A 57,671-nucleotide genomic window follows, 5' to 3' on the forward strand; every position below is an offset into this window, starting at 1 on the left:
TTTCTTCTTTGTGATTAAGAAATCCATCACACGTAGCAAGAAGCACATAGTCTACTCCTGGAGATACGGTCTGCGTAAACGAACCATCCCCCTTGACGCTCAGTTTCAGGTTTGTTCCGTCGTTACCAATCATATATACCTGAGATTTAGGTAGTTCATATCCGTCAGTTTCGTATACCCATCCCTTTATTGTCTGTATAATCTCTGGATTTTCAAAACTGTAGATATGGTCGTATCCTTTCCCGTCATTGCGGTTAGAAGAGAAGAAACCACGATTGTGTGGACCTTCAAAAGTGATACCAAAATCATCGTCGGCAGTATTTAGTGGATACCCAGGATGTTCAACCTTTATCTTTCCTGTATTCTTGTCTGTTTTTGCGATGAAGATGTCAAGTCCACCCATTCCTGGATGTCCGTCACTGGAAAAATACAAGTCTCCGTTAGGACGGAATGAAGGAAACTCTTCGTTACCTGGTGTGTTGATTGTTGAATCCAAGTCTTCAACTCCACCAAGTCCGGCAGGTGTTATCCTTATTCTCCATATATCAAGTCCACCTTTACCCCCAGGCATGTCTGACGTGAAATATATCCAGTTTCCGTCTGGTGATATTGCTGGATGTGCAAAACTGGAAAGTGTATCTCTGCTTATGGGCAGTTCTGTGGCTTTGCTCCATGATGCGTCGCTTCTTTGCGATGTTAGTATTTTTGCATATCTTGGATATAATGGGTCTGTAGTGCATTGTGTGATATACATAGTTTTTCCGTCTGGAGAAAAATCACATGCGCCCTCATCATATTCAGTGTTAAGGCTTCCTGAAATAGCTTCCGGTTTGCTCCATTTGCCCTTATCATCTTTTTCTGATAAGAATATATCGCCGTTTTTAGCTCCTGTGATTCCACTTAGTTCATTGCCAAGAGCTGTATTCCGTGTAGATGTGAAATAGATTTGTGAATATCTGTCACCTTGAAGTTTGGGACAGTATTCGCCTTTGTTGGAATTAAACAGATTCATCTTTTTTACAGTGTATCTGCTATCTTGCTTTTTCCACGATGCAGCCTTCTGTGCAGAAATAAGCCCGTTTTTCACTAGTATATCATTCGGTAGCGAGTCTTTTAGTGATAGAAATATTTTCTCTGCATTTTTATATTCTGCGTCTTTAAGCATCATGCGTGCCAACGTCAATTTGTCGGAATTGCTTGCATGATTATATCTTTCTGCATTCAGAAAAGCTGCTATAGCACGTTTTGTCTGGTTAATCTTTGCATAGCATCGTGCCATCTTAACAGCATATAGTCCTCTTTCATTACGGTTCTTTGCTGGAGTCTGCTGATATGCTTTTCTGAACATTGTTGCGGCATCATAATATTCGCCTAGAGCCAGATGCTCCTCCGCCTTTTTCAGACTTCGTTCAGCACCGCATGAAGCAAATAGGCATAATGCTGTATATATATATATGATGTAAAACTTGCGCATGTAGTAATAACGCAAATACTCTATTTATATTATTATTCAAAAGGTAAAACGAATTTGCAACCTTCTTTCCAATTGCTGCACCCATAAGCGTTTTTGCCTTTTATGATGTGTCCCTTTCCGCATTCTGGACATACCTTTCCTATTAGTTCATCGCTTGGAATAAGTGCTGTCTTGCCTTCATTTTCTTGTGTAGCTAGTGTTGTGCTTTCAACCTTTGTCTTCTTTTTTGGAGTAGCCTTTTTCTTTTTGACAGTCTTCTTCATGTCTTCGTCAGACATAATGGTGACGCGCCTGTTGCTGTTGTCGCACAATACATCGTTGACAATATCTGAAATCTGTTTTTTCAGTTCCTCGATAAATATAGCGGCATCATATTTTTTATGTTCTATATCTCTCAATTTCTTTTCCCATATACCTGTAAGTTCGCTACTTGTTAGTAGTTTTTCATGAATCATGTCTATCAATTCCACACCTGTGGGAGTAGCCAAAAGATTCTTTCGCTCACGGCGTATATATTTTCTCTTGAACAGTGTCTCAATAATTCCTGCACGACTAGAAGGTCTACCGATTCCGTTTTCCTTTAATGCAGCACGCAGTTCCTCGTCGTCAACAAATTTACCGGCAGTCTCCATTGCTCTTAGTAATGTTGCCTCGGTATAGTATTTTGGTGGCGTTGTCTGCTTTTCTGTAAGGGTAGGAGTGTGAGGACCATTTTCACCTTTTGTGAATGTAGGCAATGTTCGTTCTTCGTCACTCTTCTTCTCTTCATCGTCATTTGTGTTTGTGTCCTTGCTGTAAACAACTCTCCAACCAGGCTCAAGAATTTCCTTTCCTATAACCTTAAATTCAATCTTGTCAACTTCTCCAAGCACTGTTGTAGTCGAAAACTTGCAATCTGGATAGAATACGCTTATAAAGCGTGTGGCTATGAGGTCGAAAACATTCTGTTCCATATTGGTCAACCCACTGACTGGTACGCCTGTAGGAATTATGGCATGGTGATCGGTAACCTTACTGGTATCAAACACCTTTTTGCTCTTTGGCAGTTTGGCACTTATAGCAGCAAGATTCTTTACTAATTCCATATACTTTGGCTGACTGTCAATCTTGCATTGGCTCACTCCGTTGAGTATCTGTGGACATTTAGGATAAATGTCATCGCTCAAGTATTGGGTATCAACACGTGGGTATGTGGTGAATTTCTTTTCGTAAAGACTCTGGATTATGTTAAGAGTGGTTTCGGCTGAATAACCGAATTTTTTGTTGCAGTCTACCTGCAATGAAGTAAGGTCATATAGATGTGGTGGTGCGTCAGTACCTTTTTTCTTCTGCACGTTGGTGATGAAGAAAGGCTTTCCTTCAATTGTTTCAAATGCCTTTTCACCCTCCTCCTTACTGGTAAACTTGCCCGATGTTGCAGTGAATTGTGTGTCACGATATATGGTAGCCAATACCCAATAAGTTTCAGGTTTGAAGTTTTCTATTTCCTTTTGCCTGTTCACAATAAGCGCAAGAGTAGGAGTCTGCACTCTTCCTATACTGAGTACCTGTCGGTTCTGTCCGTATTTAAGAGTGTATAGACGTGTAGCGTTCATACCTAGCAACCAGTCACCGATAGCGCGGCTTAGTCCGGCAAGATATAATGGTTGATAATTGTCCTGTTCTTTAAGTTCCTGAAAGCCCTGTTTGATAGCTTCATCCGTCATAGATGATATCCAAAGTCTCTTTACTGGACATTTCACATGAGCCTTCTGCATAACCCATCTTTGGATAAGTTCACCTTCCTGCCCAGCATCACCACAGTTTATAATTTCGTCGGCTTGTGAATAAAGTTTTTCGATTGTAGCAAACTGTTTTTTTATTCCATCATCGGGAATAACTTTTATTCCGAAGCGTAACGGAATCATAGGCAGAGCAGCCAAACTCCAGTGTTTCCAATTCTCACTGTAGTCGTTTGGCTCCTTTAACTCACATAAATGACCGAAAGTCCATGTGACCTGATATCCGTTTCCTTCCATGTATCCATCTCTGGAACTATTGGCTCCAAGGATGCGTGCAATGTCTTTAGCTACGCTAGGTTTCTCAGCTATACAAACAATCATATTTCTTTATTTTAGTCTACAAAGGTAGTGCAAGCCGAACACAATACAAAATAAAAAATAAGTTTTTTATTTTTATTACTTATTGTGAATTTCATTCTCACCTCAATATAACTCAAATAAATTCGGTTATATTTCGGTTCGTCGAAATTTGTTGAGGCGTAGCCTATCTTCAATGCAGTTAAAGTTGCAAGCCGAACACAATACAAAATAAAACCCACTGTAATAATCATGTCAAGGTTGTAGAATGGAATCTCACTATTCACAGCCAGTATTCCTTCTTGGCGAACCTGTCGGAAATTCCGATAGGTTGCTTCTTCTCGCAATTCATGGTGACAATAGCTTCCTTGTAATGTTTAGATAGCTCCTCCACCTTAAATGTTTAATAGCAAAAAAAGTGAATATATAGCGTAAATAATTGGGATAAATTTGTATCTTTGTCGCTACAAATAGAAAACATCAGAGCAAAATGAAGAAATTGAAGATAGAAATAAATTATGATTTCTGCCAGCCTGAAGAATTAAGCGCTGAGGACAATCAGCTTATAGAACGTGCAAAAGCTGCTACATCAAATAGTTATGCCAATTACAGCCATTTCCATGTTGGAGCTGCATTAAGGCTTAATGATGGTGATATCGTTATAGGTGCTAATCAGGAGAATGCAGCATTCCCATCAGGACTTTGTGCCGAACGTTCTGCGATCTTCGCCGCTCAGTCACAGCGTCCTGATCAGCCAATAGTTGCATTGGCAATAGCTGCATATAATAATCACGGATTTCTTGCTGATCCAATAACTCCATGTGGAGCTTGCAGACAGGTAATTCTAGAAATTGAAGATCGATATAAGCAGAATGTGCGCATACTTCTTTATGGTACGACAGGTGTATATGTACTGAATAGTGTTAAAGATTTGTTGCCATTTTCGTTTGTTGATGAGAATATGAGGAAATAGTTTATCGAATATTTCTTTTCGGTAAAACTTTAGGTCTTAAATATTTTTAAATAATATCGAGGTATATAATGAAAGTTGGACTGTTTATTCCATGCTATGTTGATGCTTTGTATCCGGAAGCTGGTGTAGCTACGTATAAATTACTTAAGCATTTCGGAATTGACGTGAGTTACCCAGAAAAGCAAACTTGCTGTGGGCAACCTATGGGAAATGCGGGATTTGAACGTATGGCAAAGCCTTTGGCTAGGAAGTTTGATGACATGTTTAAGGATTTTGATTATGTGGTTGCGCCTTCTGCGTCATGCGCTGCTTATGTGAAAGTGTTTTATCCGCATATCCTTGAAGGTGAGCATGAATGTGTATCTTCAAAAAAAATAATGGATATCGTAGAATTTCTCCATGATGTTCTAAAGATAACTTCTCTTCCTGGTCGTTTCAATCATGTCGTGAGTGTACACAATAGTTGCCATGGCGTGAGAGAATTAGGATTGTCATCACCTTCAGAACTTAATGTTCCGCAGTTCAACAAGATCATTGATTTATTGAAACTGATAGATGGTATCACGATAAAGGAACCTGAACGTAAAGATGAATGTTGTGGATTCGGCGGTATGTTTTCTGTTGAAGAAACTGCGGTTTCAATACGTATGGGCGAAGACAAAATAGAACGTCACATGGCCACAGGAGCAGAATATGTGACAGGACCAGACAGCAGTTGCCTTATGCACATGGCTGGTATTGCCAAACGTGAGAATAAGAATATAAAGTTTGTTCATGTATCGCAGATTCTTGCTGCCGGACTTTAATTAAAAGGAAAGATATTATGAGTACTATTCATTCAAAGAATGCTGAAATATTCAATAAAGACCGTGCGAAGACAACATGGCACGACCAAACATTCTGGGCGTTAAGGGAAAAACATGATAACATGGCTGAACAACTACCTGAATGGGAAGAACTACGCAGTCATGCCAGTGATATAAAGTGCCATACGATTACTCATCTAGCTGATTATCTAGAAAAGTTTTCTGCTAATCTTGAAAGCAGAGGAGTGATTGTTCATTGGGCTGCTGACGCAAGCGAGTTTAATGAAACAGTGTTGGATATCCTGAAAAGCCATAATGTGAGCAAGATGGTGAAGTCAAAGTCTATGCTTACTGAGGAATGTGAGATGAATCCATATCTGGAAAAACATGGGATAGATGTTGTCGAGACTGATTTGGGTGAGCGAATACTACAGCTCCTTAATCAGAAACCAAGTCATATTGTTGTCCCTGCCAGTCACTTGAAACGCGAAGAAGTTGGAAGAGTGTTTGAGCAAAAAGGTATCTCAAAGGAAATAGGAAACTATGATCCTACTTATCTCACACGTTGTGCCCGTTATAGTTTACGTAAGGAATTTATGGATGCTGGTGCTGGAATGACTGGTTGCAACTTTGGTGTCGCTGATACTGGTGATATCGTAGTATGTACAAACGAGGGTAATGCCGATATGAGCACGTCAATGCCTAAACTGCACATCGTAGCAATGGGTATAGAAAAACTTGTTCCCGATTATGATTCATTGGCAGTGTTCCTTCGTCTTCTTTGTCGTTGCGGAACAGGTCAGCCTACAACAGCATTCACATCCCATTTTAGACAGGCACGACCAGGAGCAGAGATGCATGTGGTTCTTGTTGATAATGGCAGAAGTGATATCATTGCTGATAAGGAACATTGGCAAACTCTTAAATGTATTCGTTGTGGAGCTTGTATGAATACTTGTCCGGTATATCGTCGCAGTGGAGGATATAGTTATACATATTTCATTCCAGGTCCTATCGGTGTTAACTTAGGAATGCTCCATGATCCACAAAAGCACAGCGAGAATGTAAGTGCTTGTTCACTTTGTTTAAGTTGCGATAATGTATGCCCAGCTGAAGTTGCTCCAGGCAGTCAAATATATCTTTGGCGTCAGAGTCTTGAAGCATTGGGCAAGGCTAATAAAATGAAGAAAATCATGTCGGTAGGCATGTCAGTACTTTTTAATAATCCAGCACTTTACAATACAGCTCTTAAATTTGCTCCATTGGCAAATATAGTACCAGAGAGTATCACCAATATAGGACATCTCAATCCATGGGGAGTGGGACACGGTAATCCTGAATTTGCAAAGAAATCATTTCGCAGGTTGTGGAGAGAAGGTTTAAAATAACACGTACGAAAAGATGAATAAAGAAGAATTTCTAAATAAATTGCGTGCAAATACTACTCAGCAGTTTGATATGCCTGATATGAACATAAACGGTATCAAGTATGAAGATACTATAGCCCAGTTCATTTCAATGACAGAAACATCTGGTGGAAAGGTTGTCAATGCCAAAAAGGATGACAACCTGAATGCCATCATACGTGAAGTTTATCCTGACGCAAAGGTAATAGCAAGTAATGTTTCAGGAATAGATGCCAGTCTTAATCCTGATACTGTTGCCGAGGCACAAGATTTGAACGGTACTGATGTTGGTGTTGTGAATGGAGAAGTAGGCGTGGCAGAAAATGCTTGCGTCTGGGTTCCGCAGAGTATGAAAGAAAAATCAGTATGTTTCATTTCAGAGAATCTTGTGATTATCCTTCATAAGAGCAGTATTGTTGACAATATGCACGATGCATATAAAGCCATACACATGACAGACTATGGTTTTGGATGTTTTATCAGTGGACCAAGTAAGACTGCCGATATAGAGCAATCTCTTGTTATGGGTGCTCAGGCTGCACGTTCTGTTACAATCATATTGATAGACTAGATGAATCGTTATCTTCACATATTAATCATATTCTTAATGCTGATCGTTGGTCAGCAGGAAACTCATGCCGTGACAAGACCGCGTGAGAAGGATAAGATTAGTGTGGTGTCTAAGCATAATGATACGTCAAAGGAGGCTGTACTTTCTGATTCGCTCAGTTTATTGAGAGTTTGCAGTACATGTCCTCAAAGGATTATTCCTGTTTTTGTGGAGAATACGGGTAAAATATTTGGAAGAATAGTATTTTATATATCAAAACCACAATCTTGTTTTTTGCTTATGGGAGGATGTTGCCGTTTAGAGACGGCACCATTTCAGTCCCAAGCCTCGTGTGATTATTATATTTTTGCATTGAGGCGCCTGTTGTGTTAGATTTATATTTTTCCGTTATGTATTTGCATGCGGAACGGTTTTATTGCTCTTGTTATGGAGCTAATTAATTATCGCGGGATTGCATCCTGCATATAAGTCTAACAAATGCTTACTCCTTTTCACATAATAAGTGGGTGGAGTATGCTCAACATTATTTTAAAATGAACATAAAGAATTTGAAGATGGCTGATGTTATCTTCTCAAACGATAAAATATCATTAAAGAAGTCATTCATGGGTTTCGGTACCTCTGTAATTTACACTCCAACTGGCAGTAAAATTAAGGCCTTTGGTGAAGAATATAGTCAGGATGCCGGTAACAAGATAGAGGCTGTTATCAATGCAAAGAATGAAAACTTAGAAGCTGCCGTAAATGAGGCTGCTGGAATAAAGGCTATTGCCATGAGTACTATTCGCCTTGAAGGTTGCATCTCTGATGATCACGAGTTTGTTGCATTGCAGCTTTTATCTTATAAAGATTTGCGCTATTCTCCAATTACTGATATTAAGATTTATGAAGGCAAGTCTGCCGAAATAGTAAGTAAGCTGTTTTAATAGATCGTAGTATCAAATAGTAAAGACTCAGAATCCGAATAATGATTAAACATTTTCTCGAACTCTGAGTCTTTTTTAATTATGATATTCTTCAATTATATTAATTGAAAGAATAGATTTGTATTATTTCAGTTTCTTATAACCATATTGTGCATTACTGCCTAGTTCTTCTTCAATACGTATCAACTGATTATACTTTGCAATACGGTCTGTTCTTGACATAGAACCAGTCTTTATCTGTCCAGAGTTTGTTGCAACAGCAATATCAGCAATCGTTGTATCTTCAGTTTCGCCTGAACGGTGAGAAGTTACAGTGGTATAACCGTGACGGTGAGCCATTTCTATAGCTTCGAGAGTCTCTGTTAGAGAACCGATCTGGTTTACCTTAATCAGAATTGAATTGGCAGCTCCCAGTTTTATTCCCTTTTCAAGGAACTTTGTGTTTGTAACGAATAAGTCGTCGCCAACCAACTGGCATCTTTCACCAAGTGCTTTTGTCAGCTTCTGCCAACCATCCCAGTCATTCTCGTCAAGACCATCCTCAATACTGTCAATAGGATACTTTGTTATCAGTTCTTCAAGGAATTTTATCTGTTCATCATCTGATAGTTCCTTGCCGTTCGGATCTTTCGGCATTCCGTTTGTCAGTTGCTTATAGTTATAATAGTATTTACCGCCTTTTTCACTTGCAAACTCACTTGCAGCGCAGTCAATAGCTATTGTTACATCTTTGCCTGGTTGATAACCTGCATCTTTTATCGCTTCAACAATACTTTGCAGAGCGTCTTCAATATTATCAAGTTTTGGAGCGAAACCACCCTCGTCACCAACTGCTGTTGACAATCCTCTTTTCTTGAGATTCTTCTGCAAAGTGTGGAAAACTTCAGCACCAATGCGTATAGCCTCTTTCTCTGAAGATGCACCAACTGGGCGAATCATGAATTCCTGGAATGCGATAGGAGCGTCACTATGTGCGCCACCATTAATGATATTCATCATCGGCACTGGCAGGATGTATGTGTTTGAACCACCGATATATCTGTAAAGAGGAATGTTTAGAGCTTTTGCAGCTGTATGTGCAACTGCTAATGAAACTCCGAGAATTGCGTTTGCACCCAATTTACTTTTAGTTGGAGTCCCGTCTATTTCCAACATCTTGTAGTCAATGGCACGTTGGTTCAATATATCGAAACCATTCAGTGCCGGACCTATAATATTGTTTACATTCTTAACAGCTTTCAATACACCTTTACCACCAAAACGGCTCTTATCTCCGTCACGTAGTTCCAATGCTTCGTTCTCTCCTGTTGATGCACCTGATGGGACACTGGCTCTGCCCATTATGCCATTATCTGTTGTTACCTCAACTTCAATAGTTGGGTTACCTCTTGAATCAAGAATTTCTCTTGCATAAATCTTTTCTATTTTCATAATAATGTTTTTATTAATAACTCTATTGCAAATATAGCATTAAAATACATCATTTGCAATACCTAATAATGATGATTTATAAAGATTATACTTCTTTTAATATCAAAGAGAATTATTTATTAACTGTATCCATTTGTCAATGCGTTCTTCGCTCTTGGCTTCATCCTCATTGACATCAAGTGCTAGTCCCACAAATTTGCCGTCTATCACTGATTCTGAGTCATCATACGTGTATTCCGCAGCATCAACTCCTCCAAGGATATTAGCACCAGAGTCTTTCACTGTGTCGTAAATCTCTCGCATGCCTCCGCAAAAAGTATCGCTGTAGCTATCAGCATCTCCACATCCAAACAGTGCAACAGTCTTTCCGCTGAGATCGGCATCCTTTAGTTTTGAAATGCCGTCATACCAATCATCCTGCATTTCTCCAGAACCCCATGTTGACGTGCCGAGTACAAGATTCTCGTATTCTGCAAGCTTTTCTATATTAATGTCGTTTACGTCAACTATATCAGCTTTCAGTTTTTGAGCGATAATCTCGGCAAAGCCTTGGCAATTGCCTGTTGACGAACCAAATACTACCAATGTCTTTTTCATATTTATTCTCCTTTTTTATTTTAAAAATCAATATTTCTTTGGCTTAAGATGATTGTCATCTTCGCCGAGAGATAATACATTCAGTTTTTTCTATTGCTTTTTTGTGCAAATATAGTGCTAAAAGAAATAATCTACAATACCTTGTAATGATGATATTATAAGCTAATACATCTTATGCCATCTCTTTCTTATTCTCTTTTTCTATTTTTTAAAATCAATATTTCTTTTAACTGAAACCATTGTTATGATCATCTTAAATTTATTGTCTGCTCGCAGACTGTGAACATGACCTGCCGGTATCATGAATATTTCTCCGGCTTTGATAAGATGCTCTTCATCATCCAGAGTTACTACAAACTGTCCGTCTATTGCTTGTATAAAAGCATCGAGTGGGGCAGAGTGTGGACTAAGCTGTTGACCTTTACCAAAAGCGAAAAGGGTGATGCTTCCGCTTTCATTATGTAGAAGTTCCATACTTACGATACCTTCTTCTTGATATGCTATGATATCATTAGGATTTAGTGCTTTTCCTTTTTCAAATCTTGCCATACAGTTTTATTTTTATTTGTTCAACAATATTTTCTATTTTTATAGATACAAATCAAATGCCATGATGATAACGAATAACAAATGTTACCTAAATGCTTGTCATGTCATTTAATTGTCTTCGAAATACCTCTAGGTTATAGTCTGTCTATTGATATTCGAGACCCGTCTCCTTCATCATAGGGAAGATAAATTCTTTTTATTTTAAGTTTGTTCATATCTCTATAATTTATCCTTTAGCAAAGATATGAACATTTCAATAAATAAAATGGTAACAAATGTTACCTTCCTTGTATAAATGTAGTTAAATATTGGCTTGCTATTTATTCGCAATAATTGGCTGCCAATAGAAAGTAAATGTCGTAAGAGTGAAATGTGGTTTTGGATGTGTATGTATTTTTATTACATGTGTAATGTCTGAAAAATAAAATTATCCCAAAAGTTTGAAAATTGACAAATATCCTCCACTCGTAATATAAGCTTCTGATATCTAAACGATTAGCGGTGGAGGTTAACATCCACTATCCTCCACTAACCTCCACTTTTTTGTAAGCTATTAAGAAATAGCAAGCTAGTACCATGCATAAAACTGAATTATGGTAAATAATATATATTCAAATATGTTTGTATTTCATGGTATATTCTGCTTATGTGTAATGTTTTAGAATGATATTTCTGTTGTATTTTTAACAAGTCTGTATAAGTGTTTCCGTTTTGACGTAGAATGGGATCTATTCCATCGATCAAACGTTTCCATTGTATCGTAGGAATGAATCTATTATATCGTATAAACGTTTCCGTTTTATCAATCAGACGTTTTTAGGAAACCTTCACTTTTAGTGATTAGGGCTTAATCACTCAAAAGTCCTTCGTATTTTGCAGAGTGATTAGACCCTAATCACTAAATGGCGTATCGTAAAAAAGAATTTTTTCTTTGTGGCAATGGGTTGCTATAAATGTTAATTATCGCAAATATAAAGCTGAAAGTAATGTCATTGTTAAAAATAAATAGTATTTTTACTAAGTGAATAACCAATATATCTATCGGAAATGAAAACACACATTATTATTTTAACAGCATTATTCTTAAGCTTGCAATTAAATGCTCAAACCAATTTGCAAAAGGATTCTTTGAATATTCCTGTGATTCTAGTTGATGGAGTTGAAGTACAGAGTTTAGATAGTCTAAACCAAGATGATATTATAAGTGTAAACGTCGTAAAGGACAAAAAACTTTTAAATTACTTTTATCCACGTATGGGGGGGGGGTATGTGTATAACGACAAAATCAAAAAAATATCTTCAACCGATTCTACAAAAATATCAGAAGCAACTCGAAGAATCTAAGAAAAGACGAAAAAAGGGGAGTTTCTGATAAGGTGATTTAGTCATGATGCACTTGCAACGTGTAAAAACGGTTATGGATAATAATTTGTAGAAAAGTCGTTTGTTGTATTAGTTAAATACCAGAAAACAGCGGGTAATCATCACAATATGGTTGTCTGCTATCTGATAACATTATACAGGCGATAAATTATTCATGATATATTACGAAAATGTAAATATATATGATTTCTTGTTATTCATGATATATTAGATATAAGTTCAATACTAGTAAGGGATTTCTTAATAGTTTACAAAAACGTGGAGGTTGGTGGAGGATAGTGGATGTTAACCTCCACCGCTAATCGTTTAGATATCAACCGCTTATATTACTAGTGGAGGATATTTACCAATTTCAAACTTTCTGGATGTTTTTGTTTTCCCATGATTTAAAATGTAAAAAAAATATTATAACACCACTCGCGTTATGTTGAAACGGACCACAAGTGATGTCACACATCATTTTATTAGAAATCAATTTTATAGCTAATGTTTGGCATAATGATGTTGAAATAATCATCATATTCAAAATCAGTAAAATTTTCTTTGTCATTCCGCACTTTATTTAATTATTTGAAAGTGCAAAAATAGTCTTAAATCAACTACCTAACAATGCTGATTTATCAGTAAAATTTGTTATAACGGATAATCAATAAGACCTAGATTTTCAGCATATCTTATAGCTTCTATTGATGTGTCAACATTAAATTTTTTAAAAATACTCTGTCGATGTATATTTACAGTATTCACGCTGAAGTGAAGCTTGTCTGATATTTCATTACTTAGTTGTCCTGTACTAATTAACTTTAGAATATCCAATTCTCTTGAAGACAAAATTATATCTTTATTATAAAATTCATCTAGAGGAGAAAACACCAAACCAGTTTTAAAATTAACAATTTTAGAGTTAACGATATATGGAGGAGCTTGATTTGGTGCAATATCAACTATACTTAGACATAACCAAATATTACCCACTTTGTCAAATGCCAATATCATTATTTGTTCTATAACGCGCTGGTATTTCCCTCTTACCAAAGCTCGATATTCTCTTATTACTTTATTATATTTGGCATTCTTATTATGAGAAAACAAATGCTTGAATGTTGCAATACTATTCTTACAAAGAGCTTCATAATCATCTGGATGCACTTTAACTTCAGAATACTCACTGTTTGTCTCCTTAAATAACTCTTTATAATATTCAGACTCATATACATGCTTTTTTCTATAAACATCAAAAACAGAAAGAGCACAACCTTTTAAAAAAGTGGAATTTGAAATCTGATCAATATTTGTTTTTATGATTTCTTCCCCTATGCTAGTCTCATCAAATTTTTGATATTCAAGTAAATTGCAATATTCTTTTTCTAAAGTATTCATATCGTTTACAAAAATAGAAATAATAATTCATATATGATATATTTTGTGTGCCTTTATTTAAAAAATAAGAATCAATTTACTCTGTAGTAGATAAATACGTCTATTTAATATTTTGAATATGTATCTAGTTATTTTATGCTTATATAGATATTTATTAATTAGAGTTTTGCTGATATGGTTCACTGATTTTTTTGTATCTTTGCACAGATTATTGACAATAGTGAATGTTACTTTGAATGATGTTGCACTCATTGAGTGCGGGTGCATCTTTCTTTCATTGATGGCATATAGGTTGGATATTCTGTGGATTATCCAAGTATGTTTTAAACAATCCCAATATAATAATAAGGCAATGTATTGCTGATAAGACAAGTAGTTTAGGATACTACAATATATATGATATGATTAATAAACCTAAAGAACTCGGAACAGAAAGTGTAAGTCGGTTGCTGCTAAAGTATGCATTGCCTTCAATTGTTGCATCTACAGTGATGTCGATATTTAATATTGTCGACAGTATATTCATTGGACATGGTGTGGGTACACTGGGATTATCAGGTTTGGCAGTATTGCTTCCATTGATGAATATGATGGTAGCATTTTCAACACTTATTGCTATAGGTGGTGCCAACTTAATGTCAATAAGGCTGGGACAAAAAGATTATAAGAGTGCAAATGTCATATTAGGCAATGTTGTTACTTTGAGCATCATTTATGCGACAATACTCAATATTGTATGCTATACGTTTCTTGATAAGATCCTTATTTTTTCAGGAGCGTCAGCAGTGACTCTGCCTTATGCACGCAGTTTTATGCAGGTATTTCTTGCAGGTAATATTTTTACGCAACTGTTTTTTAACCTCAACGCAATGCTGCGCTCTTCGGCTGCTCCACAAAAAGCAATGATTGCCACAATCGGTATGGTGTTTATCGTTGTTATATTAAATCCAATATTCATCTTTGGATTGAAGATGGGAATGCGTGGAAGTGCTTTGGCTACAGTCTTGTCACAGGGAATCATGCTGTGTTATCAGCTACATCATTTTTATAATAAGAATAACTGTATTTATTTTCAGAAAGGCATATTCAGATTGCGATGGAATATGATTTCAAAAATGATGTCGATAGGTCTTTCTCCTTTCTTTATGAATCTGACAGCATGCGTGGTTGTTATCATTATCACAAATAGTCTGACCCGATATGGAGGTGATATGGCTGTAGGAGCTTATGGAATAATTAATCGTTTCTTATTCTTCTTTGTAATGATTATCATCGGACTTATGCAAGGCATGCAACCAATTGTAGGCTATAATTATGGAGCAAAATTATATAACAGAGCTTTTAAGGTGCTGAAACTGTCTATTATGTTCGCCACTTTTATATCAGTTATAGGGTTCTTGCTCGGAGAATTTTGCCCACACATGATTACATCTCTGTTTACCACTGACAAGCAACTTACAGAGATTTCTGCATCAGGTATGAGAATAATGATGATGGCAGTACCTCTACTCGGTACTCAGGTTATTTCAACAGGTTTCTTTCAGAGCATTGGCTATGTAAAAACAGCCATATTCTTATCATTGCTTCGGCAGTTAATTCTGATCATACCAGCATTGCTTGTTTTCCCATTATTCTTTGGGCTAAATGGTATTTGGATGAGCATACCGGTAAGCGATACGTTGGCTACAATTATATCTGTCACAATATTGATATATAATTACAGACAACTTAAAAAACTAGCTAATTGATATGATGGGCGCACTTAAATAGTACGCCCATATCGTTTATATTTAATGAAATAAAGAATTGAGGTTGTGATAAGCTAAAATTTCTGTATATTTGCAAGAGCATAGACAACAGTATTTTTTATTATTGCATGTTTGCATATCATAAATTAATAATATAGAAATCATAATATGAAAAAGATTGCATTGATAACAGGAGCTACGAGTGGCATTGGTGAAGCATGTGCCCTTCGTTTCTCTAAAGGAGGATACGACTTGGTACTTACAGGTCGTAATCAGAGCAAATTAGATTTATTGCAGAGCCGTCTTAATGCTGATGGTACCGATGTGAAGTTGCTCAACTTCGATGTTCGTGACCGTAACTCAGCAACAGAGGCTGTAAATACACTGACAGGCAAATGGCGTGATATAGACGTACTCATTAACAATGCTGGACTGGCATTAGGTTTGGAAAAAGAATACGAACTTGACCCAGAGAAATGGGAGACGATGATAGATACTAATATCAAGGGTATGCTTACAATGACTCACCTTGTAGTTCCGCATATGGTAGAGCGTAATCGTGGTCATGTGATCAATATGGGCAGTCTTGCCGGTGAAGCAGCTTATCCGGGCGGTAATGTATATTGCGCAACTAAGTCAGCCGTTAAAGCCATCAGTGATGGTCTTCGTATCGACTTAGCTGACACATGTATAAGAGTTACCAATATCAAACCAGGATTGGTAGAGACAAACTTCAGTGTTACCAGATTTTATGGTGACAAATGCAAAGCTGATAATGTATATAATGGTATTCATCCGCTTAGCGGTGAAGATATAGCCGATGTTGCTTTCTATGCAGCGAGTGCACCCGAGCATGTGCAAATAGCTGAAGTCCTTGTTCTTGCTACACATCAGGCTAATAGCTATGTGGTTAGTAAAGATCCTAACAGAAAAGAAACTTTAGGCTAGATATTTATCTTGAACTGTTCGGAATTTCCGAACAGTTCAATAACACACTCAGATAAAGTGTTACGTATATATTCATAATAAGAGACAACGTTATATAAAAATGGACGAAAAAAGTAATGTCCCAATAACTAAGGCATGGGATTGGAGTAAAAACACAGATAACTATTGGAGAACGCCTTGTATTGAAAGTGCTTTTTTGGCAGAGCGTTGGAATGCTGAAAACTTCAACAGTTTATTAGATTTAGGATGCGGTTTGGGCAGGCACACTGTTTACATGGGGAAGCATGGTTTTAAAGTTACAGCATTTGATTTATCTGATGAAGCGGTCGAATCAACACGGAACTGGGCTGATAAAGAGAATCTGAATATTGAAACATATAAAGGGAACATGCTCTCTTTACCCTTTCATGATAATAGCTTTGACTGTATTATTGCTTATAATGTTATTTATCATACAGATACTATTGGTTTCGAAACAATACTTGATGAAATTCAAAGGATTTTACGTCCAAATGGGGAAGTGTTTTTGACATTAATATCAAAATCCACATGGTCTTTTGTACATTTAGATAAAGCCAAGGTGCTGGATAAAAATACAATTCTACGTAATGAGAATGAAACTGGTGAAGATATTCCGCATTTTTATGTGGATATCAACGATATAAAAAACCTATTCACTAACTTTGAATTCGTTCGTCCACCGGTAGAAGAGCATGATTACGACATGGAGGATCCTAATAAATATTCGGTTCACTGGAAAGTTATTGTGAAAAAGAAAAATTGATTTTGAACTGCTCGAAAATTCCTAACAGTTCAAAATATCAGAAGGCTTTTCAAGTTCATATTTGCACGGTATGTCCTTTTTGCCATTACTCCAAGTAGCTAAAGCAAAGTCTACATGAGAGTTGATGGCGCATTGACTATCATAAGCAGAATCTCCTATGTACAAAGTGTCAGCTGGTGTAGCTCCAGTTCTATTAAAGTATGCGAGTATTGGTTCTGCAGACGGTTTCGGGTTAACTGTATCTGTAACACAAATGTATATCGTTTTATATAACGTGAATTTTGTTTGTAATAGCGCAAAGATAGTGCTTTTTATAAAATAGGCTCAATAATTATTGTAAAAAGTTACTTATAAAACTATGAAAAGCAATTTTTTTATTATATTTGCAAATGTATTAACATCTAACTTGTTGCGAGAACAATAACCACAATAAGGTTTATTCAGTTATTAAAGTATTTTGATGGCGAGAGTTACCCTCTTGTTTTATCATGAAACCACATAAGAAGTATATTAGAAACTTTTAATTTCACTTTAAGTTCTTTTAATCGATTATTATGGTTTTAATCGTTTAAATATAAGTAATTTTGCATCATAAATTTATTTATTTCGTTAAAATATGAATAAACAAATACTTATGCTTGCCGTTGGTATGGCACTGATAACAATAAGTTGTAAATCGACAAAGGAAAAGGATGTATCTGCTGTTTATTCAGTTACGACTCCAGAGGTAACAAACACATCTGTCTCAAAAGACTATGTAGCGAACATACAGTCGCAGAAAAATATTGAGATAAGAGCTCAACAAGGTGGTATATTACGTGATATATATGTTGATGAAGGTCAGATGGTGAGAGCCGGACAGCCTTTGTTTCGTATTGCTTTAGTTGGAGCACAACAAGAAGTGGAAAAGTCTAAGGCAGAAGCAGAACAAGCTCGCATAGACTTGCAAAATACTTCTACTTTGGCGGCTAATAATATCGTGTCAAAGAATGCACGTAAGATGGCACGTGCGAAGTTGAACTCTGCTATGGCTGATTATCGTCTTGCCAGTGAGCGCAAGCAGTTGTCACTTATAACTGCGCCTTTTACAGGTATAATAGGTAGAATACCTAATAAACGAGGAAGTTTACTTCAAGACGGTGACTTGATTTCAACTCTTTCTGATAACACTAATATATATGCTTATTTTAATGTTTCAGAACCTGAATATCTTGATTACCAACAGCATGCTGCAGAAAGAAACAAACTTCCATTAACTCTTATTCTTGCAAACGGAACTACTTTCCCTGTAAAAGGACATTTCCAAAACGTAGAAGGTGAGTTTGACAATGGAACAGGTAATATTGCTTTCCGTGCAAAGTTTACCAATGTGAATCGTATTCTAAGAAACGGTGAAACAGGAACTGTAAGAATGAATATTCCTGCAAGGAACGTAATGGTAATTCCTCAGCAGTCAACCTATGAAATACAAGATAAGAAATATGTGTTTGTTGTTGATGCTCGTGGTTATGTTCATGCGCGTCCTATAAAAATAGCTTTTGAAAAGCAGAATGTATATATAGTAACAGGAGGCTTGTCAATTAATGACAAGATTCTGGTAGACGGTATACAAAAGGTGAATGATGGTGATCGCATATCAATACGTTATAAGAGCCCGGCTGAAGTAATGCAGTCTATCAAATTAAATGCCAACTAATTATGTTCAAGAAGTTTATTCGCAGACCGGTTCTTGCAATCGTCGTTTCTCTTGTCATTGTGTTTATAGGTGTGTTGTCATTGCTCAACTTGCCTATTACTCAATATCCTTCTATCTCACCTCCAAAAGTTAATGTTGTCGCTGATTATCCTGGTGCCAACAATGAATTGCTGATAAAATCGGTAGTAATTCCTTTGGAACAGGTTCTTAATGGTGTCCCTGGCATGAAATATATTGAGTCTAATGCCGGTAATGATGGTGAGGGTGAAATAAATGTAGTGTTTAAATTAGGAACAGATCCTAATGTTGATGCTATTAATGTACAAAACAGAGTGTCGGCAGCAACAAATAAGTTGCCGCCAGCCGTTATACGTGAAGGTGTTAAGATTTCTCGTGAGGAACCTAACATCCTGATGTATATAAACCTATACAGTAATGATCCTAAAGCTGACCAGAAATTCCTTTTCAACTATGCTGATATAAATATTTCTCCGGAGTTGAAACGTGTTGATGGTGTGGGTGACTTGGATATCCTTGGTACACGTAACTATGCGATGCGTGTATGGTTGAAGCCAGATAAACTTACCGCCTATAATTTGTCAGCTGATGATGTAAATCAGGCTTTGGAAGATCAGAGTATAGAAGCTTCACCAGGAAAACTTGGCGAGAGTTCGGGTAAACGAGCAGAGAGCTTTGAGTATGTGTTGAAATATCCAGGACGTTATACTACCCCTGAAGAGTATGGAAACATCATATTGAAGTCAAATCCCAACGGTCAGTTTGTACGTTTAAAAGATGTAGCCACAATTGATTTCGGTACAGAGATGTATGATATCTATTCTACTCTTAACGGACATCCATCAGCTGCCATAACCTTGAAACAGGCTTATGGTTCGAATGCGCGTGATGTAATTCATGATGTAAAGAAAACAATGGCGAGACTTCAGAAAGATATGCCTAAAGGTATGCACTATGAAGTTAGTTATGATATAAGTCGATTCCTGGATGCGTCAATAGAAAAAGTTATCCATACACTTTTTGAGGCGTTCATACTTGTAGCAATCGTAGTGTTTGTCTTCCTTGGTGACTGGCGCTCGGCAATCATTCCTTGTATGGCTGTGCCAGTATCATTGATAGGAAGTTTTGCTGTGATGTCGGCGTTCGGCATAACGCTGAATATGATATCCCTCTTTGCCCTTGTCATGGCGATAGGTATAGTGGTGGATGACGCCATAGTGGTGATTGAGGCTGTCAACGTAAAGATAGCCACGGAACATCTCCCGCCTTTGGAGGCCACGCAGGAAGCGATGAAAGAAATCAGTGGTGCTATCGTTGCGATAACGCTTGTAATGGCATCGGTATTTATTCCTGTTGCCTTTATGGGAGGACCTGAAGGTATGTTCTATCGTCAGTTCTCTATCACAATGGCATCAAGTATTATTCTTTCAGGATTTGTTGCTTTGACACTTACTCCTGCACTATGTGCACTTATATTGACTAGAGAACAGGAGCAAAATCTTAGAAAGTCGTGGCTTCATAAAGTTCTTGATAAGTTTAATGCTGGTTTCAACAAAGGTGTGATCGGGTATGATAAGGTGTTGCAGCGTACTGTTTCCAACAAATTTGTCACATTACCGTTACTTTTGTTATTCTGTGCAATAGCATTCTTTGTGAATAATTCAGTTCCATCTGGTTTCATTCCAGAAGAGGACCAAGGTATGGTATATGCCGTGATTGAGACGCCGCCAGGTTCAACAATAGAACGAACTAATCTGGTTGCACATCAGTTATTAAATATAGTTGAGAAAGAAGAGGGCGTTCAGAGTGTTTCTTCTCTTGCAGGTTATGAAATACTATCAGAGGGAACAAGTGCCAATTCTGGTTCTTGTCTGATAAACCTGAAGTCATGGAAAGACCGTAAGCATACAGCAAAGGAGATCATTGCTGATCTTGAAAAGAAATGCGTTGCTATAACGGGAGCTCATATAGAGTTCTTCCAACCACCTTCGATACCTGGTTATGGTGCTGCGTCTGGATTTGAACTTCGATTGCTTGATAAGACTGGTAATAATGACTATCACCAAATGGAAAAGGTGAGCAAGGACTTTGTTAAGGAACTTAATAAGAGACCAGAGATTGGTTCTGCTTTCACGTTCTATTCAGCAAGTTACCCACAATATATGCTGCGCATTAATAATGATATTGCTGAGCAAAAAGGCGTTTCTATAGGTTCTGCTATGGATAATATGTCAACATTGATTGGTTCAGATTATGAGACAGGATTCATACGCTTTGGAAAGCCATATAAGGTAATCGTTCAGGCAAGTCCGCAGTATCGTGCATATCCGCAGAACCTTATGGGACTGACGGTGAAGAATAATCAGGGCGATATGGTGCCTTATGCTGACTTCATGCAACTGCAAAAGGTTTATGGTATGAGTGAAATCACACGTCATAATCTTTATAACTCTGCTGAGGTTACTGGTTCACCAGCATCTGGATGTAGTAGTGGTCAGGCAATTAAGGCAATAGAAGAGGTAGCTGCAAAGAAATTACCTCATGGATTTGATTATGACTGGGCTGGTATTTCAAAAGACGAAGTAGATCAAGGTAATCAGGCAATACTGATATTCGTAATCTGTCTGGTCTTTGTATATCTTATCCTGTCGGCACAGTATGAGAACTTCATACTTCCGTTACCTATCATAACATGTCTGCCAGCCGGAATATGCGGTGCATTCATATTCCTAAAACTTTTGGGGTTGGAGAATAATATCTATGCACAGGTGGCGATGGTTATGCTGATAGGACTGCTGGGAAAGAACGCGGTGCTGATGGTGGAATATTCCGTCCAACGCAGAAATCTAGGAATGACGATTCGGCAGGCGGCGATTGAGGGAGCGATTGCTCGATTCCGTCCTATATTGATGACTTCGTTTGCCTTTATTGCCGGACTTATACCTTTGGTATTTGCAAGCGGTGCAGGTGCGATAGGAAACCGTACTATTGGTAGTGCTGCAGTTGGAGGTATGTTGTTCGGAACATTCTTTGGACTGATAATAATTCCTGGTTTGTATTATATCTTTGGAACTATGGCAGAGAAAGTCAAGATGGTTAAATATCAGCGAGATAAACCTCTGACAGAAACAAAAGACAAAAAGTATAAGAAATGAAAAAGTTACATATCCTATATACTGTTTTGGTGTCGGCAGCCGTCATGACGAGTTGCAAGACACCTCAGGCTACCAATATGACGGACCGTGTGAAGTTGCAGTTGCCTTCTAAATTTCAGAAGGACAGCGTGGCTGGTACTAGTGCTACAGTAACTCCTTGGAGACAGTTCTTTACTGATTCTGCATTGGTTTCGTTGATTGATACGGCTTTGGCAAATAATCAGGATTTGCGCATCACTATTCAACAAATAGCGATAGCAAAGAGTGGGGTGCTTTCTCAGGAAGGATTGATGATGCCTACTGTATCAGGTGGTGGAAGTGTAGGTGTGTCAAAAGCTGGTAGATATACCAGTGAAGGTGCAGGTAACGCAACAACTGAGATAAAGCCAGGCAAGTCAATGCCAGAACCATTGATGGACTATCAGCTTGGTGCAACAGCTGATTGGGAAGTTGACTTATGGCATAAACTAAGTTCCAGTAAGCATGCTGCCGTAGAGCATTATCTCGCTACTGTTGACGGGCGTAATGCAGTGTTGTCTTCTCTTATCTCACAAGTGGCTGAAAATTATTACCAACTGCTTTCACTAGATAACAAACTAGATTTGATACATCAGTATATTGACTTGCAGAAGAAGGCTGTTGAGATAGCTAAGATTCAGAAGAAAGCTGACGCTGATACGGAACTTGCTGTAGAAAAGTTTGAGGCAGAACTAGCTAAGGCTCGTGCCGATGAATACACATTGAAGCAGCAAATCACTGAGAGTGAGAATAGTCTCAACTTACTGCTTGGTAGATATCCTACACAGATTGACAGAAACAAGGCTGCCTTTCTCTCAACAAATCTGCAGAAGGTGACTACTGGTATACCGTCAGAATTGCTTAATAACCGACCTGACATCAGACAGGCAGAACATGAGTTGGCTTCGGCAAAATGGAGCGTAGATGCTGCAAGAAAGGAATTTCTTCCGTCATTAAATATATCAGCAACACTAGGTCTTGACGCATTTAATCCAACATATCTCACGAAACTTCCAAAGTCTTTGGCTTTTAGTGTACTTGGTGGACTTACAGGTCCGCTAATTAATAAAAAGGCTATTCAGGCAAACTTCCAGACTGCTGACGCTCAACAGATAGAGGCTCTTTATGAATATGACAAGACATTGCTCACAGCTTATTCAGAAGTATGCACACTGATGTCGAAGATAGACAACCTTGACCGATACTATCAACTGAAAAAGGAGGAATCACAGAAGCTTGACCAGTCTATAAACATAGCTCGACTGTTGTATATGAACAGTCGCTGCACATATCTTGATGTGCTTATGGATGAACGTGATGCATTGGATGCCAAAATGGAACTTCTTGATGCTAAGGCGCAACAACTCTCAAGTGTGGTTGATGTATATCGCAGTTTGGGAGGAGGACAAAATCCTATGAAGGAATAATATTGATTATATTATCTTTTTCTTCATGTTTACAAAATAATGATTACTTTTGCAGCTAAGATATAATATAGACTAATAATTAAATAAATGAAAATGAAAAAGTTTTTTTTGAAATCAGCTGTTGTTGGAGCTTTTTTCATGACTTCAATCAGTGCTAGCGCACAAATTGACTTAGGTAATCTGGGAAAAGTTGTCAGTTCTGCTATTGGGGGAGAGGCAGGATCAATTATCTCAGGTAAAAATAATGTATCAAAAGAAAACATTGTTGGTACGTGGAGTTATCAACAGCCTTCAATCAGCTTTGAGAGTAGCGACTTGTTGAAGCAGGCTGGTGGTCAGTTGGCTTCTGCAGCTATTGAGAAAAAGCTTGCAGCACAGTTTGCTAAGGTTGGAATCACTCCAGGTAAGTTTCTTGTTACATTCGGTAACGATGATAAATTCTCTACAATAAAGGATGGTGTCGCTACGACTTCTGGAACATACGCTCTTAGCGGTTCAAAGATTACATTCTCATATCTTGAAGGTTCTGCAAAGATAACAGGTTATGCACAGATGAAGAATGGTACATTGTCTATCTCTTTTGATAGTTCAAAAGTTCTTGATGCTGTAAGTAAGATGAGTAAGTATTCTGCCAACAGTACGCTAAGTACAATATCTTCTCTTGCCGGTAGTTTTAACGGTATGAAGACTGGTATGGCTCTTGTTAAGTATGTTGCTCCAGTTGCAAAGGCAAAAGCTATAACATCAAAGACTACTACTGTTAAGAAGACAACAGCAAAGAAAACTACTACCAAGAAAAAGAAATAATTCAAAGGTAGACGATATAGAAATGAGGATATTCTTGTTGGAATATCCTCATTTTTTATATAGATGCATTTATATTCAAGAAATGTTTATAGAAAAAGTGCAAAAATAGATGCGCCTATAACTGTAAGAATTCCACATACAACAATTGATAGACCACTGATGGCACCTTCTATAGCTCCCATTTCCATAGCTTTGGCTGTTCCGACGGCATGAGATGAACATCCGATTGCAATACCTTTGGCTATAGGCTCTTCAATATGTAATAATTTAAGTATTCCTTCTGCAAAAATGTTTCCCAGAACTCCAGTAATGATGATTACGACAACTGATATAGATACATATCCACCAAGTTCTTCGGATATTCCCATACCAATGGCTGTTGTAATTGATTTCGGCAGAAATGTAACATACGTGTTGTGATCAAAAGAAAAAAGCAATGCTAGTAATAATATGGATACCAGACTGGCAAGTACGCCAGACAATATGCCGAAAAGAATAGCCTTACTATTCTTCTTTAAAAGTTCCATTTGTTGGTAAAGAGGCACCGCAAGACATATTGTTGCGGGAGTAAGCAGATAGCTTATCCACGAAGAATTGGATGAATAAGATTTATAGCTGACACCGGAAACAAGTAGGAAACAAATAGTTATGATGATGGCTATTAGAAGCGGATTCATATATGATAGCCTTGTTTTTTTTCTAATCCATATACCAAGTATATAACTGCTCAGACTAATCAGAACACCAAAATATACTGAATCTTGAAGTAATTCTTTCATTATTCTTCTCCTTTTTTATTGTCTCTACGTATAACGTATTGGGTAACGAATCCGCTTGTAGCCATTACAACAAATGTACTTACTACTGTGACAATAATATATGTCAGCAAATGGCTTTTTATAATAGACCATGAGTCAATCAGTCCCACGGCTGCCGGAATAAACATCATCGGCATTACGGATATTAATAATGTGCTTACCTCTCTTACTTGATTTACTTTTATCCATTTCATCATTAGAGCTGTGAACAAAAGCAAAATGCCATATATGCTAGCTGGTATTGGCAATGGAATGAGGAAATGAAATACTTCTCCCAAAAATGAGAATGCAATGATAATCAGAAACTGTATAATATACTTCATGCTGAGTCTATACTATTTTAATACGTAGTCTATATACTGTTCAATATACTTTGCTGAATTTACTGGTCCCATTCGCATACAGTCGAAGCAAATATCATAATCTTCTGCATTTCCCCATGTGAGACCTGTATAGAATTTATGGTATCTTATTCTACTGTTGTCCATTTCGTCTACGAATTCTGCGGCATCAGATTTGGTTAGCTCTCGTTCTTTAGCTATTGCGTCAATACGACCGTCAACATTACCTTTGAGAAACACGGAAATAAGATCTTCTCTGTCTTTAAAAATATAATTTCCGCATCGTCCAATGATAATACAATCTTTGTCGCCTATCATATTAACTAATATACTAAATGTCTTCTCAGATATCTTTGCTGGATATTCAATGGCTTCAGAAATAGCAAACATAAGTTCATCAACAGGTCTTTCTTCGAAGAAATTATTCATTTCATCAAGAACACCTTTTTGCTGAGCCATTTCCAGAAGATTCTGGCGTGTATAAAATGGAATATTATAGTGAGAGGCAAGTATTTTCCCGATACTCAGTGCTCCACATCCACATTGCCGTGCAATTGAAATTATCATTTTACTATGTTATTTGGGTGCAAAGGTAATGATTTTATGTTAGAATGAGTCGCGTTCCTAATTTTAAATTTGTACCTGTGATGCAGTGTGAAATGCTAATAATATAATTGATAAAATAATCATAATGGTCGTAATAATGTTGCTTATGCTTTCAATATGTTAGTAGTATGATGATATTTTGGTTTCTTGTAGCTTTTAAATGTATATTTTATTATCATAGCGTAAAAAACTTACAGGAATTATCTGAGATACAAAGTATTTTAGTAACTTTGTACTCGGTAATCATAGCGATTGTTGATTGTAATATGTTAATTTCCAACACATTAAAGTTACACAAGAAATAGCTAATCACCATTGTTTTAAACACTTATAATTCATCGAACTCACGTTAATATATAATAACAATGAAAATGAGATTAATTTTACTATCTACACTATTTGTGGTAAGCGCTGGGGCCATGGCGCAAGGCACCCTTGCAGACTACAACAGAGCCTACAGTTTATCCAACAAGTTTAGTAACGACAACGTGTATAACTCGCCTGCCGACATTAAATTTAAAGATTCCACAAGCACATACTACTACACAGAGAATACAGCTACTGGTAAAAGATATGTAGCAATGGATGCTGGTACTAATAATAGTAAATCATTTGGCAGCAAAGAAGAACTGTATAAATACCTAGATATAAAACTGCCAGAAGCAGCAAAACCACAATTCGGTCGTAAGCACGAACGCCACTGGATGGAAGTAGACGAAGAGAAAGATACACATCCTGTTATATCGCCAGATGGTAAACTGGAAGCATACATAGAAGGAGAAAACGTGGTGCTACATGAAGTTGGCAAACCCTATACCGAGAAACGCATACTAAGTACCGATGGCACACTTTCAAACTATTATTCTGCATGGATACAATGGTCGCCTGATAGCAAATATATCATGACATGCAAACGCAGATCAGTTGAGAAAAGATATGTATACTATGTTGAATCGTCGCCTGCCGACCAACTACAACCGATACTTCACAAACAGGAATATGCCAAACCTGGAGACGAACTTCCATTTAAGGTGCCTTGCATATTCGATGCGAATACAGGTAAAGAAGTAATAGCATCAACACAACTATTTGACAAGCAGTTTAGTCTGGATGGATTCACATGGGCTGCCGATAACAAAGAAGTGATATTTGAATACAATGAGCGTGGACATAAAGTTTATCGTGTGCTGGCAATGTCGGCACAAACAGGTAAGGTGAGAACTATCATAGAAGAGACTGCTACCACTTTTGTAAACTATCCACGCCACTATCGTTACGACTTCGCCGACACATCCAAGATGATATGGATGAGCGAACGTGACAACTGGAATCATCTGTATCTCTACAACGTTGCAAACGGCAAGGTAATCAAACAAATCACTAAAGGAGCTTGGTGCGTGAGAGAAGTCGTAAAGGTAGACGAGAAAAACAATACTATATATTTTTCTGCATGCGGTGTAAATCCTCATGAAGATCCCTACCAGATACACTACTATCGCATCAATATGGATGGTAAAAACATGATTTGTCTTACACCTGCAGAGGAAAATCATCAGGCTGTATTCAGCTATGATATGAAATATGTCGTAGACAAATACTCAAAAGTAGATACACCACCTGTTACCGAATTGAGAAGCGGTATAGATGGAAAGCTGATTAGCACCATAGCTAAAGCAGATATATCAAAACTTAAAGAAAGTGGATGGGTAGCACCAGAGATTTTCAAAGCAAAAGGCAGAGATGGTGTCACTGATATATGGGGAATCATACAACGACCAACTAACTTTGACCCAACAAAAAAATACCCTGTGATAGAATATATCTATGCTGGTCCTGGCGATGCCTACACACCCAAAAGTTTTATAGCTTATAATTGGAACACCACGGCATTGGCTGAACTGGGATTCATCGTCGTACAAATGGATGGAATGGGGACTGCATGGCGCGGAAAGAAATTTGAAGAACTATGCTATAAAAATCTTAAAGACGCTGGTTTCCCTGATAGAGAACTATGGATAAAGGCTGCTGCAGCTAAATACCCTTACATAGATGCAAGCAATGTGGGCATCTTCGGAGCTTCGGCAGGTGGACAAGAGAGTACCACAGCTGTGCTTCTACACGGCGATTTCTATAAAGCAGCCTATTCCAGTTGTGGATGCCAAGACAATCGTATGGATAAGATCTGGTGGAACGAACTATGGATGGGATACCCTGTAGACAAGAGTTATGAAGAGTGTAGCAATGTCGTAAATGCGCATAAGTTGCAGGGATCTCTCATGCTTGTTGTTGGCGAATTGGATGATAATGTAGATCCATCTTCCACTTATCAGGTGGCTAATGCACTAGAGAAAGCTGGTAAAGATTTCGAATTGGTGGTGTTGCCAGGTGTACATCATACCATGGGTGAGAAATTTGGAGAGCACAAACGTTTCGATTTCTTTGTGAAAAATCTCTTGAAAGTAAATCCACCAAAATGGAATGAAATAATAAAATAGCGAATCGCTTTAAGCCTATTTTCTCGCATATCTGTCAATCTGTTATATCTGTAAAGCTTATAAACAATAGCATTCAGTGAGGTTTATAACATATTGACAGATAGAAACGAGAAAAAGTAAAAGAAGCATTTATAATATTTATAGGTTCATCTAATTATTGGATGAACCTTTTTAATGCTGTAGCTTGTTTGATAACAATAAATCGGCGATGTATTAAAAGCAAATCGAGGAATCAATTCGTCTTGTAGAATATGCATCCTCAAAAACTCTGCCAACGGTTTGTTTCAATACGTTTGTATTTATTCGTCCATTTCTTTATTGCTTTTTTCATTATCGTTATACTTCACAAATAGTGAAGCGACGTAAGCTGTGTATGTTCCAAATAATCCTACACCACTAACCATAAGAATCGTACCGATTATACGTCCTAAATCAGTAACAGGGTATTTGTCGCCATAGCCTACAGTTGTAATTGTTTCCATGCTCCACCATAAAGCATCGCTGGCTGTCTTTATATTGCTTGATGGAGAATTTTCTACACATAGAATGGATATAGATGAAAAGATGATTAATAATAATGTGATTAAGAATATCGACATCATCGTACCTCTTATTTTGCTCTTAAATATATATCTGACAATAATCTTTGTAGATCTAAAGGCTCTAAGTATTCTTAATAGCCTTATCAATTTGAATAATCGTCCATATCTGAGATAACTTATAGCTGGAATGCTGGAAATTAGGTCAATCCATCCCCAACGCATAAAACGAAGTTTATTGGGTGCTTGGTAGAAACATCGTATAAAGTCGATAAGGAATATTACACATATTATGTTGTCAATCATGTCTAATAGATTCATGATTCGGCTTGAAAGATGACAAACTGTAGATATAGACAATGCAGCAAGTACATAGATAGAAAGAACGATGATTACGATGTCAAAGATGTTAAATTTATAGCTATCTTTCAATGATGTGTTTGATTTCATTTTATATTTCGATTATTATACATTCCTAATTATATCGTTTGGCAGTCTCTGCAATAATATATACTACCACCCAGATATGCCTCTTTAATGATTTTTCCTCCACACCTTGGACACAGCTCGTGGCAAGTGTTTTTAGATAAAATGCAATGATATCCACCAGGATTACCAAGAAGGTCTTTCTCTGTGTCCCTTCCTCCTTCTGAAACCATATTATCAAGCGTTTCTTTAATCGCTACAAATAGTGTTTTTTCATCTTCTTTAGACAGCGTGTTTATTTTGCGTTTTGGATTTATACCTGCATTAAACAGTATATCCTGTAATACGCCATTACCTAATCCTGGTATTCGCTGCTCTGTAGCCAGAAGTGCTTTTACAGACATGTTTTTGCCAATATCTGTTATCATCTTATGAAAGAAATCAAAATCAAACCTTTTATCCAGAGGTGATAACTTATCTCGGCTACCTAAATAATACGGATAGTCAAAATTGCCTTTGAAAGCAAAGATACCTCCATACATTGCTACCGTGAAGACAATATAACTGCTATCATCAAAAACTACAAGTAATTGAAATTTTTGTGGGCATTTATCAGCCTTTTGGAAATACTTCATATTTGTTCCATCACTAATAGCAAGGTGTGTTTCATGATCAAAACAAATATCAATATAACATCCAAATCCATTCACATTCTCTATTTTTCTTCCTACTAATATAGAAGCATATAATAGCGGATCTCCATCGTACCATGCAAAGTGATGGGGATTGGTCGCATTGATAACATCAACGACTACCTTTCCACGTAGTATGTTTTCAGCGCGTGAAGCGAATACTTTAGATTCTGGTATTTCAATCATCTTATTTAAGTATATAATTAAAAATCATTTGTTGGTATTTTCCCTTATGATGGTAGTTACTATTGGTTATTTGTCTTTGTTCTTTGCTAATGAATATAGTTCTACATCAAGAACCTTGCCATCATATCTTTTCTCACCTTGGCGAAGACAACCCTCATATTCAAAACCACATTTCTGAATAACTCTTCGCGAACGAGGATTAATTGAATAGCAGGTGCAAGAAATCATACTAATAGTCAATTCTTTAAAGCCATATTCTATAACAGCCTTCGCAGCCTCTGTCATAAGTCCTTTACCCCAATAGTGTTCAGACATGGCATAACCAAGCATCATTACTTCAGGATTGTTGCGATGCGGATCTGGCATCAAGCCGATGCTACCAATCATTTTACCAGAAGATTTGAGCACCATTCCAAATATATTATCTTTATCGATAAATACAGCTTTCATGATTACTCTTGTCTCTTCTATATCCTTATGAGGTTTCCAGCCTGCAGCCGGACCAACATTCGGCTCACTGCCATATTCGAAAATATCGCTAGCATCATCTTTATTTATCGGACGTAATATCAAACGTTCAGTTTCTAGTATTTTCATTATTTATTATTTTCTATATTCTTTTTCATGCAAACAGAACTATCTAAATCAGCATAAGGACCATAGTTCTCAATAAATGAGAAACCGCACGAAGTATATAGTCTCTGTGCACTCTTCATCGGTAAGCCTGTTTCTAGTATCAATGCTTTATATCCTTCAGCCTTTGCCAAACGTTCTATTTCTGAAACAATTCTACGAGCATATCCATGACGTCGAAACTCATCAGCGACAAATACACGCTTTACTTCAGCTGTATCTTTATCTACTTTTTTAATGCCCCCACAACCAATTAGCTTTTCTCCATCAATTAGCAAGATGACATCATCAATATCCACCAATGCATTATGTTGATTATATTCTTTCTGCTGCTTTTCTTTTCCTATTGCATCATTGAGATAGTTATCCAACATACAGCACAATTTTCTAAATCGGCTATCGGTGTTATTTGTTTTAATAATGTCCATGTTATTCTCCTTTATCTAGTCTTTTAAATATAGTAAAGACATTGTTTACATCATGCATCAAGTGATTAACCATATTATTTGCAAAGATACAAAATTTACAGTAAAATGCAATTAATGAATATAAAACATGTAGTCTCTCATAAATCAAAAGACTTTGATAATTGATTTTTACGAGGAATATATTATAGTAAATTGATCACAATATAACTTAAGTCTGTTTGTTTTTTACTCTTATAAAATATTATAATAGATTTACATAATTACGATATAAAATTTGTATATTTGCATTTACGATATTGTTAAACACAACAAAGAAGGATTATATCATAAACAGTAAAGTATAAGAAGTTCTAAATTCAAAAACAATAAGTATAGATGTTTGTGACATAGAAAAGCATAAACACCATGTTATAGGGTTGTTTGAATTTGAGGTTACTGATAGCTCAAAAAATCAAAACTGGCTGTTTTATAGTAACTTCCACTCAGATGATTTCGATATAAAATAAATAACTATAAAATAAATATATTATGCCATACATTACAATGGAATGTGGTCAGTTGACCACAGAACAAAAAGAAAATCTAATCAGTCGCCTTACAGAAACTGCCTCTGAAGCAACAGGTATTCCACCGGAATTCTTTATGATAACCATTAAAGAATTGCCAGATACAAATATGGGATTTGGTGGTAAAACCGTAGAAAAAACAAAACGTGAATATCAAAAGAACAAAAAATAAGATATAATGGAAAATAAAGATATCAATATCAGATTTGCACAAGAAACTGAAAGCGAAGTTATATTAGAATTAATTAGAGGACTTGCTGCTTATGAAAATATGGAAGATGAAGTTGCTGCAACAAAAGAGCAGATACACGAAACTATATTTGTAAACAGAGACGCAGAGGTGTTATTAGCAGAATATAAAGGAAAAATCGTAGGATTTGCCTTGTTCTTCCATACCTATTCAACATTCCTTGGTAAAACAAACATCTATCTCGAAGATCTTTTTGTTAAAGAAGAAGCAAGAGGCAAAGGTATTGGCAGACTATTTTTTAAGCATATAGCAAAGATTGCTATTGACAAAGGGTATGGAAGAATAGAATGGTGTTGTCTAGACTGGAATCAAAAATCTATAGAGTTCTATAAACATATGGGAGCAGAAGTTTTGGATGATAGAAGAATCTTTAGAATTTCAGATGACAAGTTTAAGGAGGTTTAATACTTAATATGAAAGCAAAAAAGCATAATACCATAACTTTCACGATAAAGGTTATTGATGAAAAACAGCAGTCTCAGGCATTCGACCTTGCATGGCGGGTGCTCTAGGATTTGTAGAGGTTGACACAGAACAAATTTCTGATGGTATACGCTATATACCGATGACCTACAGTCAAAATGATATAATAACAACAAACTAATCAGCCAATAGATAAATGTTAATTATATGTTAAAATCAAAATGTTTCTTGACTCATCCCTTAGGTCATGGTATAACTTTGCACTCGTAATCATTGCGCAACAGATTATGAAAACAAAAATCAAATTTAAAATCGGCGAGTTCTCAAAAATCAATCAGGTCACAGTGAAGACACTGCGACATTACGAAAAGATAGGTTTGATAGCACCTTGCGAAGTGGATGAATGGACGAAGTACAGATATTATGATGTGAGCCAGCTCAAGAAAATGAGCAATATCATGTATCTAAAAAGACTCGGGTTTGCCCTTAGTGAAATAAAGGATATCATGAATAAAGACGGAGGTATTCCATCTTTTGGGATGATAGAGGCAAAAATACAACTATGTAAGGATGAAATCAAGCATTTCGAAGTGCTTCAGGAAGAACTGAGAGAACTGAAGAATAGCCTCAAAAAACGAACTAAAATGGAGAAGTTTATTATTAAATCTTTGCCTGCGATTATCGTTGCAAGTCATAGAAGTGTTGTTCATAGTTATCAAGATCTATTCAATTTATGTCCAAATGTAATTGGACCTGAAATGGAACGTCTGGGTTGTGTTTGTTCTGAACCTGGATATTGTTACACCATTGATCACAACAAGGAACACAAGGAAACCAATATAGAAATAGAATATTGTGAAGCTGTTACTGAAAAGAAAGAGGATTCTGAATTAATTCAGTTTAAGAATATCCCTGCTGTGAAGAAGGCTCTTTGCTTTAATCATTATGGTTCTTATGACAAGTTACCAGAGACATGGGCAAAGATCTATGCTTTCATCGAAGATAATGACTATAAAATTGTTGATGACCCACGTTTCTGTTATATTGATGGCATTTGGAATAAGAATGATGAAAGCGAATGGCTGACAGAAATTCAAGTTCCGATTGAGAAATAACACAATTTCGAAAAGAGCATCTTGCGAATAATGCCACTAATGTCCCCACAATATTAATATTGGATAGTGATGTTAGTGGCGTTTACTGTTTATAAAAAAGAATCCTATCGTAACTTTATCAGAAACGATAGGAATCATATTTATTGATAAAATCTTCTTGTTTATTTTGGCAAAGAGAGGCTTCCTAGATGAACATCTGTTCCACCAACAACTTGAATGCCAGATTTGATAACAGTGATATTCTTAGTTGATAAATCTTCTGCTTTCAAATCATAACTACCACTGAACAATCCATGTAATTTGAAATAATTATTCTGTATGGTATCTGATAGAGTTGAAATAGTATCATTTGTAGATGTCACGGTAAAGATTCTCATAGCAGTCTTTGATGGTAATAGATTGCCATCTATGGCTGATGTATTGGCTGTTATGTATGAACGGATGCAGATTTAATGTATTGTTGCAATGATGGTATATACAAACTTATTGTTGCAATATAATTAGTTACAATAGTATTATTGTAATGTTATAAATTGTAAAATGATAGTAGATTTTTGAAGGGAAATTTGGAAGATTTAGAATATGTTCGTATTTTTGCGAACAACAATTAAGGAAAAGATGGAAAACGATAAAAAATATACTGCAAGGCAAGAACAATTGGCACGCTTTGCCAAAGCTTTGGGACATCCTGCCCGAATCTCGATCATGCAATTTCTTGCAAAGCAGGATACTTGTTACTTTGGTGACATACACGAAGAGTTGCCTATTGCCAAGGCTACAGTTTCTCAACATCTTAAAGAGCTGAAAAATGCAGGGTTGATACAAGGTGAGATTGAAACTCCAAAGGTGAAGTATTGTATCAACAGAGAGAATTGGAAACTTGCTCAGGAATTGTTTGGTGAGTTTATGGGACAATGTATATACAAAAAAAAGAATTGCTGTTAATGCATTCTTTTTTTATATATTAATTGATCGTTGTTTTGCGAATGGCGAATAATGTAGTTATTATATATGAATATGGAAAATGAAATGCTAATACGTGCTGTTAATATAGGCGATGCTCAAGCCATTTGTAGCATTTATAATTATTATGTTATGAATACAGCAATTACATTTGAAACGAGTGAAGTCTCTGTCAGTGATATGCGGGGGCGAATTGAAGAAGTTCTTGATAGTGGACTTCCATATTTTGTTGCAGTGGTTGATAACAAAATAGTTGGATATTGTTATATACACCGTTGGAATGGTAGATGTGCTTATTCTTCTACTAAAGAGCTTTCTATTTATTTAGATAAAAATATGCGGCAAAAAGGGGTAGGCAGCCAACTATTTGATTATTTGTTAAGTCATGTTGATTATAAGACGACTCACGTTCTTATTTCGGGTATATGCATTCCAAATAAAGCAAGTGTGCGTCTTCATGAGAAATTTGGATTCAAGAAGATATCACATATGAAAGAAATTGGTCGAAAATTTGATGAGTGGCGAGATGTTGGTCATTGGGAACTGATTCTTTCATCAATTGATAGGTCTTAAGATATAAAAATGAGTAAAGTTATACTTATTTTTTGATGTATTTAATATAAAATAATTAAGTAATAAATTATGGAAATAAAAATTTTAGGAACAGGTTGCAGCAGTTGCAAGGCACTTTATGCAACAGTAGAGAGAGTGATAAAAGACATGGACATTGATGCTGTGTTGATAAAAGAAGAAGATTTGGAAAAAATCATGTCTTATAATGTAATGTCGCTTCCAGCATTGGTGATAGACGGTAAAGTTGTAGCAAAGGGACGTATTACAGAGAGTGAAATAAAAAATATTCTAACTATAAACAAATAAAAAGTATGAAACGTGTTATTTTAATGTCTCTATTGGGCTTGATTTGCTTTACAAGTGTTAATGCACAAACAAAGAAAGTTGTAAAACCGACCAAAGCTACTGTTGAAGTTTTGTATTTTCACAGCAAGCAACGTTGCCCTACTTGTATAGCAGTAGGAACATATTCTAAAGAAGTTGTAGACAAGGATTTTGCGGCTCAGGTGAAAAGTGGTGCAGTAAAGTTTAAGGAAATTGATATTTCAACTCCACAAGGAGAGACATTGGCCGACAAATATCACGTAACATGGTCGTCTTTGTATGTGAATAGGTGGCAGAACGGAAAAGAGGTACGAAACGATATGACCAATTTCGGTTTTGAAAATGCCCGCACGAATACACCGGCTTTTAAGAGCGGGTTAAAAAACAAGATAAGTAAGCTATTAAAATAGCAGAAGATAATGATGGATTTTCTACAACAGATATTGGACAATAGCAATATTCCGATTGTTACTGCTTTTGTCTTAGGTTTGCTCACGGCTATCAGTCCTTGTCCATTAGCAACCAATATAACCGCTGTTGGCTTTATAGGTCGTGATATAGAGAGCAAACGCCGCATCTTCTTGAACGGCATTCTGTATACGGCAGGACGAATGGTGGCGTATTCGGTGCTGGGAGCTATATTGATATTTATACTCAGAAGTGGTTCCGATATGTTTTCGATTCAAAAAGGGGTGAGTCAATGGGGAGAAATGCTCATCGCTCCGGCCATGTTGCTCATCGGACTGTTTATGTTGTTCGGTGATAAGCTGCGGCTTCCAAAATTTGGGTTCTCGGGAAATATAAAATCTGAGAAGCTGAAGGGCGTATGGGGAAGCCTGCTTCTGGGTATGCTTTTCGCAATGGCTTTTTGCCCCACGAGTGGTGTGCTTTACTTTGGGATGTTGATACCCCTGTCGGCTCAAGCCACCGGTGGATACATGTTACCAATTGTATTTGCTTTTGCTACAGGACTTCCTGTGATACTTGTAGCGTGGCTGCTAGCCTATAGTATGGCTGGTGTTGGCAAGTTCTATAACAGGATGAAGGTGTTCCAGAAATGGTTTAATATGATTGTCGCCATCCTGTTCATCTTGGTTGGACTTTATTACGCATATACATTTTATCTGTAGAATTTTAAACGAAAATATTATGTTACAACAATTTGCCGACTGGCTTACATACAGTCTGCTAGGTCTTGATGCACAGTCACGAGTAGGTTCGGCAGTAGATTTCTTCTTTTATGATACGACGAAGATTTTAATTCTTCTATTCATTATCAGTTCGATTATGGGAGTTGTAAATGCCTATTTCCCGATTGACCGCCTACGTAATTATCTCACAACGCATAAGTTGTTTGGACTACAGTATTTTTTTGCGTCGCTATTCGGTGCTATTACTCCATTCTGTTCATGTTCGTCAATACCTTTGTTTATTGGTTTTGTGAAAGGTGGCATTCCTCTTGGCGTGACATTTGCTTTTCTTATAACTTCGCCTCTGGTGAATGAGGTTGCTGTGGCTATGTTTCTAGGTACGTTTGGGCTGAAGATTACCCTCATATATGTTGTCAGCGGTATGTTACTGGGGATGATTGGAGGCTTCGTCTTAGGCAAAATGAAATTGGAAAACTATCTGAGTGATTGGGTAAAGAACATCCAAAAATCATCTGAGGCAGAGACTGCAAAATGGGAAGCCGAGAAGATAACTTTTATCAATCGATTGCCAGGCATACTTAGAGACTCTTGGGGAATTGTAAAAGGAGTGCTATTGTATGTAATTATTGGTATTGCTATCGGAGCTGCTATTCACGGCTATGTACCCGAAGGATTTTTTCAGCACTATATGTCAAAGGACAGTTGGTTTGCCGTACCGCTATCGGTAATATTGGGGGTACCCATGTATGCTAATGCGGCAGGTATTGTTCCTGTGATAGAAGTATTTGTGGCAAAAGGTGTGCCTATCGGTACTGCTCTTGCTTTTATGATGGCTGTAGTAGGGCTGTCACTACCAGAGGCAACTCTTCTGAAGAAAGTGATGACATGGCGACTAATAGGAATCTTCTTTGGTACTATCACGCTGTTTATCATTTTACTTGGATATTTGTATAATATAATTTTGTAGAAGCATATGAGAGTATTGATATTGTGTACAGGAAATAGTTGCCGTAGCCAGATGGCACAAGCATTTATGTCATCTTTTGATACTACATTAAAAGTCTTTTCGGCTGGTACAGAACCAGCTGAAAAGATAAATGAGATGGCTGTTAAGGTGATGAATGAAGTAGGTATAGATATTAGTAAAGCTAAACCCAAGAGTGTGAAAACATATCTGAATGAGGAATGGGATTATGTGATTACTGTATGTGGAGGGGCCAATGAAAATTGTCCAAATTTTACAGGCAAAGTAAAGCATCGCTTGCATCTCGGATTTGATGATCCAGCTGCAGTTACAGGTGATACAGAATTCATTATAGATGAGTTCCGCCGTATCAGAAATGAAATAAAAAACGGTTTCTTCTCATTTTATATGAAAGAACTAAAGAAGTTGGAGCTGCCAAAATGCTCCTGCGAAGATGAAATAAAAGAAGAATGATTATGAGTAAGTTATGGTATCCAATGATTAACCAAAGCAAATGTGTAGGTTGTATGGCTTGTTACGATAAGTGTAAACACGGTGTGTTCACTATAGCAAATGATAAACCCAAGGTAATTCACAGAGAAGGTTGTGTGGAGGGCTGTCATGGGTGTGGTAATCTCTGTCCGCAGAAGGCAATTGTGTATTCAGGGGATTTCAAAAGAGTAATCAAATGTTCTTGCAATGATGATTGATTCTAACAGGTTACGGTTTTTATGTTGTTTGTGCCTATTGCAATATGGCTTCGTAACGTTATTGCATGCACAGAATCAAAAAGTTATTGATACAGACTTTTCAAAAGGTCAGCTTACTAATATTCAAGAACTCAAATATAATGATTTAGTCAAGTTTCATGGACATTCATGTGATGGGCTACTCGAAGGTATGCAAGCATTAGAAGTAGGTTTACATATACTTTATCCTGATGGAATTGTAGATCGTACAAATACGCGTATTATTAGCAGGTCTTCTCCTTGTCTTACTGATGCAGCAATCTATCTAACTGGAGGAAGGTATCAGTATAATACTTTTTATGTTACTGATAGCATTCCTGGAATGTATATTCTCCAGAGAATAGATAATAAAAGAACTGTTATCGTAAATAGAAAAGACAAGGTAAAACCTGATATTATTGATATAATGGGGAAAAAGGCAATAGCTAAAGAGCTTTCATATTCGCAACTTAGAAAGTTGAAACGTTTGGAAGAAGCTTATTCTCGAAAGTTGAAAAAAAACAAGCCAGAGTCTAATTTTATAGTTAAGCTGTTATATAATTATAAATGGGCTCCTGTGCTTAATAATTCATTTATCAAAACAGATATTATAAATAAGGATGTAAAATGAAAAAAATAGCGTTTTTAGATAGATATTTGACATTGTGGATATTTCTTGCGATGTTTATAGGCGTGGGTATAGGATATGTTTACCCTGGAATAGTAGAGTTTTGGGGACATTTTGAAGTAGGTTCAACAAATATCCCATTAGCGGTAGGATTGATACTGATGATGTTTCCACCACTTGCGAAAGTGAAATATGAGGAATTGGGCCGCGTCTTTGCCAACAAGAAGGTTCTTACAATCTCGCTGGTCTTAAACTGGGTTGTTGGTCCGATACTGATGTTTGCCCTTTCGGCATTATTCCTTTCTGCTTATCCTGAATACATGTACGGGCTCATTATGATAGGACTGGCACGTTGTATCGCAATGGTACTGGTGTGGAACGATCTCGCGAAAGGCAGTAGTGAATATGGTGCTGGGCTAGTGGCTCTCAACAGTATATTCCAAGTACTGTTTTATTCTGTTTATGCTTATTTCTTTATTGCTATATTTCCTGACTGGATAGGACTTCCTGCCACAGATGCCGTTAGGAAGATTACGATGTTGATGATTGCCAAAAGTGTGCTGGTATATCTCGGTATACCCTTTGCTGCTGGTTATATCATAAGGAGAGTGCTCCGTAATATAAAAGGTAACAATTGGTATTACGAACACTTCGTTCCGAAGATAAGTCCGATAACACTTATTGCTCTTCTGTTTACAATTATCGTCATGTTCTCATACAAAGGGGAATATATCGTAAAACTGCCGTTTGACGTTATGCTTGTTGCAGTACCATTGATATTGTATTTTGCTATCATGTTTTTCTCATCATTCTGGTTTACAAAACACCTTGGCGTGCCTTACGACAAATCGGTATCGATAGCATTCACTGCTACTGGAAACAATTTTGAATTGGCCATAGCCGTATCTATAGCCGTTTTTGGCATCAGTTCAGGTGAAGCTTTTGCAGCTGTTATAGGACCACTGATAGAAGTACCTGTATTAATATTGCTAGTGAAATATGCGTTGAGACATAAGTGGTAATCTTTTTATCACCTAAATTCAAGTTAATAATGCAACAGCTTAGAGTAAACAAGATGTATCAAATAGAAATAACAGCTTTTTCAGAGCAAAAAGAGAAAGAAAATATTCCCCTTCCTTTGCTATTTGAAAATAGTAATTTCTATCTTTTCATCCTCAAGCTCCCTAGCAATTAGTTGTATTATTCACTTGAATTTGGGTTATAAAATAATTTTAAAACGCCACCCAAGTAAACGATTTATTTCAAGTATTGGCTTTCAATAAATTGCAATTGCTTTTCAAGCATAGCAGCCATCACCATATCATAACCATTTTTCTTAGCCTCTTCTATTGAGCGAGAATAAAGATATTTAATTTCCATCGGACGTTTGTAATCATAGTCAAGTTTCATGCTTGGAGAATAGGGAGGCATCACTTTTGTCATAGCAATCGTCTTATCAGCTAATGAAGAGTCTATATTTTTTACTCCGGCATGCTGAGCGGCTTCAATCACCTCGATCATCATTTCGCGTAATAATTTCTCCGTATCAGGATTTGCCATCAACTTGTCTGTAGTCGTATTTAATACAACTGTCATTCCATTAAAAGGAATATTCCAAACAGCCTTTTTCCAACGAGCTTCTTCATAGTCTACTAGTTTTGTATCTATGCCAGACTCATTTAAATCCTTGATGGCTTCTTCCAGTAAAGAAATGTCACTGCAAGAGTAAGCTCCAATATTTATCTTACCTAGACTTTGATGATTAATGCGTCCTGGTTCATTCTTGCTTGCACAAATAAATGCCAAGCCACCTGCAAGGTTCAAATCTGGAAAAACTTTCTGTAAATCACTCTCCAAACCTATTCCGTTTTGGATAAGTATCACTATTGTGTTTTTGTGTAAAAGAGGAGGGAGCATCTCTTTCAATAAACCATTATTAGTAGATTTCAAGCATACTAGCACAATGTCACACTTTGGCATATCCTTTGTGCTTCGGTAAGCGTTAACTTCCGCCAAATGAAAATCACCATCAACAGAGTCTATCTGTAATCCATTAGATTTTACGAATTCATAATCTGAATGGAATAGAAAATGAACCTCTTTACCTGCTTTTGCTAATTTACCTCCGCAATATCCACCTATAGCTCCTGAACCTATTATTCCGTACTTTAATGTCATATTCAATAATTTTATTTCTACATTTATGTTGTTGTGAGAGCAAAACAATAATGTCTTTGCAATCACACTACAAATTTACAATAAATATCTAATAGAATATAAGATGTAATCATTTTTAAAATAAAGAGTAAATATAGCTAATAACAATAGTGTGATTTTGTCACATATATCTGACTTTTATTTGCAATATGATAAATATATTATTATAATTACTTACTATTAGTCATTGATATGTGTTTTGTAAGATCTTATTCTTTTCAAGTTGTTTTAAATATACATAAAATCAATTTTTGTTAGCAAAAAGATATCCAATTCTGAATTAGTCTTGCCAATCGTTTCCTTATCTTCTACAACCTCTGTCTTTCTTCATTACCAGCTCCAGTACCTTTGTATTCTCTTTGTTTATTGTTAAGTTTATATCTCAATGTAAGACTGATTCCGCGGCTATTATTCTTTGTTTCTCGATATTCTAATGTCTTGTTAAAATAAAATGTGGATGCTTCTCGCAGTGTATGCAAAAGGTCTGTACCTCCAAGCATGATGCTCCATACTCCGTTGTGCCATTCTTTATATATACTAGTATTCAGGCATCCTGAACTATGAACATACTGATTCTGCATGTTCCCGTTTGTTGTCCATTGTCCATCCAAACGTAGTATGAATTCTGCAGGAAGTTTGAATGAATTGTTCAGCTGGAATTGTACTAAAGCGCCGCTCATATTTTTGTTCTCACTAAGAAATGGAGTAGAGAGCCATTGATAGGTGCCTGCTACACTAAGATTGGGTTGCCAAATACCAAACATCGGTGAATAGGAAGACATGAATGTCAATACATCACGGCTTTTGATATTATTGAATTTGTTTATTCCTATTTTTTCATTGCCTTGCATCTGCTCTACATCAAATATAATGTCGTCTTTATAATGATTGTACCCAACTTGCATATTAAAATCATGATAAGATGCTGCTAGTTCTACACTATTAACATACGTCGGCTGTAAGCTGGGATTACCACTCAAGTATGTTAGTCTGTTGCCATAGTTAATTGCACTCTTCAACATTTCATACATCGGGCGAATTGTCTGTATTCGATAATTAAGAGAATAGCGTACGCCCATCAGTGTTGTATTGAAAGATAGCGATGGAAAAATATTGTTATACGTATTACTTTCTGTGTTATTTTTGATTCCGCTATCATAAAAATTATATATCACGTGTTCATAGCGAAGTCCAACTGATAGCTGAGTGATATCGTTAAACGGAATATCATAGTTTGTAAAAATAGCAACATTACGATCGTGTATATTATCGTCATTGGAATTTATAATACCCTTATAACCACTAAAGTCTGTGTGGCGATTGGTAAATGTCAATTCACTACCTGTTAATATCGTTCCCTTCCATAAAGGATGTGCTGCAGTTACTTTGGCTGCATAGAGATGATTGGTTGTATGTTCTAATGTCGTTGCATTATAGTCTGCATAGTTTTGGCTAAGTTCTGATATATCATCACTCTGTTTACTACTATTAGTCATCATGTCACCATTGAAATTAATATCCCAATTACCAATTTTACCATTGTAAAACAAGTTGATCCGATGCGTGGGATGAATATGTGGAAGTATTGATTCTTGAGTATCCCAGTAATCATACTTTTGTCCATTAACCAGTACATCAGTAAGGTTATGATTTGTTGTTTTTCCTTGTGATATACCAGTTACTTCATACATAGCTCCGAGAGTATGATTTTTGCCAAGACTATAATTAATAGCTAACTGCCCGTATAATGATCGTTCTTTGCCATAGTCAACCGATGTGGCATGTTGCTGCCAAAGACTGTCTACATGAGTATGAATGTTGGTGATCGCTGTTTCGCGTTTATGTTTCAAGTCATAGCGAAAAATACCCATAACCTCTAGGTTGTCATGTTTATAACTTTCGCTTATTTGTCTGTTCATATCCGTTTTGTAAGAATATCCAACTTGCGAAGAAACGTCACTAGTCCAACCATTATCTTTGTTTTTAATAGTCTTTATGCAAATTACGGAATTATCATTGGCATTGTATTCTGCACCAGGAGATGTTAACACGTCAACCTTTTGCAATTCATCAGACTTTATATGGTCTAGTTCTGCCATATCACGTAACTGTCTGCCATTGACATAAATAATGGGAGTACCCTTGCCAATAACCTCCAATGAACCATCTATCTTCTTCTTGACACCCGAAAGATGTTCCAATACTTGTCTGGCGCTGCCGACTTTCTCCAATACACTTCCTGAAATTCGTGTTGATATTCCGCCAGGAATAACCTTCCCCTTGGGGACATGTGACTTGATAACAACTTCTCCTAAATTGAGTTCATAACTAACACTGTCCTTTGTCTGTGCTCCTGCAAACATATGAATGGCTATCATTATTGCCAAAATACCTGTTTTTTTCATGTCTAATACCTAATTTGTTGAATTATAATTATTTTTTGCAAAGGTATTTGGATTCTTTGGAATAAAATAGCTATATTTGCCCTCAAAATAGTCATATACGACCATAGTAAAATAATGGAAGAAAGAATAGGAGAGCACGGACCTTTAACTGTATTTGCAGATATGCTAGGTACCACAGTGAATGATGGGAAAGTAATAGTTCCACCAGAAAAGGGTTCCGGATATTTTGAAGGAATCATGCTTGATAACTTTGCAGGATTACTTTTCTTCAACTATCATTTAAATGACAGTTTAATCTATCAGCCACAAAATCAGGAACAAGGAGTTCATGAAAGGTTAGAAAAGTATCCATATCTCTTATTCCAATTTAGAGGATGTTTGGCAGATGATTCGCTATCTCTCGATCAACGTTCTGTCCAAATATCAACAATGAGTATTCAAATGGAAGAAGATGTGATGAGTGGGAAAGACCGTGCAGATCTATTTATTACAATAAACTCTAATCATCTTGTACAAAAGATACCAAATTATAACGCATCTCCTCTTTTAAAAAGTATTCTTTTCAATGAGCAACCCTTATTTTTTGAGCGAAGTATTAGTAAGCAGATGCAAAGTCTTATTACTGAAATAGCGGAGTGTAATGTTCCCGCTGGCTTCCTTCCTTATTTCCTCTCCATCAAGGTAGACGAACTTATCTGTCGATTGCTCATATCTCTTACAGAACGTAGCCAACAAACAACATATCCTGTTCATCCAAATGATTTGAAAACAATATATGTCGTCAGAGACTTAATTTTGAGCAATCTTTCTGTTCCACCCGTAATAAGTAACCTTGCACAGGAAGCATGTATGAGTGAAACAAAATTAAAACGTCTTTTCAAACAGGTGTTTGGTGATAGTATCTTTCATTATTATGAAGTACGCCGTATTCAAAAAGCAGCAGAACTCCTAAAAGTAGGAACACGAACTGTCTCTGATGTAGGCTACACTTTAGGATTCACAAACCTCAGTCATTTCTCAAGAATATTTGAGAGAGTAATAGGGATGAAACCAAAAGCATATTGTAAACTTCATCATTAATAGTTTTGCATTAATACTATCTAAAGAAATGTGATACTATTTCTATTCAGGCTCACCATTTCCATAAACGTATGCCTAACTGTTGAAGTAAAGTTTTTCTTCATCAGGGGCTAATTTTTTGAATATTTTTATAATCAGTTATTTTTTTCGATCAGATCATTTCGGTAATATGTTTATAGTTGGACTTAATGATCTTAAAGATTTCATCTACACGTCCGCTTATCATCATTTTCCCCATATAAAAAGCAAAACCTTTCATCTGGTCGAACTCTAGTTTAGGAGGCATGGCAAGAGCATTCGGATCAGTCTGAATGGTAATTAATGCAGGACCATCTTGTTGAAAGGCTTTTTCTAATGCTGGTCTAACATCTGCGGGATCATTAATTTGAATTCCGTACATTCCCATTGCTTCAGCTAATTTAACGAAATCAGGATTCAACATATCCGTTTCTATGTCAGGAATTCCTGCTACTTGCATTTCCAGTTTTACCATGTTCAATGAACGATTATTAAAAAGTACAATCTTCACAGGTAAATTGTATTGAACAATCGTCATCAAGTCACCCATCATCATGGATAAACCGCCATCACCGCAAAAGGCAATCACTTGTTTATCGGGACAGGCAAACGCTGCGCCAATGGCTTGCGGCATGGCATTGGCCATTGATCCGTGATTAAATGATCCCAACATTTTTCGTTCACCGGTTCCAGCAATATAGCGTGCAGCCCACACACAACACATTCCTGTATCCACCGTAAATATGGCATCCTTATGAGCCAACTCACTTATTACAGAAGCAACATATTCAGGATGAATATTATTGGGTTTACCGGGATCGTTTACATATAATGATAAATTCTTTTTGACTACATCGTAAAACTTTAATTGACGATGGAGAAATTTATCGTCTTCTTTCGTTTCTATAAGGGGCATGATGGCTTGTAGCGTGTCTTTTACATCACCACAAAGACCCATTTCAAGTTTTGCTCTTCGTCCAAGATTCTCTGGTTTAATATCAATTTGAACAATCTTATTATGAACAGGCATAAAGGGTGTATACGGAAAATCTGTTCCTAATAATATAAGCAATTCACATTCATGCATGCTTTGGTAAGCAGAAGGGACCCCCAGTAAGCCGGTAAGCCCCACTTCATAGGGATTATCATACTGAATTGCCATCTTTGCCTTATAAGAATAGGCCACCGGCGATTTTAATTTTTCGGCAAGCTGAATAATCTCATCATGTGCTTCTGCAGCACCAAGTCCGCAATAAATAGTGACTTTCCGGTACGAATTTATTATTCCGGCGAGTTGCAACAGTTCATCCTCTGATGGTCTGACAATAGGTTCGTTACGAAATAGCTTTGTTGTTGTTTCAGCCTTTTCTGCAGGAAGATTTGTGATGTCACCAGGCAATCCAAGAACAGCTACCCCTTTTTTATGTATGGCATGTTGAAGGGCGGTCTGTAGCATACGAGGAAATTGCGTTGTTGTTGTAGCCATTTGATTATAGCAACTGCAATCGTCAAACAGCTTGAATGTGTTTGTTTCCTGAAAATAGTCGGTTCCAAATTCACTTGTCGGGATAGTGGAGGCAATCGCCAATACGGAAGCCGACGAACGATGTGCATCATACAAACCATTGATCAGATGAACATGTCCCGGACCACTACTACCTGCGCAACATGCCAGACCGTTTAACTGTGCCTCTGCACCGGCTGCAAAAGCCGCAGTTTCTTCGTTTCTGACATGAATCCACTTGATCTTGCCATTACGATGCACTGCTTCATTTACATGATTAAGACTATCTCCTGTTACGGCATAAATTCGTTTAATTCCTGCTGCAACTAAGGTTTCCACCAATTGATCTGATATATTTTTACTCATAACATATATTTTTAATAATGCATAATTTATAATATTTCCACTAAATAGCAAATAATCCCAGTAATCCTATTAAATAAACGATTATTACAATGAATAAATCAATACTTATCCTTAGTACTTGCTTTCGAGGACGGAATATTAAACCGCAGATATAGATAATAGTTAGAGGTATTGCTAACGCTGTAAGATAAATATCAGTTTTATGCGCTTGCTCTATTTAATATTATTTTGCCATATTATCACGAGACTAGAGAGTAGGGCAATTTTATAACAATTTTTTTATTTTCGAGAGTCTTACGCAAATATATCATATTTGGTTTATATGTGTATTAATCATGTCTATGTTTTGTCTTTTATTAACACAAAAAGACATATACGTTACACCACAAAATGGTTTTCTTTAAGTGGCGATTTGAATTTCGTATGTTTAGGTGCCTTCCCTGCGTTTTTTCATGTTTTTAGCTACGTGAGCTACGGATTTTCTCGCAAAGCCCATAAACAGGGGAATTTACGAGACGTAGCTAGGTCAATTTAGCTACGATAACTACGTTCTAGCTACGTTGTCTATTTCTATATATATTATGTACGTGTACGCGCGCACTTAGGACTTTTCAAAAATACTAGTGTCGAAGTGTCAACATGATGAATATCAATATGTTATCTGTCATTTTTAATAATATATGGTGACGGTGATATGACGAAGAAGTCTCAAATTTTATCATGCGTTTTACGAAGAAATGCATTGTTATTTATGTTGTTTTGGGGAGTGATAAGGGCCTTATCACTCGGTAAAGTAACACGAAATGGAACATGGTTTGCTTGCAAAATTGCATTATAAAATTATGCAATTACATTTTTGCTTGACATATTTTCGTCACTTGATTATTCTCGAAAAGAAGTCTAACAAGTTGATATTCAACGGATAGACATTTCGACACTAGTATTTTTGAAAAGTCCAAAGTGTGCGTATGCGCGTGTATTATACAGTGTAGCACCAGTAATTGAAACTTTGGCTAACAGCTCAAACCAGATTTCATAGTATGAATAAAAATCTTGCAGTATCTTTGCCGAGAATTCAGTGGAGTTCGCAGAACATTTAATCAAGCTTGAAAATTCTGTTTTCGTTTACTGCATCTACGCACCCATCCTCAGTTCCTCTGATGTAGTAACGTTTCTTTGAAAAAATTACTTATAAGACACATGCTATCCTCAAAATGCTACAAGTTGCTGTAGCTAAAACGTAGCTATAGTAGCTAAATTGACCTAGCTACGTATCGTCAATTCCGCTGTTTATGGGCTTTGCGAGAGAAACCGTAGCTCACGTAGTTAAAAACACGAAAAGTGCAAGGAGAGCAGGATATTATTAGTCCCCTCCTTCTTATTCTTTTGCAAATGTGATGATATCTTCCCATAACTTTGCACAAGTTACCGACTAAAATTTGTTGATTCAAGAATAAATAAAACCACGGATAGATAAAGTAGAGCGAGGCACGTTTTTCTTTGTTAGTGATTTTGCTGAGTTTGATAATGAATTATTGTCCTTTTGAGCAAAAAATAATAATGAAATGTTGTGATAATAAAAATCTGATAAATATCATAAGTCGTGTGGTTATATAACAAACAAAGGACTATTATGTAAATCGTCCTTTGTTTTTATGATCCAGATAAAGCTCTCACAACAGAGTTGCCATGATAATTTTAAAACTTTATACTTCAATATCTTATGAATTATATCACTGCTATACTAAATACTTTTGAGTTAGTTAGCTCATAAAGAAGGCTTGATACAAAGGTCAGTTTTTATTGGATATACAATGCTCTTTATTCGTGTGTAATATTACCTTTACAGTTTTTTATACGATTGTTAAGGAAACGTCTAATTCTTTTTTCCCATTTTGCATCATGATAAAATCTTTCAATCATTAACTTTTCTCTTAGTACTGATTGTTTGTCTCTTATAATATTTGTTTCATAATCAGATAATTTAAATACATATGTTGCATTTTTTGAGTACATCGTTTCTAATAATATGATATCTAAATTACTAAAACCAAAAACTATATATCCAAAGAAATTGTTTGGACCTTTCCCTCTTATGTCAGGCTCATAATCTTTTAGTATATTTAGTCTTTTTTGAAAAGCCTTTTGTTCTTGATTATCTTTCACATAATGACTTGATATGCGTACTACCTCTTCAAAATTTTCAGCCACATCCAATGTCCCTTTTGGGAGTAATTCCATGTCAAATCTTTTATTAAAATGAATTGCGGGTTCTAGTTTAGATGTTAATATTTCAAAACTGTTAAATATTTCACAAGATAGATTTATAACATGAGTATTTTTCATGTTGTTTTCTGTGTCATTTATATATACTAGAGGGATTGATGATGCAACAACTTTCTGACCATGCTCATTCGTCTTAAAAGTAAATTCTATGTTATATTTATGTAGTAATACTTTGGCATAGATATAAAAGTCTCTGTAATAGCTAACATGAGTGCCATCTTTAGTAGTATATTCAATATGTTTTGTGTTAATGATTTTTTCTTCAGGTTGTTTTCGTACAAATTTTCCATTTATATTATTCTTTGAAACTGTTTTTCTTGCTTTTGGAGTAAATGTTACATTATCAACAAAATCCTTAGGCAATCCATATTTATCCAAATAAGGACTCTTAATATAGTCTTCATATAGTAAGCCTACATAAAAAGTCTCCCCTTCGTCAAGGAGTGCAGATAAATACTTGTTAGAATTTAGAATTCTTACGTGTTTTTTTTCCACAGAATCATTTAGCTGATTCTCATAGTGATCATTTTTCATTTTTTAAAATTTTAGTTTTTGATGCTGTAATATTTATTATAGCACTATTATTAGCTGACGATATCCTAACAACGATTAATCGTCTTTACTATAGTTGTCAATTTTTAGTATATATTTCTAGCTAAACAATATGAATGGTATTTTTAAACTTGGTAGTATTGATATTTTTTAAATCAAAATTCTCTGCCCAATTTTTAGCAGTATATTCTGGTATTTGTATTCTTTATGGTGTAAAAATAATATATATATTCTAAATATTCAAGGATGTTATCACTATAAAGCAGTATATTTTCGTTAATTAAATGTAATTTAATTACATTTATGTATATTAACTTAACTCGTTTCGTTTTCATGATAAAGCGTTTTCTAAATTTATATTAGCTTTATATTATTTTTTTAAAATCAACATTTTGCTTACTTGTCATCATCGAGTAGATGTTACTATAATTGGTTGATTAAAGTGTGATTATTAGCTATAATAAAAAATAATTTGTAGTATTAATAAATTTTATTGTTTTAGTTATAATAAATTATTAACTTTGCATAAAACAAAAATACGATTCGATAAAAAGGCAATGGAATATTGGTCGAACCTTCCTCTGTGATACCAAAAAAAATAGATAAGTTTAAAATAGTGTTTGGTTGCAATAATTTGATGTAGTTTATGGTATCCATATAAAATGACAGAATTGAATGGAGATATTAATATGGCAAGAGATATCTTCATCCCATCAACCAAGATGCTATTAATACACTTGCCGAGTTTGAAGAGAGAAATAAAAGAGTGAAATAATGTCAGATACCAAACCAACATCAAGGGAAACGATTGCCAATCTTGTCGCTAATTCAGGATTGACTATAGATGATTTGTATAAAGCATTAAAGAGCGAATTAGTTGTTCGTTCTTTGATGGATGAGCAAACACCTGTATTATATGTCTTGACTCAAGACTTACAGAATAGCATTAAGTTTATATTGATGGATATGGGTGCTTCGTGTAAAGCTGAATTCTCTGTAAACAATCTATATGAGAAGCGATTTCATATGAAGAATATACAGGCTTCAATATCTGAAGGCTATAAATTGCTGTACAATTTTGGCAAACTAAGAAAAAAATCCTTGTGGAAAAAACTGATGAAACAAGTACATGAAGACGGTAATTCAGATTTGATAACTGAAGGATTGGGCATAGAACAGAAATTAGAAGTCTTTGGCAATACAGAGATAGACCAGAAATTGCGAAACTTAACTCTTCACTACGATAATGAGATGATAGAGGTCTACAAAAGCACAGTATTAGTCGACAGTGAGGAGAAAACGATGACGAAGTTTCTTAGTTTTTGGGGCATTCTGCAAGATGTGAAATTATATACCGATAAAATCGATGAATACTGTCTCTCAAAAACAGGTATTCATAAGCCATCTCCTTCATTCCCTATAATGCTTGGCATTAACGATTTCCATAAGACAGTGTGTCAGCTTATCAATAAGGATGGTAAATTAGAGAATATTTTCGATAATTTGCCAAAAGAAGCTGTTGAGAGCATAGATTTAATAGCAGAACAATGGAATGGTACTAAAAGAGTTGAGGATTACATTCGCAACAATGTACCATCAATTGGTGTTATTCCCGAAATCGGACATGTTCAGGTATTGGCAAATATTCAGTTGTTGCTGAGATTTATGATGCTTGATATGGTAGCAATAGTTGATGCTTATCTAAAATCATCATCTGATATAGAGTATGCCCTTAATCTCCGCAGAGTATGCGTAACAAAGGTGTCTACAATGGTGCATCTATATGGATATACCTCTGATGAACATGAACAATCAATCTGGAAGAGTATCGAAGATATGATACCAAATGGATCCTCTGAACTTCTTCTTCAGAGTAAGAAGATTAGTGATTTATTGGAAAAGATAGTATTCCAATCCAATGATAAAGATTTAAGGGCAACTTTCGTGCATCTGTTTGATAACTCAAAAGTTTGTTCTGACTTAGCAAATGTTGTAAGTGCTATTGAAGGGATAAATCCAATAACTCTAGTTGCTGACATCCAACTGCTTCTTGGCGTATATAAGGTCATGATGCAATTTTCTACAATTCTCATGAATGTGCTAGCTGAAGAAGCACATCAGAAGAGTATACAAAGTAGTAGAGCTCTGGATAATCAGATAGATGAATATATCCGCAGATTCGAGGAGAGCCAGTTACCTGATGATCAAAAAAAACAGTTAGTTAATATGATGGAGGAGATGAAGAAAAAATATAATATTTGATGATATGATATTACATCTATTACTAATTTTTTATTGTCATGCAATTATCATTAAGTCCTGCCATTTTCCCTATCGAATTCGAGTGGAGTAAAATTCTGATTGTATAGGCTATCAAAAATTCCCAAATATTGGCTCTGTTTGTATACTTGCGAATTTCACGATGCTTAAAAAATGCTTATCTTTGCACCCAGCAAAGAAAGTCAATAGATTACAAATAAATATTATCAATATTTCAACCATCAGGAATATAGGATTATTTTGAGTTTACCGATTACTCAAATTTGGTAAGTTATTATGTATTTTGCCTTCAGGAGAAGTCTGATATGCCTACATATCTAAAGTCTTTATCCTTGGGTCCAAGGCATCTGCTCAGAAATAACAATAACATAAATTTCTGTCCGTGATTGCGACTATACTGTTTATTTAAAATTAAACACAGATTTATTGTCACACAAGATAGCAATTGTATGGATATAAAAATCCCCGGTTGCATGATGCAGCCGGGTATTTAAGATTCATTTAAATATTGTTCATTACAATATACTAACCCAACTTTGACCTGTGTTACTTAATATTTGATGAATAAATAATGTGACTCACTCATATTCAGTATATGCATCCTTGTATGCAAATATTGTAAACCGTAATATTTTGTAAAAGCTATTACTGATTATCAGATGCTTACGAGCCAGCATGGGGCAAACTTGGGTTAAAATTCAGGTGGAAGTGCATTCAACTGTACTTTGCTGAACACCGGTCCGTCTTTGCAAACAAACATCGGGCCTACATTGCATCGTCCACATTTGCCAATGCCACACTTCATGCGATTTTCAAGAGTGGTATATATGTTCTCATCCTTGAATCCGAGTTTCTCGAGTACAGGGAATGTAAACTTGATCATGATAGGAGGTCCACAGACAATAGCGATGGCATTGTCACTGCTTGGAGCTACCTCACCTAATACATTAGGAGTAAATCCAACTTTTCCTTTCCAGTCGGGCGTTTCACCACCCGGATCTACTGTGGCAAAGAGATTAACGTCAGGACGCTCTTCCCATTCCTTCAGTTCTTCTTTGTATACAAGGTCGTTCACTGTCTTGGCACCATAAACGATAGTTACATCGCCAAACTCATCCCTGCGATCAAGCACATTGTCTATCACTGCACGCATAGGAGGAAGAGCTATGCCACCGGCTACGAAAACAAGATTCTTACCTTTCCATTCATCAAGAGGAAAAGAGTTGCCAAGTGGAGCACGTACTCCCATCGTCATGCCTTCTTCCAGTCGATCAAGCCCTGATGTTACACGACCTGCCTTACGAAAAGTACACTCGATATACCCTTTGCGGGTAGGGGCGGAAGCTATACAAAAAGTGCATTCGCCCTCACCAAAAGCCGAATATTCTGCGAAGTTACCTGCTTTGAATTCAAATTTATTGCCTTCTTCTTCATTCTGAAAACGTAGGCGCAATGTCTTTACCCCGGGAGCCTCGACTGTTATCTTGTCGACTACCATCACATAAGGTATGTATATATTATTACTCATTGTTTGCAATATTTGTTAGATGTTCTGCAATGTTCATATCTACCGGACAAGCACGCGAGCAACGACCGCAGCCTGTGCAACCGTATATATCAAGACGGTCGGGCATGTAAGAAAATTTGTGCATTACACGCTGACGCCAGCGTGTGGCCTGCGTAGGACGTGGGTTATGACCTGATGTATGTTGTGTGAAGAGTGTGAATCCACATGAGTCCCAACAGCGTACGCGGCGACCGTGATTGCCATGGGCACCTTCTTGTATGTCGAAGCAGGCACATGTAGGACAGACAAAAGCGCAGGCTCCACATCCAAGACAACGCTCAGACTGGGCTTTCCATATAGGACTTTCGAAGGATTTTGCCAGTTTCTCGTGTATTTGTTCGCGTGTAAACCTTACTGGTATTTTAGCCAATACAGACTCTTTGTCAATGCTGTCGTCAGCTTTAGTAAAGCAATCCTTGCATAAGTCTATTAGTTTCTGACCTTTGTCTGTAAGTACTTCTACCAAAGTTTCTTTATCATTGATTTTGGTGAGCATAATGTCACTGCCGGCTGTATTACCAGGTCCACCACCTACAGATGTGCAGAAGCAGCATCCGTCAGCTTTATCGCATGCGAAAGAAACAACAACAAGGCGTGAGAAACGCTCGTTGTAAAGTTTGTCTTTATAGTCCCAATTGAATATTTTGGTAAGTGGACCGAAGCCAACTGCATCACACGGACGTGCACGCCAAATGACGGTGTCAAGGAAGTTCTCTTCAGCGACATCATATATTTTTGTATCAGTACCCTGTTTTTCATAAGCAAAAAGAGTCTCTGTATTAGGAAAAGCTGACGCCTTAACAGATGATGTAGTGGTAATAACATCGTATGCTACACTACCTGCATCTTTTATCTCTTTGAATTCAGCTTTGCTGCCGGTTTTGACCGGGGCAAGTACGCGTGGTACTGTCTCTATTATTTTAGCGAGCCATGTATGTATCTGGTCCGATTTTATTATAAGTCTTTCCATCATATCATTTAATAAAGTTTTCTTTATCATTTACGTTATATGTAGACAGTACACTTCCGTCTTTCCATCCACCAAAAGTATTCTTGATGTCCATACCCATTTTCTTTGTGAGTATGCCGATAGGCAGTTCGAGAGGGCAGGCGGCTGCACATTCTCCGCAACCGACACATCTGCCTGACATGTGCATAACACGGTTAATCTGCCACTCCATATTGCTAAGCGGGGCAGCCCATGGCTCTATCCATTGAGGACAGTTGACCTCTGTGACGCAACGGTTACAGTAGCATAGCGGACAAGCTGCACGGCACGCATAGCAACGCACACACTTTGACAGTTCGCTCTTCCAATAATCCCATCGCTCACTGCGACTCATCTTATCTATCTTCTCGATGACGGCAAGTACTTTCTCATTGGGCACAGGTTCGTGAGTGTCAACATATTGCTGCATCTCATCTATGCTGCCGAATGTAATTATATCATCGCCATCTACGGTCATCACTACGAGGTTTTGAAGATTAATCTGATTCTCACGATTCAGTTGGATGACTGTCTTAATTACGTAATAATTACCCACTACACCAACCTTGTCTTCTCCGATAATCTCTTTCTTTGTAAGGTATACAGCCAGATTGTTACTACATTGATCATTGAATATCAATCGTTCACAGTCCTCTGGCTTATGACAAAAAGCAGGACGAGGACGCTCTGTGCCCTGCTCGTAACCTATAATCATTTTTACTGTTCCCTCAGAAAGGAGGGTTGCAGCCTTTTCAGATAATTTACTCATGAATTATTTTTTCCTCCTCTAAGAATTTTGCAGCTTTTTTATATTCAGTATAGGGTCCCATCTCACGTATTTTGCCTACCGTGTCATTAACGACATCAGCCCATTTGGCACCTTCGGCAGCTGATACCCAAGACCAGCGTATCCTCTCAATGTCAATGCCCATAAAGTCGAGCATGTCTCTGAACACCATCCAGCGTCTGCGGGCGTGGAAGTTGCCACTGGTGTAATGGCAGTCGTTAGGATGACATCCTGATATGATGATTCCATCTGCGCCACCAGCAAAAGCTTTGAGTAGTAGCATGAAGTCGATGCGGCCCGTACACGGGAATCTCACAATCTCTACGTTGGTGGCATATTTGATACGGCTAGTACCGGTCAAGTCTGCGCCTGCATAAGTACACCAATTGCAAACAAATGCTATGATGCGCGGCTCGAATATATTATTGTTATTTTCTTCCATTATAGTGATGCTTTATTTGTTCAATAAGGCTGTAACCTCTGCGAACATCTCCTCATTGGTGTAACCTTGTATGTCAATTGATTTAGAGCGGCAGAAAGAAACACATGTTCCGCATCCCTGACAGAGTCCGGGATTGATTTTAGCCACGGTCTTTATTACTTTGCCTGTACGACGGTCTTTAATCTCCTCGTGCTCTATGGCATTGTAAGGACATATGGTCTCGCACATAAAGCATCCCACACATGTACTGAACATTGGCGGGGCGCAACGGTTGACAACAGCAACGATGGGCTCGCGAACGAGTGTAGGCTGTGACAACAGAGATACGGCTTTGACAGCTGCACCAGATGCTGATGCGACTGTCTCTGGTATATCTTTAGGAGCCTGACAGGCACCTGCCAGAAATATTCCGGCTGTATTTGTTTCTACAGGTTTTAGCTTTGGATGTGCTTCGGCAAAGAAATGATAAGGATCGTAGGAAATGTGCATCTTCTGTGCCAATTCTTCTGCGCCTTTATTAGCGACACCTGCGGTGGCAAGTACCACCATATCGGCTTCTATCTCAACTGGCTTTGCACCCAAAAGAGTGTCTACACCTTTGACAATGAGTTTACCGTTCTTCTCATATACACGGGCTACACGACCGCGTACATAGTTTACATGATCTTCCTCAACAGCGCGCCGTACGAACTCTTCATAGTTTTTACCGCCTGCACGTACGTCCATATAGAATATTGTAGACTCTCCGTCGTGTACCTTATGCTGATACAGCATGGCATGCTTGGCGGTGTACATACAACAAATCTTTGAGCAATAAGGAATACCTTTGGCAGGATCGCGTGAACCGCAACAAGATATGAATACAATTTTCTTTGGTATCTGACCATCCGAAGGGCGACGTATCTCACCAAGAGTAGGACCGGAAGCGGAAGCAAGACGCTCGAACTGTAATCCGGTAATTACATCTTTATATTTGCCGTAACCATATTCTGGAAAGAAATCTGTCTTCAACACATTGAATCCAGTGGTTACAATCACTGCGCCAATATCTTCAGTGATGAATTCATCAGGTTTATCGTATTCTATGGCACCGGTAGGGCAGAACTTCTGACATACCTTGCACTTGCCTTTCTGATAATAGTTGCAATGTTCTTTGTCTATGGCCGGTTTGTTAGGCACTGCTTGAGGAAATGGTGTGAAAATAGCGGTACGTGTGCCAAGACCTTCATTAAATTCACTTGGAATTTTCTTCTGAGGGCACTTAGTGGTACATAGTCCACAACCAGTACATTTATTATAGTCCACACTCTTGGCTTTCAGACGTATTGTAGCCTTGAAGTTGCCAATAAAACCGTCTAACTTTTCCAGTTCGGCATAAGTATAAAGGGTGATGTTGGGATGCTGGGCTACCTCTACCATACGGGGCGTAAGAATACATTGAGAACAGTCTAGGGTGGGGAAGGTCTCAGACAACTGTGACATGTGACCGCCTATAGACGGACCTTTCTCGATAAGTATTACTTTCTGTCCACAGTTGGCAATATCCAGACTGGCCTGTATACCGGCAATACCACCACCTATAACAAGTGCCTTCTTGGTGATGGGTACCTCTATCGCATTAAGCGGTTTGTTGCGGCGCACCTTTTCAACTACACCTTTTACTATATCTATAGCCTTAAGCGTAGTAGCTTCACTCTTTTCGTGTACCCATGATACATGCTCGCGAAGATTGGCAATCTCGCATAGGTAAGGATTAAGACCCGCCTCGCTACATGCGCGACGAAAAGTAGGTTCGTGCATACGAGGCGAACAAGATCCTACGACAACACCATCAAGATGATATTCGCGTATGGCATTCTTTATAAGTGATTGTCCCGGGTCGGAACACATATATTTATAGTCGGTAGCAAAGGCTACTCCCTCCATTTCGGATGCAGATTTAGCAACACGTTCACAATCCACGGTGGCACTGATGTTCTCGCCACAATGACAAATGAAAACTCCTATTTTTGACATAACATGATTCTTTTATAGGGTATTGACTTTAACAAAATGGCGTTGCAACCCAAGTTTTTCAGGAGCAATGCCCACAGCCAATCCGATAGCTTGTGTGATATAAATAACAGGTGTGGATATTTTCTCACCTACGTATTCG

Annotated in this window: 55 protein-coding genes (2 of these 55 cut by a window edge); 30 read left to right on the forward strand and 25 right to left on the reverse strand. The window is 36.9% G+C overall.

Translation table 11 applies throughout. The features are described from left to right. Both porE and B045_RS0101265 read right to left on the reverse strand, forming a co-directional pair. On the reverse strand, positions 1 to 1,474 hold the 5' portion of the coding sequence (gene porE / locus B045_RS0101260) for a PorE family type IX secretion system protein (protein WP_018462450.1). It extends 578 nt beyond the left edge of the window; the window shows 1,474 of its 2,052 coding nt (coding positions 1–1,474); the start codon lies at positions 1,472 to 1,474; the stop codon falls past the left edge of the window. A 32-nt stretch (positions 1,475 to 1,506) separates the two neighbouring features. Then, on the reverse strand, positions 1,507 to 3,576 hold the full coding sequence (locus B045_RS0101265; RefSeq protein WP_018462451.1) for a DNA topoisomerase 3: 2,070 nt from the start codon (positions 3,574 to 3,576) through the stop codon (positions 1,507 to 1,509). Positions 3,577 to 4,042: 466 nt separating this feature from the next. On the opposite strand from B045_RS0101265, the gene cdd reads away from it, so the two are divergent. The 6 genes from cdd (at position 4,043) to B045_RS0101290 (ending at position 8,234) form a co-directional block, all read left to right on the forward strand. Beyond that, entirely contained in the window at positions 4,043 to 4,525 is a 483-nt protein-coding gene (gene cdd, locus B045_RS0101270) for a cytidine deaminase (RefSeq protein WP_018462452.1), read from the forward strand. Positions 4,526 to 4,593: 68 nt separating this feature from the next. Further along, the gene (locus B045_RS0101275; protein ID WP_018462453.1) at positions 4,594 to 5,331 is read left to right on the forward strand and encodes a (Fe-S)-binding protein; all 738 of its coding nucleotides are present in this window, start codon (positions 4,594 to 4,596) and stop codon (positions 5,329 to 5,331) included. Between the two features lie 17 nt (positions 5,332 to 5,348). Further along, a complete protein-coding gene (locus B045_RS0101280) occupies positions 5,349 to 6,719 on the forward strand; it encodes a lactate utilization protein B (protein ID WP_018462454.1) in 1,371 nt (456 codons plus the stop codon). A 13-nt stretch (positions 6,720 to 6,732) separates the two neighbouring features. Beyond that, positions 6,733 to 7,308 (forward strand): LutC/YkgG family protein, encoded by a 576-nt coding sequence (locus B045_RS0101285; RefSeq protein ID WP_018462455.1) that lies wholly within the window; start codon positions 6,733 to 6,735, stop codon positions 7,306 to 7,308. Next, entirely contained in the window at positions 7,309 to 7,680 is a 372-nt protein-coding gene (locus B045_RS15240) for a hypothetical protein (protein WP_025883027.1), read from the forward strand. Positions 7,681 to 7,841: 161 nt separating this feature from the next. Further along, on the forward strand, positions 7,842 to 8,234 hold the full coding sequence (locus B045_RS0101290; protein ID WP_018462456.1) for a hypothetical protein: 393 nt from the start codon (positions 7,842 to 7,844) through the stop codon (positions 8,232 to 8,234). Between the two features lie 123 nt (positions 8,235 to 8,357). Here the strand turns inward: B045_RS0101290 and eno are convergent, their stop codons facing one another. The 3 genes from eno to B045_RS0101305 form a co-directional block, all read right to left on the reverse strand. After that, positions 8,358 to 9,665: a phosphopyruvate hydratase gene (gene eno, locus B045_RS0101295; RefSeq protein ID WP_018462457.1), complete on the reverse strand. Its 1,308-nt coding sequence runs from the start codon at positions 9,663 to 9,665 to the stop codon at positions 8,358 to 8,360. A 102-nt stretch (positions 9,666 to 9,767) separates the two neighbouring features. Continuing rightward, complete coding sequence (gene fldA, locus B045_RS0101300) at positions 9,768 to 10,262, reverse strand: flavodoxin FldA (RefSeq protein WP_018462458.1); 495 nt, start codon at positions 10,260 to 10,262, stop codon at positions 9,768 to 9,770. Positions 10,263 to 10,463: 201 nt separating this feature from the next. Next, a complete protein-coding gene (locus B045_RS0101305) occupies positions 10,464 to 10,811 on the reverse strand; it encodes a cupin domain-containing protein (protein ID WP_018462459.1) in 348 nt (115 codons plus the stop codon). Positions 10,812 to 11,858: 1,047 nt separating this feature from the next. Between B045_RS0101305 and B045_RS14110 the strand changes: the two genes are divergently transcribed. After that, positions 11,859 to 12,155 (forward strand): hypothetical protein, encoded by a 297-nt coding sequence (locus B045_RS14110; protein ID WP_238311988.1) that lies wholly within the window; start codon positions 11,859 to 11,861, stop codon positions 12,153 to 12,155. Between the two features lie 672 nt (positions 12,156 to 12,827). On the opposite strand, the gene B045_RS0101320 is transcribed toward B045_RS14110, so the two are convergent. Beyond that, positions 12,828 to 13,574 (reverse strand): response regulator transcription factor, encoded by a 747-nt coding sequence (locus B045_RS0101320; RefSeq protein ID WP_018462461.1) that lies wholly within the window; start codon positions 13,572 to 13,574, stop codon positions 12,828 to 12,830. 401 nt (positions 13,575 to 13,975) lie between these two features. On the opposite strand from B045_RS0101320, the gene B045_RS0101325 reads away from it, so the two are divergent. From B045_RS0101325 to B045_RS0101335, 3 genes are all read left to right on the forward strand, one after another. Then, positions 13,976 to 15,322 (forward strand): MATE family efflux transporter, encoded by a 1,347-nt coding sequence (locus B045_RS0101325; RefSeq protein WP_018462462.1) that lies wholly within the window; start codon positions 13,976 to 13,978, stop codon positions 15,320 to 15,322. 168 nt (positions 15,323 to 15,490) lie between these two features. Further along, the gene (locus B045_RS0101330) at positions 15,491 to 16,270 is read left to right on the forward strand and encodes an SDR family NAD(P)-dependent oxidoreductase (protein WP_018462463.1); all 780 of its coding nucleotides are present in this window, start codon (positions 15,491 to 15,493) and stop codon (positions 16,268 to 16,270) included. A gap of 100 nt (positions 16,271 to 16,370) precedes the next feature. Further along, on the forward strand, positions 16,371 to 17,054 hold the full coding sequence (locus B045_RS0101335) for a class I SAM-dependent methyltransferase (RefSeq protein WP_018462464.1): 684 nt from the start codon (positions 16,371 to 16,373) through the stop codon (positions 17,052 to 17,054). Between the two features lie 21 nt (positions 17,055 to 17,075). On the opposite strand, the gene B045_RS15005 is transcribed toward B045_RS0101335, so the two are convergent. After that, positions 17,076 to 17,369 carry an HAD family hydrolase gene (locus B045_RS15005; RefSeq protein WP_081618577.1) on the reverse strand — a complete coding sequence of 98 codons (294 nt, stop codon included), beginning with the start codon at positions 17,367 to 17,369 and terminating at the stop codon, positions 17,076 to 17,078. Positions 17,370 to 17,670: 301 nt separating this feature from the next. On the opposite strand from B045_RS15005, the gene B045_RS0101340 reads away from it, so the two are divergent. The 4 genes from B045_RS0101340 to B045_RS14795 all read left to right on the forward strand — a co-directional run bounded on the left by B045_RS0101340 (position 17,671) and on the right by B045_RS14795 (position 24,175). Next, positions 17,671 to 18,750, forward strand: a complete 1,080-nt coding sequence (locus B045_RS0101340; RefSeq protein WP_018462465.1) for an efflux RND transporter periplasmic adaptor subunit — start codon at positions 17,671 to 17,673, stop codon at positions 18,748 to 18,750. 2 nt (positions 18,751 to 18,752) lie between these two features. Then, positions 18,753 to 21,923, forward strand: coding sequence for an efflux RND transporter permease subunit (locus tag B045_RS0101345; protein WP_018462466.1), 3,171 nt, complete (start codon positions 18,753 to 18,755; stop codon positions 21,921 to 21,923). Beyond that, the gene (locus B045_RS0101350; protein ID WP_025883035.1) at positions 21,920 to 23,368 is read left to right on the forward strand and encodes a TolC family protein; all 1,449 of its coding nucleotides are present in this window, start codon (positions 21,920 to 21,922) and stop codon (positions 23,366 to 23,368) included. Before B045_RS0101345 ends, B045_RS0101350 begins: the two co-directional genes overlap by 4 nt. Positions 23,369 to 23,461: 93 nt before the next feature. Then, positions 23,462 to 24,175, forward strand: coding sequence for a lipocalin-like domain-containing protein (locus B045_RS14795; protein ID WP_162163148.1), 714 nt, complete (start codon positions 23,462 to 23,464; stop codon positions 24,173 to 24,175). Between the two features lie 86 nt (positions 24,176 to 24,261). Here the strand turns inward: B045_RS14795 and B045_RS0101360 are convergent, their stop codons facing one another. From B045_RS0101360 to B045_RS0101370, 3 genes are read right to left on the reverse strand one after another with little or no spacing between them, the layout of a single operon-like run. Next, positions 24,262 to 24,954, reverse strand: a complete 693-nt coding sequence (locus tag B045_RS0101360; RefSeq protein ID WP_025883037.1) for an LrgB family protein — start codon at positions 24,952 to 24,954, stop codon at positions 24,262 to 24,264. Continuing rightward, positions 24,954 to 25,316: a CidA/LrgA family protein gene (locus B045_RS0101365; protein ID WP_018462470.1), complete on the reverse strand. Its 363-nt coding sequence runs from the start codon at positions 25,314 to 25,316 to the stop codon at positions 24,954 to 24,956. Before B045_RS0101365 ends, B045_RS0101360 begins: the two co-directional genes overlap by 1 nt. Positions 25,317 to 25,328: 12 nt before the next feature. Further along, positions 25,329 to 25,901, reverse strand: coding sequence for a cytidylate kinase-like family protein (locus tag B045_RS0101370; protein WP_018462471.1), 573 nt, complete (start codon positions 25,899 to 25,901; stop codon positions 25,329 to 25,331). A 404-nt stretch (positions 25,902 to 26,305) separates the two neighbouring features. On the opposite strand from B045_RS0101370, the gene B045_RS0101375 reads away from it, so the two are divergent. Continuing rightward, a complete protein-coding gene (locus B045_RS0101375; protein ID WP_025883038.1) occupies positions 26,306 to 28,435 on the forward strand; it encodes a DPP IV N-terminal domain-containing protein in 2,130 nt (709 codons plus the stop codon). 299 nt (positions 28,436 to 28,734) lie between these two features. Here B045_RS0101375 and B045_RS14120 read toward each other — a convergent pair whose 3' ends face one another. The 4 genes from B045_RS14120 to B045_RS0101400 all read right to left on the reverse strand — a co-directional run bounded on the left by B045_RS14120 (position 28,735) and on the right by B045_RS0101400 (position 31,339). After that, complete coding sequence (locus B045_RS14120) at positions 28,735 to 29,424, reverse strand: potassium channel family protein (RefSeq protein ID WP_044067533.1); 690 nt, start codon at positions 29,422 to 29,424, stop codon at positions 28,735 to 28,737. A 29-nt stretch (positions 29,425 to 29,453) separates the two neighbouring features. After that, a complete protein-coding gene (locus tag B045_RS0101390) occupies positions 29,454 to 30,278 on the reverse strand; it encodes a hypothetical protein (protein WP_018462475.1) in 825 nt (274 codons plus the stop codon). 66 nt (positions 30,279 to 30,344) lie between these two features. Continuing rightward, positions 30,345 to 30,875 carry a GNAT family N-acetyltransferase gene (locus tag B045_RS0101395; RefSeq protein ID WP_018462476.1) on the reverse strand — a complete coding sequence of 177 codons (531 nt, stop codon included), beginning with the start codon at positions 30,873 to 30,875 and terminating at the stop codon, positions 30,345 to 30,347. Further along, positions 30,875 to 31,339 carry a GNAT family N-acetyltransferase gene (locus tag B045_RS0101400; protein WP_026234291.1) on the reverse strand — a complete coding sequence of 155 codons (465 nt, stop codon included), beginning with the start codon at positions 31,337 to 31,339 and terminating at the stop codon, positions 30,875 to 30,877. Before B045_RS0101400 ends, B045_RS0101395 begins: the two co-directional genes overlap by 1 nt. Positions 31,340 to 31,867: 528 nt before the next feature. Between B045_RS0101400 and dmpI the strand changes: the two genes are divergently transcribed. From dmpI to B045_RS0101415, 3 genes are all read left to right on the forward strand, one after another. After that, complete coding sequence (gene dmpI / locus B045_RS0101405; protein WP_025883042.1) at positions 31,868 to 32,077, forward strand: 4-oxalocrotonate tautomerase DmpI; 210 nt, start codon at positions 31,868 to 31,870, stop codon at positions 32,075 to 32,077. Positions 32,078 to 32,083: 6 nt separating this feature from the next. Then, the gene (locus tag B045_RS0101410) at positions 32,084 to 32,560 is read left to right on the forward strand and encodes a GNAT family N-acetyltransferase (protein WP_018462479.1); all 477 of its coding nucleotides are present in this window, start codon (positions 32,084 to 32,086) and stop codon (positions 32,558 to 32,560) included. Positions 32,561 to 32,865: 305 nt separating this feature from the next. Then, entirely contained in the window at positions 32,866 to 33,693 is an 828-nt protein-coding gene (locus B045_RS0101415) for a MerR family transcriptional regulator (RefSeq protein ID WP_018462480.1), read from the forward strand. 161 nt (positions 33,694 to 33,854) lie between these two features. On the opposite strand, the gene B045_RS0101420 is transcribed toward B045_RS0101415, so the two are convergent. Further along, positions 33,855 to 34,070, reverse strand: coding sequence for a hypothetical protein (locus B045_RS0101420; RefSeq protein ID WP_018462481.1), 216 nt, complete (start codon positions 34,068 to 34,070; stop codon positions 33,855 to 33,857). Between the two features lie 241 nt (positions 34,071 to 34,311). Between B045_RS0101420 and B045_RS0101425 the strand changes: the two genes are divergently transcribed. The 10 genes from B045_RS0101425 (at position 34,312) to arsB (ending at position 40,046) form a co-directional block, all read left to right on the forward strand. After that, positions 34,312 to 34,638: an ArsR/SmtB family transcription factor gene (locus tag B045_RS0101425; protein ID WP_026234292.1), complete on the forward strand. Its 327-nt coding sequence runs from the start codon at positions 34,312 to 34,314 to the stop codon at positions 34,636 to 34,638. Positions 34,639 to 34,710: 72 nt separating this feature from the next. Further along, the gene (locus tag B045_RS14125) at positions 34,711 to 35,229 is read left to right on the forward strand and encodes a GNAT family N-acetyltransferase (protein ID WP_238311990.1); all 519 of its coding nucleotides are present in this window, start codon (positions 34,711 to 34,713) and stop codon (positions 35,227 to 35,229) included. A 69-nt stretch (positions 35,230 to 35,298) separates the two neighbouring features. Beyond that, positions 35,299 to 35,535 carry a thioredoxin family protein gene (locus B045_RS0101435; protein WP_018462484.1) on the forward strand — a complete coding sequence of 79 codons (237 nt, stop codon included), beginning with the start codon at positions 35,299 to 35,301 and terminating at the stop codon, positions 35,533 to 35,535. Between the two features lie 5 nt (positions 35,536 to 35,540). Next, positions 35,541 to 35,963, forward strand: coding sequence for a nitrophenyl compound nitroreductase subunit ArsF family protein (locus B045_RS0101440; protein WP_026234293.1), 423 nt, complete (start codon positions 35,541 to 35,543; stop codon positions 35,961 to 35,963). Positions 35,964 to 35,975: 12 nt separating this feature from the next. Then, on the forward strand, positions 35,976 to 36,683 hold the full coding sequence (locus B045_RS0101445) for an aromatic aminobenezylarsenical efflux permease ArsG family transporter (protein ID WP_025883048.1): 708 nt from the start codon (positions 35,976 to 35,978) through the stop codon (positions 36,681 to 36,683). Between the two features lie 19 nt (positions 36,684 to 36,702). Further along, positions 36,703 to 37,671, forward strand: coding sequence for a permease (locus tag B045_RS0101450; RefSeq protein ID WP_018462487.1), 969 nt, complete (start codon positions 36,703 to 36,705; stop codon positions 37,669 to 37,671). A gap of 6 nt (positions 37,672 to 37,677) precedes the next feature. Next, positions 37,678 to 38,142 (forward strand): arsenate reductase ArsC, encoded by a 465-nt coding sequence (locus B045_RS0101455; RefSeq protein WP_018462488.1) that lies wholly within the window; start codon positions 37,678 to 37,680, stop codon positions 38,140 to 38,142. A 2-nt stretch (positions 38,143 to 38,144) separates the two neighbouring features. Then, positions 38,145 to 38,378 carry an ATP-binding protein gene (locus tag B045_RS0101460; RefSeq protein ID WP_025883050.1) on the forward strand — a complete coding sequence of 78 codons (234 nt, stop codon included), beginning with the start codon at positions 38,145 to 38,147 and terminating at the stop codon, positions 38,376 to 38,378. A gap of 61 nt (positions 38,379 to 38,439) precedes the next feature. After that, positions 38,440 to 39,027 carry a formylmethanofuran dehydrogenase subunit E family protein gene (locus tag B045_RS0101465; protein ID WP_018462490.1) on the forward strand — a complete coding sequence of 196 codons (588 nt, stop codon included), beginning with the start codon at positions 38,440 to 38,442 and terminating at the stop codon, positions 39,025 to 39,027. Further along, on the forward strand, positions 39,024 to 40,046 hold the full coding sequence (arsB, locus tag B045_RS0101470; RefSeq protein ID WP_018462491.1) for an ACR3 family arsenite efflux transporter: 1,023 nt from the start codon (positions 39,024 to 39,026) through the stop codon (positions 40,044 to 40,046). Before B045_RS0101465 ends, arsB begins: the two co-directional genes overlap by 4 nt. A 235-nt stretch (positions 40,047 to 40,281) precedes the next feature. Here the strand turns inward: arsB and B045_RS0101480 are convergent, their stop codons facing one another. Further along, positions 40,282 to 41,202 carry a putative 2-dehydropantoate 2-reductase gene (locus tag B045_RS0101480; RefSeq protein ID WP_025883055.1) on the reverse strand — a complete coding sequence of 307 codons (921 nt, stop codon included), beginning with the start codon at positions 41,200 to 41,202 and terminating at the stop codon, positions 40,282 to 40,284. A gap of 347 nt (positions 41,203 to 41,549) precedes the next feature. Further along, positions 41,550 to 43,646 carry an outer membrane beta-barrel family protein gene (locus tag B045_RS14130; protein ID WP_081618579.1) on the reverse strand — a complete coding sequence of 699 codons (2,097 nt, stop codon included), beginning with the start codon at positions 43,644 to 43,646 and terminating at the stop codon, positions 41,550 to 41,552. A 114-nt stretch (positions 43,647 to 43,760) separates the two neighbouring features. On the opposite strand from B045_RS14130, the gene B045_RS0101490 reads away from it, so the two are divergent. Beyond that, positions 43,761 to 44,726 carry a helix-turn-helix transcriptional regulator gene (locus tag B045_RS0101490; protein ID WP_018462495.1) on the forward strand — a complete coding sequence of 322 codons (966 nt, stop codon included), beginning with the start codon at positions 43,761 to 43,763 and terminating at the stop codon, positions 44,724 to 44,726. 151 nt (positions 44,727 to 44,877) lie between these two features. Here B045_RS0101490 and B045_RS0101495 read toward each other — a convergent pair whose 3' ends face one another. Together B045_RS0101495 and B045_RS0101500 are read right to left on the reverse strand one after the other, a co-directional pair. After that, on the reverse strand, positions 44,878 to 46,614 hold the full coding sequence (locus B045_RS0101495; RefSeq protein ID WP_018462496.1) for a ubiquinone-dependent pyruvate dehydrogenase: 1,737 nt from the start codon (positions 46,612 to 46,614) through the stop codon (positions 44,878 to 44,880). 1,821 nt (positions 46,615 to 48,435) lie between these two features. Continuing rightward, complete coding sequence (locus B045_RS0101500) at positions 48,436 to 49,434, reverse strand: hypothetical protein (protein ID WP_018462497.1); 999 nt, start codon at positions 49,432 to 49,434, stop codon at positions 48,436 to 48,438. A 792-nt stretch (positions 49,435 to 50,226) separates the two neighbouring features. On the opposite strand from B045_RS0101500, the gene B045_RS0101505 reads away from it, so the two are divergent. Further along, positions 50,227 to 51,714, forward strand: coding sequence for a hypothetical protein (locus B045_RS0101505; protein ID WP_018462498.1), 1,488 nt, complete (start codon positions 50,227 to 50,229; stop codon positions 51,712 to 51,714). Positions 51,715 to 52,423: 709 nt separating this feature from the next. Here B045_RS0101505 and B045_RS0101510 read toward each other — a convergent pair. The 6 genes in view from B045_RS0101510 to B045_RS0101535 are tightly spaced (at most 12 nt apart) and all read right to left on the reverse strand, a layout consistent with a single transcriptional unit that may run on beyond the window. Beyond that, a complete protein-coding gene (locus tag B045_RS0101510) occupies positions 52,424 to 53,260 on the reverse strand; it encodes an FAD/NAD(P)-binding protein (protein WP_018462499.1) in 837 nt (278 codons plus the stop codon). Then, positions 53,253 to 54,272, reverse strand: a complete 1,020-nt coding sequence (locus B045_RS0101515; RefSeq protein ID WP_238311992.1) for a 4Fe-4S dicluster domain-containing protein — start codon at positions 54,270 to 54,272, stop codon at positions 53,253 to 53,255. Before B045_RS0101515 ends, B045_RS0101510 begins: the two co-directional genes overlap by 8 nt. 1 nt (position 54,273) lies before the next feature. Then, positions 54,274 to 55,056 carry a 4Fe-4S dicluster domain-containing protein gene (locus B045_RS0101520; RefSeq protein WP_018462501.1) on the reverse strand — a complete coding sequence of 261 codons (783 nt, stop codon included), beginning with the start codon at positions 55,054 to 55,056 and terminating at the stop codon, positions 54,274 to 54,276. Next, entirely contained in the window at positions 55,049 to 55,516 is a 468-nt protein-coding gene (locus B045_RS0101525; protein WP_018462502.1) for a hydrogenase iron-sulfur subunit, read from the reverse strand. Before B045_RS0101525 ends, B045_RS0101520 begins: the two co-directional genes overlap by 8 nt. 12 nt (positions 55,517 to 55,528) lie before the next feature. Then, the gene (locus tag B045_RS0101530; protein ID WP_018462503.1) at positions 55,529 to 57,532 is read right to left on the reverse strand and encodes a CoB--CoM heterodisulfide reductase iron-sulfur subunit A family protein; all 2,004 of its coding nucleotides are present in this window, start codon (positions 57,530 to 57,532) and stop codon (positions 55,529 to 55,531) included. Between the two features lie 12 nt (positions 57,533 to 57,544). Then, positions 57,545 to 57,671, reverse strand: the end of a protein-coding gene (locus tag B045_RS0101535) for a CoB--CoM heterodisulfide reductase iron-sulfur subunit B family protein (RefSeq protein ID WP_018462504.1). The gene runs 719 nt beyond the window's last position; 127 of the gene's 846 nt are visible here — the last part of the coding sequence; the start codon falls outside the window, past its right edge — the gene reads right to left on this strand; its stop codon occupies positions 57,545 to 57,547.

This window comes from Segatella paludivivens DSM 17968 = JCM 13650, from assembly GCF_000373185.1.
In the GTDB taxonomy this organism is placed as follows: domain Bacteria; phylum Bacteroidota; class Bacteroidia; order Bacteroidales; family Bacteroidaceae; genus Prevotella; species Prevotella paludivivens.

Coding starts and splice junctions, on each gene's coding strand:
- B045_RS0101490 (WP_018462495.1), top strand. CDS start 43,761: ATGGAAGAAAGAATAGGAGAGCACGGACCTTTAACTGTATTTGCAGAT.
- B045_RS0101325 (WP_018462462.1), top strand. CDS start 13,976: ATGATTAATAAACCTAAAGAACTCGGAACAGAAAGTGTAAGTCGGTTG.
- B045_RS0101275 (WP_018462453.1), top strand. CDS start 4,594: ATGAAAGTTGGACTGTTTATTCCATGCTATGTTGATGCTTTGTATCCG.
- B045_RS0101530 (WP_018462503.1), bottom strand. CDS start 57,532: ATGTCAAAAATAGGAGTTTTCATTTGTCATTGTGGCGAGAACATCAGT.
- cdd (WP_018462452.1), top strand. CDS start 4,043: ATGAAGAAATTGAAGATAGAAATAAATTATGATTTCTGCCAGCCTGAA.
- B045_RS0101440 (WP_026234293.1), top strand. CDS start 35,541: ATGAAACGTGTTATTTTAATGTCTCTATTGGGCTTGATTTGCTTTACA.
- B045_RS0101525 (WP_018462502.1), bottom strand. CDS start 55,516: ATGGAAGAAAATAACAATAATATATTCGAGCCGCGCATCATAGCATTT.
- B045_RS0101410 (WP_018462479.1), top strand. CDS start 32,084: ATGGAAAATAAAGATATCAATATCAGATTTGCACAAGAAACTGAAAGC.
- B045_RS14130 (WP_081618579.1), bottom strand. CDS start 43,646: ATGAAAAAAACAGGTATTTTGGCAATAATGATAGCCATTCATATGTTT.
- arsB (WP_018462491.1), top strand. CDS start 39,024: ATGAAAAAAATAGCGTTTTTAGATAGATATTTGACATTGTGGATATTT.
- B045_RS0101505 (WP_018462498.1), top strand. CDS start 50,227: ATGTCAGATACCAAACCAACATCAAGGGAAACGATTGCCAATCTTGTC.
- B045_RS0101280 (WP_018462454.1), top strand. CDS start 5,349: ATGAGTACTATTCATTCAAAGAATGCTGAAATATTCAATAAAGACCGT.
- B045_RS0101390 (WP_018462475.1), bottom strand. CDS start 30,278: ATGATTGAAATACCAGAATCTAAAGTATTCGCTTCACGCGCTGAAAAC.
- B045_RS14110 (WP_238311988.1), top strand. CDS start 11,859: ATGAAAACACACATTATTATTTTAACAGCATTATTCTTAAGCTTGCAA.
- B045_RS0101330 (WP_018462463.1), top strand. CDS start 15,491: ATGAAAAAGATTGCATTGATAACAGGAGCTACGAGTGGCATTGGTGAA.
- B045_RS14125 (WP_238311990.1), top strand. CDS start 34,711: ATGGAAAATGAAATGCTAATACGTGCTGTTAATATAGGCGATGCTCAA.
- eno (WP_018462457.1), bottom strand. CDS start 9,665: ATGAAAATAGAAAAGATTTATGCAAGAGAAATTCTTGATTCAAGAGGT.
- B045_RS0101360 (WP_025883037.1), bottom strand. CDS start 24,954: ATGAAAGAATTACTTCAAGATTCAGTATATTTTGGTGTTCTGATTAGT.
- B045_RS14120 (WP_044067533.1), bottom strand. CDS start 29,424: ATGAAATCAAACACATCATTGAAAGATAGCTATAAATTTAACATCTTT.
- B045_RS0101510 (WP_018462499.1), bottom strand. CDS start 53,260: ATGAGTAATAATATATACATACCTTATGTGATGGTAGTCGACAAGATA.
- B045_RS0101290 (WP_018462456.1), top strand. CDS start 7,842: ATGAACATAAAGAATTTGAAGATGGCTGATGTTATCTTCTCAAACGAT.
- B045_RS0101495 (WP_018462496.1), bottom strand. CDS start 46,614: ATGAGTAAAAATATATCAGATCAATTGGTGGAAACCTTAGTTGCAGCA.
- B045_RS0101340 (WP_018462465.1), top strand. CDS start 17,671: ATGAATAAACAAATACTTATGCTTGCCGTTGGTATGGCACTGATAACA.
- B045_RS0101480 (WP_025883055.1), bottom strand. CDS start 41,202: ATGACATTAAAGTACGGAATAATAGGTTCAGGAGCTATAGGTGGATAT.
- B045_RS0101400 (WP_026234291.1), bottom strand. CDS start 31,339: ATGGACATTATTAAAACAAATAACACCGATAGCCGATTTAGAAAATTG.
- B045_RS0101455 (WP_018462488.1), top strand. CDS start 37,678: ATGAGAGTATTGATATTGTGTACAGGAAATAGTTGCCGTAGCCAGATG.
- B045_RS0101345 (WP_018462466.1), top strand. CDS start 18,753: ATGTTCAAGAAGTTTATTCGCAGACCGGTTCTTGCAATCGTCGTTTCT.
- B045_RS0101365 (WP_018462470.1), bottom strand. CDS start 25,316: ATGAAGTATATTATACAGTTTCTGATTATCATTGCATTCTCATTTTTG.
- B045_RS0101515 (WP_238311992.1), bottom strand. CDS start 54,272: ATGATGGAAAGACTTATAATAAAATCGGACCAGATACATACATGGCTC.
- B045_RS0101375 (WP_025883038.1), top strand. CDS start 26,306: ATGAAAATGAGATTAATTTTACTATCTACACTATTTGTGGTAAGCGCT.
- B045_RS0101350 (WP_025883035.1), top strand. CDS start 21,920: ATGAAAAAGTTACATATCCTATATACTGTTTTGGTGTCGGCAGCCGTC.
- B045_RS0101425 (WP_026234292.1), top strand. CDS start 34,312: ATGGAAAACGATAAAAAATATACTGCAAGGCAAGAACAATTGGCACGC.
- B045_RS0101320 (WP_018462461.1), bottom strand. CDS start 13,574: ATGAATACTTTAGAAAAAGAATATTGCAATTTACTTGAATATCAAAAA.
- B045_RS0101395 (WP_018462476.1), bottom strand. CDS start 30,875: ATGAAAATACTAGAAACTGAACGTTTGATATTACGTCCGATAAATAAA.
- B045_RS0101500 (WP_018462497.1), bottom strand. CDS start 49,434: ATGAAAAATGATCACTATGAGAATCAGCTAAATGATTCTGTGGAAAAA.
- B045_RS14795 (WP_162163148.1), top strand. CDS start 23,462: ATGAAAAAGTTTTTTTTGAAATCAGCTGTTGTTGGAGCTTTTTTCATG.
- B045_RS0101335 (WP_018462464.1), top strand. CDS start 16,371: ATGGACGAAAAAAGTAATGTCCCAATAACTAAGGCATGGGATTGGAGT.
- B045_RS0101420 (WP_018462481.1), bottom strand. CDS start 34,070: ATGAGAATCTTTACCGTGACATCTACAAATGATACTATTTCAACTCTA.
- B045_RS0101435 (WP_018462484.1), top strand. CDS start 35,299: ATGGAAATAAAAATTTTAGGAACAGGTTGCAGCAGTTGCAAGGCACTT.
- B045_RS0101285 (WP_018462455.1), top strand. CDS start 6,733: ATGAATAAAGAAGAATTTCTAAATAAATTGCGTGCAAATACTACTCAG.
- B045_RS0101370 (WP_018462471.1), bottom strand. CDS start 25,901: ATGATAATTTCAATTGCACGGCAATGTGGATGTGGAGCACTGAGTATC.
- B045_RS0101265 (WP_018462451.1), bottom strand. CDS start 3,576: ATGATTGTTTGTATAGCTGAGAAACCTAGCGTAGCTAAAGACATTGCA.
- B045_RS0101450 (WP_018462487.1), top strand. CDS start 36,703: ATGTTACAACAATTTGCCGACTGGCTTACATACAGTCTGCTAGGTCTT.
- fldA (WP_018462458.1), bottom strand. CDS start 10,262: ATGAAAAAGACATTGGTAGTATTTGGTTCGTCAACAGGCAATTGCCAA.
- B045_RS0101445 (WP_025883048.1), top strand. CDS start 35,976: ATGGATTTTCTACAACAGATATTGGACAATAGCAATATTCCGATTGTT.
- B045_RS0101415 (WP_018462480.1), top strand. CDS start 32,866: ATGAAAACAAAAATCAAATTTAAAATCGGCGAGTTCTCAAAAATCAAT.
- B045_RS0101520 (WP_018462501.1), bottom strand. CDS start 55,056: ATGAGTAAATTATCTGAAAAGGCTGCAACCCTCCTTTCTGAGGGAACA.
- B045_RS15240 (WP_025883027.1), top strand. CDS start 7,309: ATGAATCGTTATCTTCACATATTAATCATATTCTTAATGCTGATCGTT.
- dmpI (WP_025883042.1), top strand. CDS start 31,868: ATGCCATACATTACAATGGAATGTGGTCAGTTGACCACAGAACAAAAA.
- B045_RS0101305 (WP_018462459.1), bottom strand. CDS start 10,811: ATGGCAAGATTTGAAAAAGGAAAAGCACTAAATCCTAATGATATCATA.
- B045_RS0101460 (WP_025883050.1), top strand. CDS start 38,145: ATGAGTAAGTTATGGTATCCAATGATTAACCAAAGCAAATGTGTAGGT.